General features: G+C 59.7%; 56 protein-coding genes, 1 tRNA gene and 2 pseudogenes (2 of these 59 running past the window's edge). 25 read left to right on the top strand and 34 right to left on the bottom strand.

Translation table 11 applies throughout. The features are described 5' to 3' along the window. Window positions 1–562 carry the 3' portion of a transporter substrate-binding domain-containing protein gene (locus tag U5A08_RS07670; RefSeq protein ID WP_253394080.1) on the top strand. 212 nt of this gene lie to the left of the window's left edge, so only the last 562 of its 774 coding nucleotides appear in the window; its start codon lies beyond the left edge, outside the window; its stop codon occupies window positions 560–562. Between the two features lie 51 nt (window positions 563–613). After that, the gene (locus U5A08_RS07665; protein WP_321851066.1) at window positions 614–1,453 is read left to right on the top strand and encodes a cache domain-containing protein; all 840 of its coding nucleotides are present in this window, start codon (window positions 614–616) and stop codon (window positions 1,451–1,453) included. Window positions 1,454–1,462: 9 nt separating this feature from the next. On the opposite strand, the gene U5A08_RS07660 is transcribed toward U5A08_RS07665, so the two are convergent. Next, a complete protein-coding gene (locus U5A08_RS07660; protein WP_253394076.1) occupies window positions 1,463–2,980 on the bottom strand; it encodes an MDR family MFS transporter in 1,518 nt (505 codons plus the stop codon). Window positions 2,981–3,045: 65 nt separating this feature from the next. Then, entirely contained in the window at window positions 3,046–4,230 is a 1,185-nt protein-coding gene (gene pobA, locus U5A08_RS07655; RefSeq protein ID WP_321852188.1) for a 4-hydroxybenzoate 3-monooxygenase, read from the bottom strand. 189 nt (window positions 4,231–4,419) lie between these two features. Here pobA and U5A08_RS07650 point away from each other — a divergent pair, with 189 nt between their 5' ends. Further along, on the top strand, window positions 4,420–5,307 hold the full coding sequence (locus U5A08_RS07650; protein ID WP_253394074.1) for a helix-turn-helix domain-containing protein: 888 nt from the start codon (window positions 4,420–4,422) through the stop codon (window positions 5,305–5,307). A 25-nt stretch (window positions 5,308–5,332) separates the two neighbouring features. On the opposite strand, the gene U5A08_RS07645 is transcribed toward U5A08_RS07650, so the two are convergent. Both U5A08_RS07645 and U5A08_RS07640 read right to left on the bottom strand, forming a co-directional pair. Continuing rightward, the gene (locus tag U5A08_RS07645) at window positions 5,333–5,515 is read right to left on the bottom strand and encodes a hypothetical protein (protein ID WP_253394072.1); all 183 of its coding nucleotides are present in this window, start codon (window positions 5,513–5,515) and stop codon (window positions 5,333–5,335) included. Between the two features lie 99 nt (window positions 5,516–5,614). Beyond that, window positions 5,615–6,520, bottom strand: a complete 906-nt coding sequence (locus U5A08_RS07640) for a LysR family transcriptional regulator (protein ID WP_253394070.1) — start codon at window positions 6,518–6,520, stop codon at window positions 5,615–5,617. Window positions 6,521–6,625: 105 nt separating this feature from the next. On the opposite strand from U5A08_RS07640, the gene U5A08_RS07635 reads away from it, so the two are divergent. Continuing rightward, complete coding sequence (locus U5A08_RS07635) at window positions 6,626–7,492, top strand: MBL fold metallo-hydrolase (RefSeq protein WP_321851064.1); 867 nt, start codon at window positions 6,626–6,628, stop codon at window positions 7,490–7,492. Between the two features lie 34 nt (window positions 7,493–7,526). Then, entirely contained in the window at window positions 7,527–8,141 is a 615-nt protein-coding gene (locus tag U5A08_RS07630; RefSeq protein ID WP_321851062.1) for an NAD(P)-dependent oxidoreductase, read from the top strand. Window positions 8,142–8,202: 61 nt separating this feature from the next. Here U5A08_RS07630 and U5A08_RS07625 read toward each other — a convergent pair whose 3' ends face one another. Next, complete coding sequence (locus U5A08_RS07625; protein ID WP_253394064.1) at window positions 8,203–9,075, bottom strand: LysR substrate-binding domain-containing protein; 873 nt, start codon at window positions 9,073–9,075, stop codon at window positions 8,203–8,205. A gap of 112 nt (window positions 9,076–9,187) precedes the next feature. Between U5A08_RS07625 and U5A08_RS07620 the strand changes: the two genes are divergently transcribed. The 4 genes from U5A08_RS07620 to U5A08_RS07605 all read left to right on the top strand — a co-directional run bounded on the left by U5A08_RS07620 (window position 9,188) and on the right by U5A08_RS07605 (window position 14,749). Further along, window positions 9,188–10,813, top strand: a complete 1,626-nt coding sequence (locus tag U5A08_RS07620; RefSeq protein ID WP_321851060.1) for a 5-guanidino-2-oxopentanoate decarboxylase — start codon at window positions 9,188–9,190, stop codon at window positions 10,811–10,813. Then, entirely contained in the window at window positions 10,810–12,252 is a 1,443-nt protein-coding gene (locus U5A08_RS07615; RefSeq protein ID WP_321851058.1) for an aldehyde dehydrogenase family protein, read from the top strand. The genes U5A08_RS07620 and U5A08_RS07615 overlap by 4 nt, the downstream gene beginning before the upstream one ends. Before the next feature lie 236 nt (window positions 12,253–12,488). Beyond that, the gene (locus U5A08_RS07610; RefSeq protein WP_321851056.1) at window positions 12,489–13,676 is read left to right on the top strand and encodes a cyanate transporter; all 1,188 of its coding nucleotides are present in this window, start codon (window positions 12,489–12,491) and stop codon (window positions 13,674–13,676) included. A 137-nt stretch (window positions 13,677–13,813) separates the two neighbouring features. After that, window positions 13,814–14,749, top strand: coding sequence for a LysR family transcriptional regulator (locus U5A08_RS07605; RefSeq protein ID WP_321851055.1), 936 nt, complete (start codon window positions 13,814–13,816; stop codon window positions 14,747–14,749). Window positions 14,750–14,796: 47 nt separating this feature from the next. Here the strand turns inward: U5A08_RS07605 and U5A08_RS07600 are convergent, their stop codons facing one another. Together U5A08_RS07600 and U5A08_RS07595 are read right to left on the bottom strand one after the other, a co-directional pair. After that, window positions 14,797–15,159: a 5-carboxymethyl-2-hydroxymuconate Delta-isomerase gene (locus U5A08_RS07600; RefSeq protein WP_253394054.1), complete on the bottom strand. Its 363-nt coding sequence runs from the start codon at window positions 15,157–15,159 to the stop codon at window positions 14,797–14,799. A 55-nt stretch (window positions 15,160–15,214) separates the two neighbouring features. After that, window positions 15,215–16,138, bottom strand: coding sequence for a LysR substrate-binding domain-containing protein (locus U5A08_RS07595; RefSeq protein WP_247402885.1), 924 nt, complete (start codon window positions 16,136–16,138; stop codon window positions 15,215–15,217). A 128-nt stretch (window positions 16,139–16,266) separates the two neighbouring features. On the opposite strand from U5A08_RS07595, the gene U5A08_RS07590 reads away from it, so the two are divergent. Next, complete coding sequence (locus U5A08_RS07590; protein ID WP_253394052.1) at window positions 16,267–16,446, top strand: hypothetical protein; 180 nt, start codon at window positions 16,267–16,269, stop codon at window positions 16,444–16,446. A gap of 127 nt (window positions 16,447–16,573) precedes the next feature. Here the strand turns inward: U5A08_RS07590 and U5A08_RS07585 are convergent, their stop codons facing one another. Further along, the gene (locus tag U5A08_RS07585) at window positions 16,574–16,720 is read right to left on the bottom strand and encodes a hypothetical protein (RefSeq protein ID WP_253394050.1); all 147 of its coding nucleotides are present in this window, start codon (window positions 16,718–16,720) and stop codon (window positions 16,574–16,576) included. A gap of 197 nt (window positions 16,721–16,917) precedes the next feature. Between U5A08_RS07585 and tcuC the strand changes: the two genes are divergently transcribed. Together tcuC and U5A08_RS07575 are read left to right on the top strand one after the other, a co-directional pair. Next, the gene (tcuC, locus tag U5A08_RS07580) at window positions 16,918–18,225 is read left to right on the top strand and encodes an MFS transporter (RefSeq protein ID WP_321851052.1); all 1,308 of its coding nucleotides are present in this window, start codon (window positions 16,918–16,920) and stop codon (window positions 18,223–18,225) included. Beyond that, complete coding sequence (locus tag U5A08_RS07575; RefSeq protein ID WP_321851050.1) at window positions 18,222–18,980, top strand: substrate-binding domain-containing protein; 759 nt, start codon at window positions 18,222–18,224, stop codon at window positions 18,978–18,980. The genes tcuC and U5A08_RS07575 overlap by 4 nt, the downstream gene beginning before the upstream one ends. On the opposite strand, the gene U5A08_RS07570 is transcribed toward U5A08_RS07575, so the two are convergent. Then, entirely contained in the window at window positions 18,972–19,874 is a 903-nt protein-coding gene (locus U5A08_RS07570) for a LysR family transcriptional regulator (RefSeq protein WP_253394044.1), read from the bottom strand. The two genes, U5A08_RS07575 and U5A08_RS07570, sit on opposite strands and share 9 nt — an antisense overlap. Before the next feature lie 268 nt (window positions 19,875–20,142). Between U5A08_RS07570 and U5A08_RS07565 the strand changes: the two genes are divergently transcribed. After that, window positions 20,143–20,355 (top strand): cold-shock protein, encoded by a 213-nt coding sequence (locus U5A08_RS07565; protein WP_017848713.1) that lies wholly within the window; start codon window positions 20,143–20,145, stop codon window positions 20,353–20,355. 69 nt (window positions 20,356–20,424) lie between these two features. Further along, on the top strand, window positions 20,425–20,634 hold the full coding sequence (locus U5A08_RS07560; protein ID WP_253394042.1) for a cold-shock protein: 210 nt from the start codon (window positions 20,425–20,427) through the stop codon (window positions 20,632–20,634). A gap of 36 nt (window positions 20,635–20,670) precedes the next feature. On the opposite strand, the gene U5A08_RS29830 is transcribed toward U5A08_RS07560, so the two are convergent. From U5A08_RS29830 to U5A08_RS07540, 5 genes and pseudogenes are all read right to left on the bottom strand, one after another. Further along, a complete protein-coding gene (locus tag U5A08_RS29830; RefSeq protein ID WP_373423734.1) occupies window positions 20,671–21,534 on the bottom strand; it encodes a methyl-accepting chemotaxis protein in 864 nt (287 codons plus the stop codon). After that, a pseudogene (locus U5A08_RS29825) lies at window positions 21,529–22,296 on the bottom strand (MCP four helix bundle domain-containing protein); the annotation flags it as partial. The pseudogene U5A08_RS29825 and the gene U5A08_RS29830, both read right to left, overlap by 6 nt. Before the next feature lie 512 nt (window positions 22,297–22,808). Beyond that, complete coding sequence (locus U5A08_RS07550; protein WP_321851046.1) at window positions 22,809–23,834, bottom strand: histone deacetylase family protein; 1,026 nt, start codon at window positions 23,832–23,834, stop codon at window positions 22,809–22,811. Between the two features lie 88 nt (window positions 23,835–23,922). Beyond that, on the bottom strand, window positions 23,923–25,152 hold the full coding sequence (locus U5A08_RS07545; protein WP_321851044.1) for a Zn-dependent hydrolase: 1,230 nt from the start codon (window positions 25,150–25,152) through the stop codon (window positions 23,923–23,925). Between the two features lie 13 nt (window positions 25,153–25,165). After that, window positions 25,166–26,485 carry an MFS transporter gene (locus U5A08_RS07540; protein ID WP_321851043.1) on the bottom strand — a complete coding sequence of 440 codons (1,320 nt, stop codon included), beginning with the start codon at window positions 26,483–26,485 and terminating at the stop codon, window positions 25,166–25,168. Window positions 26,486–26,643: 158 nt separating this feature from the next. Between U5A08_RS07540 and U5A08_RS07535 the strand changes: the two genes are divergently transcribed. Continuing rightward, window positions 26,644–27,582: a LysR family transcriptional regulator gene (locus U5A08_RS07535; protein WP_321851041.1), complete on the top strand. Its 939-nt coding sequence runs from the start codon at window positions 26,644–26,646 to the stop codon at window positions 27,580–27,582. Window positions 27,583–27,825: 243 nt separating this feature from the next. Here the strand turns inward: U5A08_RS07535 and U5A08_RS07530 are convergent, their stop codons facing one another. Next, window positions 27,826–28,167, bottom strand: coding sequence for a helix-turn-helix domain-containing protein (locus U5A08_RS07530; protein ID WP_321851039.1), 342 nt, complete (start codon window positions 28,165–28,167; stop codon window positions 27,826–27,828). 303 nt (window positions 28,168–28,470) lie between these two features. On the opposite strand from U5A08_RS07530, the gene U5A08_RS07525 reads away from it, so the two are divergent. The 3 genes and pseudogenes from U5A08_RS07525 (at window position 28,471) to U5A08_RS29815 (ending at window position 31,099) form a co-directional block, all read left to right on the top strand. After that, window positions 28,471–29,259, top strand: a complete 789-nt coding sequence (locus U5A08_RS07525; protein WP_425262819.1) for an EAL domain-containing protein — start codon at window positions 28,471–28,473, stop codon at window positions 29,257–29,259. A gap of 187 nt (window positions 29,260–29,446) precedes the next feature. Beyond that, window positions 29,447–29,974 (top strand): annotated as a pseudogene (locus tag U5A08_RS29820) (MCP four helix bundle domain-containing protein); the annotation flags it as partial. A gap of 261 nt (window positions 29,975–30,235) precedes the next feature. Then, window positions 30,236–31,099, top strand: coding sequence for a methyl-accepting chemotaxis protein (locus tag U5A08_RS29815; protein ID WP_425262843.1), 864 nt, complete (start codon window positions 30,236–30,238; stop codon window positions 31,097–31,099). A gap of 92 nt (window positions 31,100–31,191) precedes the next feature. Here the strand turns inward: U5A08_RS29815 and U5A08_RS07515 are convergent, their stop codons facing one another. From U5A08_RS07515 to U5A08_RS07485, 7 genes are all read right to left on the bottom strand, one after another. After that, entirely contained in the window at window positions 31,192–31,977 is a 786-nt protein-coding gene (locus tag U5A08_RS07515) for an amino acid ABC transporter ATP-binding protein (protein WP_301294908.1), read from the bottom strand. After that, window positions 31,974–32,639: an amino acid ABC transporter permease gene (locus U5A08_RS07510; RefSeq protein ID WP_253394032.1), complete on the bottom strand. Its 666-nt coding sequence runs from the start codon at window positions 32,637–32,639 to the stop codon at window positions 31,974–31,976. The genes U5A08_RS07515 and U5A08_RS07510 overlap by 4 nt, the downstream gene beginning before the upstream one ends. Continuing rightward, on the bottom strand, window positions 32,636–33,310 hold the full coding sequence (locus U5A08_RS07505) for an amino acid ABC transporter permease (RefSeq protein WP_253394031.1): 675 nt from the start codon (window positions 33,308–33,310) through the stop codon (window positions 32,636–32,638). Before U5A08_RS07505 ends, U5A08_RS07510 begins: the two co-directional genes overlap by 4 nt. Window positions 33,311–33,340: 30 nt before the next feature. Continuing rightward, window positions 33,341–34,198: a transporter substrate-binding domain-containing protein gene (locus tag U5A08_RS07500; protein WP_253394030.1), complete on the bottom strand. Its 858-nt coding sequence runs from the start codon at window positions 34,196–34,198 to the stop codon at window positions 33,341–33,343. Between the two features lie 67 nt (window positions 34,199–34,265). After that, entirely contained in the window at window positions 34,266–35,240 is a 975-nt protein-coding gene (gene speB / locus U5A08_RS07495; protein ID WP_321851035.1) for an agmatinase, read from the bottom strand. A 515-nt stretch (window positions 35,241–35,755) separates the two neighbouring features. Next, window positions 35,756–36,529, bottom strand: coding sequence for an SDR family oxidoreductase (locus tag U5A08_RS07490; protein ID WP_321851033.1), 774 nt, complete (start codon window positions 36,527–36,529; stop codon window positions 35,756–35,758). A gap of 16 nt (window positions 36,530–36,545) precedes the next feature. Beyond that, window positions 36,546–37,283 (bottom strand): TSUP family transporter, encoded by a 738-nt coding sequence (locus U5A08_RS07485; RefSeq protein ID WP_321851031.1) that lies wholly within the window; start codon window positions 37,281–37,283, stop codon window positions 36,546–36,548. A gap of 219 nt (window positions 37,284–37,502) precedes the next feature. Between U5A08_RS07485 and aptA the strand changes: the two genes are divergently transcribed. Beyond that, on the top strand, window positions 37,503–38,813 hold the full coding sequence (aptA, locus tag U5A08_RS07480; protein WP_253394024.1) for an omega-aminotransferase AptA: 1,311 nt from the start codon (window positions 37,503–37,505) through the stop codon (window positions 38,811–38,813). 81 nt (window positions 38,814–38,894) lie between these two features. Here aptA and pdxR read toward each other — a convergent pair whose 3' ends face one another. Further along, a complete protein-coding gene (gene pdxR, locus U5A08_RS07475; RefSeq protein WP_321851029.1) occupies window positions 38,895–40,406 on the bottom strand; it encodes a MocR-like pyridoxine biosynthesis transcription factor PdxR in 1,512 nt (503 codons plus the stop codon). 181 nt (window positions 40,407–40,587) lie between these two features. Here pdxR and tauA point away from each other — a divergent pair, with 181 nt between their 5' ends. The 3 genes from tauA (at window position 40,588) to U5A08_RS07460 (ending at window position 43,373) form a co-directional block, all read left to right on the top strand. After that, window positions 40,588–41,595: a taurine ABC transporter substrate-binding protein gene (gene tauA / locus U5A08_RS07470; protein WP_253394020.1), complete on the top strand. Its 1,008-nt coding sequence runs from the start codon at window positions 40,588–40,590 to the stop codon at window positions 41,593–41,595. Window positions 41,596–41,667: 72 nt separating this feature from the next. Further along, complete coding sequence (locus tag U5A08_RS07465) at window positions 41,668–42,507, top strand: taurine ABC transporter ATP-binding protein (protein WP_253394019.1); 840 nt, start codon at window positions 41,668–41,670, stop codon at window positions 42,505–42,507. Then, entirely contained in the window at window positions 42,504–43,373 is an 870-nt protein-coding gene (locus U5A08_RS07460) for an ABC transporter permease subunit (protein WP_253394018.1), read from the top strand. The genes U5A08_RS07465 and U5A08_RS07460 overlap by 4 nt, the downstream gene beginning before the upstream one ends. 228 nt (window positions 43,374–43,601) lie before the next feature. On the opposite strand, the gene U5A08_RS07455 is transcribed toward U5A08_RS07460, so the two are convergent. From U5A08_RS07455 to dapA, 5 genes are all read right to left on the bottom strand, one after another. Further along, window positions 43,602–43,691, bottom strand: a tRNA-Ser gene (locus tag U5A08_RS07455). A gap of 83 nt (window positions 43,692–43,774) precedes the next feature. Then, window positions 43,775–44,488, bottom strand: a complete 714-nt coding sequence (purC, locus tag U5A08_RS07450; RefSeq protein WP_253394017.1) for a phosphoribosylaminoimidazolesuccinocarboxamide synthase — start codon at window positions 44,486–44,488, stop codon at window positions 43,775–43,777. A 27-nt stretch (window positions 44,489–44,515) separates the two neighbouring features. Further along, window positions 44,516–45,274: an MBL fold metallo-hydrolase gene (locus tag U5A08_RS07445; RefSeq protein ID WP_253394016.1), complete on the bottom strand. Its 759-nt coding sequence runs from the start codon at window positions 45,272–45,274 to the stop codon at window positions 44,516–44,518. Window positions 45,275–45,278: 4 nt separating this feature from the next. Continuing rightward, window positions 45,279–46,394, bottom strand: a complete 1,116-nt coding sequence (bamC, locus tag U5A08_RS07440) for an NlpB/DapX family lipoprotein (RefSeq protein WP_253394015.1) — start codon at window positions 46,392–46,394, stop codon at window positions 45,279–45,281. A gap of 17 nt (window positions 46,395–46,411) precedes the next feature. Next, window positions 46,412–47,290 (bottom strand): 4-hydroxy-tetrahydrodipicolinate synthase, encoded by an 879-nt coding sequence (dapA, locus tag U5A08_RS07435; RefSeq protein WP_247400446.1) that lies wholly within the window; start codon window positions 47,288–47,290, stop codon window positions 46,412–46,414. A 273-nt stretch (window positions 47,291–47,563) separates the two neighbouring features. Here dapA and U5A08_RS07430 point away from each other — a divergent pair, with 273 nt between their 5' ends. Then, window positions 47,564–48,124, top strand: a complete 561-nt coding sequence (locus U5A08_RS07430; protein WP_247400444.1) for a glycine cleavage system transcriptional repressor — start codon at window positions 47,564–47,566, stop codon at window positions 48,122–48,124. A 10-nt stretch (window positions 48,125–48,134) separates the two neighbouring features. Beyond that, window positions 48,135–48,608, top strand: coding sequence for a peroxiredoxin (locus tag U5A08_RS07425; protein WP_253394013.1), 474 nt, complete (start codon window positions 48,135–48,137; stop codon window positions 48,606–48,608). 38 nt (window positions 48,609–48,646) lie between these two features. On the opposite strand, the gene U5A08_RS07420 is transcribed toward U5A08_RS07425, so the two are convergent. Beyond that, entirely contained in the window at window positions 48,647–49,717 is a 1,071-nt protein-coding gene (locus U5A08_RS07420; RefSeq protein WP_253394011.1) for an AI-2E family transporter, read from the bottom strand. A 31-nt stretch (window positions 49,718–49,748) separates the two neighbouring features. Next, the gene (locus U5A08_RS07415) at window positions 49,749–49,988 is read right to left on the bottom strand and encodes a sulfurtransferase TusA family protein (RefSeq protein WP_253394009.1); all 240 of its coding nucleotides are present in this window, start codon (window positions 49,986–49,988) and stop codon (window positions 49,749–49,751) included. Between the two features lie 95 nt (window positions 49,989–50,083). Here U5A08_RS07415 and U5A08_RS07410 point away from each other — a divergent pair, with 95 nt between their 5' ends. Continuing rightward, complete coding sequence (locus U5A08_RS07410) at window positions 50,084–51,517, top strand: M48 family metalloprotease (protein WP_253394007.1); 1,434 nt, start codon at window positions 50,084–50,086, stop codon at window positions 51,515–51,517. A gap of 62 nt (window positions 51,518–51,579) precedes the next feature. Here U5A08_RS07410 and U5A08_RS07405 read toward each other — a convergent pair whose 3' ends face one another. The 4 genes from U5A08_RS07405 to rpoE form a co-directional block, all read right to left on the bottom strand. Beyond that, window positions 51,580–53,019: a DegQ family serine endoprotease gene (locus tag U5A08_RS07405; RefSeq protein ID WP_321851017.1), complete on the bottom strand. Its 1,440-nt coding sequence runs from the start codon at window positions 53,017–53,019 to the stop codon at window positions 51,580–51,582. Between the two features lie 235 nt (window positions 53,020–53,254). Continuing rightward, window positions 53,255–54,217, bottom strand: a complete 963-nt coding sequence (locus U5A08_RS07400) for a MucB/RseB C-terminal domain-containing protein (protein WP_321851016.1) — start codon at window positions 54,215–54,217, stop codon at window positions 53,255–53,257. Between the two features lie 16 nt (window positions 54,218–54,233). Continuing rightward, window positions 54,234–54,821: a sigma-E factor negative regulatory protein gene (locus tag U5A08_RS07395; RefSeq protein WP_046384370.1), complete on the bottom strand. Its 588-nt coding sequence runs from the start codon at window positions 54,819–54,821 to the stop codon at window positions 54,234–54,236. A gap of 32 nt (window positions 54,822–54,853) precedes the next feature. After that, window positions 54,854–55,146, bottom strand: partial view of an RNA polymerase sigma factor RpoE/AlgU gene (gene rpoE / locus U5A08_RS07390; protein WP_003172477.1) — the 3' portion only. Its footprint extends 289 nt past the window's final position; the window shows 293 of its 582 coding nt (coding positions 290–582); its start codon lies off the right edge, out of view; its stop codon occupies window positions 54,854–54,856.

Here is a 55,146-nt window from a genome sequence, read left to right as displayed (position 1 = left end):
TGCAACGATCACCTGGGTGCCGACCACCTGGAAAACCCTGATGCCGGACTTCCTCGCGCAACGCTGCGACATCGCCGTGGGCGGTATTTCGGTGTCGTTGGAACGCCAGAAAAAAGCCTTCTTCAGCCAGTCCCTCGGGGTCGACGGCAAGATCCCGCTGGTGCGCTGCGCCGATGTGCAACGCTACCAGACCGTCGAGCAGATCAACCAGCCGCAGGTGCGGGTGATCGAGCCGGCGGGCGGCACCAATGAAGTGTTCGCCCGGGCGCACCTGGGCCAGGCGCAGATACGCCTGCACGACAACGTGAGCATCTTCGACGAACTGCTGGCGGGCAAGGCCGATGTAATGATCACCGACGCCAGCGAGGCGCGCTTCCAGCAGAAACTCAAGCCGGGGCTGTGCGCGGTCAACCCGCAGCGGCAGATGCAGTACAGCGAAAAAGCCTTCCTGCTGCCCCGCGACGATGTGGCCTGGAAAAGTTACGTCGACCAGTGGTTGCACCTGAACGTGGCCACCGGGGTGTACGACGGCATCGTCAATCAATGGCTGGCAGCGCCCTGAGCCGTAGCCGTCTACGCTGTGCTCACACCTAATAAGAACGAGGCACGGATAATGAAGGGACTGCTCCGATTCACCTGGCTGCTGCTGTTGGGTTTCAGCCAGGTACACGCCGCCACCTTGCCGGAGGAGGACGCCCAGGCGGCCAAGGCCCTGCTGGAGAAAGCCTTGGCCTACTACCAGAGCAATGGCGACAAGGCCTTCGCCGCCTTCAGCCGCCAGGGCGAGTTTGTCGACCATGACCGCTATGTGTTCGTGGTCGACACCCAGGGCGTGTTGCTGGCCAGCGGCGGGCCCTCCTCCGCGTTGATCGGCCGCGATGTATCCGAAGTGCTGGGGCCGGATTTGCGCCAGTCGTTCAAGGACGCGCTCAAGGTGCCGGAAAGCCAGGGCATCCAGCAGGCCGACTACCGCTGGCAGAACTGGAACGACGGCAAGATCGAGCACAAGCATGTGTTTTATCAGCGCGTGGGCGAGCGCATCCTGGCGGTGGGCTATTACCTGCCACGGGCTACGCCGGAACAGGCGCGGGCGCTGCGGAACCAGGCCGTCAAGGCGCTGGTCAAGGATGAAGCGGGCACGCTGAAGGCGATCAACTCATTACAGGGCGGTTTCCTGCAGGACGATCTCTACGTGTTTGTGGTGGACCTCGATACCCAGCGCTATGTCGCCCATGGCACCAACCTGCGGCTGATCAACACTGACTTCAGCAAGGTCAAGGACCCGGACGGCAAGCCGGTGGGCGAACCGATCCTCAAGCTGATGGCGGAGCAAGACCAGGGTGAGTACAAGTACCGCTGGAAAAACCCGGTGACCGGCAAGGTCGAGCGCAAGCATGCATATGTGCGTAAAACCGGGCATTTCATGGTCGCGGTCGGGTACTACAGCCCCTGATCATGCCAGCTACTTGGCGTTGTCTTCCCGACCGCGCAGCACGCGATTAGGCATCGCAATCGCCGCCGCCAGCCCCAGCAATGACACCGCCGCACTCACCATCAGCAAATGCCGGAACGTCACCGCCAGTTCCCCGCGCAGGGCGTCCTGCGCCGGGCCTGGGGCCGCGTTCAGGCCGTCGAGCAGGACGTTGCCGGAGCCGCCCTCAGCCACCAGCGCACCGTTGGCCAAGTGGGCAAAGCTGGAGTCCTGCAACAGCGCCAACAACAACGCCGACATGCACGCCACCCCGACCGCCCCGCCCAGAGAGCGGAACAGGTTGGTGGTGCTGGTAGCGACGCCGATATCGTGCTGGTCCACCGAATTCTGTGTGCCCACCAGCGAGGTCGGGAACTGCATGCCAGCAGCGATGCCGCACAGCAACATGAACATTGCCGTCAGCCCCAACGCCTGCGGCGCACTGTAGGCCATGCCGAGAATCGCCAAGGGGCTCAACACGGCGCCGCTGAGGATCAGCGGTTTATAGCGCCCGGTCACCGAGGTCATGCGCCCGGCAAAGTAGGCGCCCATCGGCAAGCCCATCGCCAGCGGCAACAGATGCAGCGCGGCGCTGTCGGCGCCGGAACCGGTTACCGTCTGAAAGCGCAGGGGCATCAGCACCGTCAGGGAAATCGCCTGGAAACTGGTGAAAAACATCGTACACCAGCACAGCACCGCGCTGCGGTTGGCGAACAGGTGCATCGGCAGCAACGGTTCCCGCGCACGCCGCTCATGCCAGACAAATATGCTCAGCGCCACCAGCGCGCAGGCCAGCAGCCCGAGCACCGAATCATCGCGCCAATAATGGCCCTGGCCGATCTCGGTGATGCCCAACAACAAGGCGCTCAAGCCGATGATCATCAGCACAGTACCGAGGTAATCGATGATCGGCTTGCGTTGTGGCAACGGCAGCCCGACCAGGGTGCGATGGGCCACGTACCAGGCACCGGCGCCCAAGGGCAGGTTGATCAAAAACACCCAGCGCCAGGACAGGTACTCGGTCATATAACCGCCCAGCACCGGCCCGGCCACGCTGGCCACCGCGTACATGCTGCTGAAATAGCCCTGGTAGCGGCCGCGCTCGCGGGGCGGGATGATGTCGCCGATGATCGCCTGGCTCACCGAAATCATCCCGCCGGCGCCGATGCCCTGGAGCACCCGCGCCAGCACCAGTTGCTCCATGCTTTGCGCCATGCCACAGAACAGCGACGCCAGGGTGAACAGGCCCATGCCGATCAGCATCATCGGCCGCCGCCCGTACAGGTCGCCGAGCTTGCCGTAGATCGGCACCGCCACCGTCATCGCCACCATGTAGCCGGAGATCACCCAGGCCAGCAGGTTGACGTCGTGGAACTGCGCGGAAATGGCCGGCATGGACACCGCGACAATGGTCTGGTCCAAGGCACCGAGGAAGATCGCCATCATCAACGAGACGAGGATGCTGCGCACGGCGGGCACGGCTGGGGTGGGTTGATTGAGTTGAGTCACGGTAAACCTTCGAGCAAGGCCCGCAGGAAAAGACGACCTGCGGGAATGCTCGATACGATAGCAGGCTATTCGATAGCTTCGTAAGGAAGCCCGACGTAATTTTCCGCGATGGTGGTGCGCCCGGCGTGGGAGTTGATGAAGTACGCCAGTTCGCTCTCGGCAATGCGCTGGCTGAACCCGTCCGCCTCGGGAAACTGATGCAGCATCGACGTCATCCACCAGGAAAACCGCTCAGCCTTCCACACCCGCCGCAGGCAGATTTCCGAATACTTCTCCAGCAACTCCACGCGCCCCTCGCGGTAGACCTTGAGCAAGATCCGAAACAGCGTGCTCACGTCACTCGCCGCCAGGTTCAAGCCCTTGGCCCCGGTGGGTGGCACGATGTGCGCCGCATCCCCCAGCAGGAACAAACGCCCGTACTGCATCGGCTCGACCACGAAGCTGCGCAGCGGCGCGATGCTTTTTTCGATCGACGGCCCGGTCACCAACTGTTCGGCCAGGTGGCTCGGCAGGCGCACTTTCAGTTCATCCCAGAAACGCTGGTCCGACCACGCGTCGACCGACTCCTCAACGGGTACTTGCAGGTAGTAACGGCTGCGTGTCGGCGAACGCATGCTGCACAAGGCAAACCCACGCGCATGCTTGGCGTACACCAGTTCATCATGGACCGGCGGCGTGTCGGCCAGGATACCCAGCCAGCCGAAGGGGTACACCCGTTCGAAGACCTTCAGCGATTCGGCCGGGATCGATTGACGGGCGACACCGTGAAAACCATCGCAACCGGCCACGTAGTCACACTCCAGGCGAAAGGTTTCGCCTTCATGTTCGAACGTCAACCAGGGTTGATCAGTTTTGAGCCCATGGGGTTGCACCTCACGGGCGTTATACAAGGTGACGGCACCTGCGGCGGCGCGTGCGGCCATCAGGTCGCGGGTCACTTCGGTCTGGCCGTAGACCATCACCGATTGACCGCCAGTGAGCGCCTTGAGGTCGATGTGGGTCAATTGGCCATTGAGCGCCAGTTCGAAGCCATCGTGGACCAGGCCTTCCGCGTCCATACGCTGGCTGACGCCGGCCTCGCGCAGCAGGTCGACCATGCCTTGCTCCAACACGCCGGCACGGATGCGGCCCAGCACGTAATTGGCGCTTTGGCGCTCTAGAATCAGGGTTTGGATACCGGCCTGATGCAGCAGTTGGCCGAGCAGAAGTCCCGAGGGACCGGCGCCGATGATGGCGACTTGAGTTTTCAGCGTTTTCATTATTTTTATGGCCCGAAAAATTCACCCGAACGGATAAGGTGAAAGAGTTGTCATTGATCTTGTTGCTGACATTTTTCACTTGAGTGGCCGCTATAAGAAGGTGAAAACTGCGCCAAAGCCTGCGCTTTTTGCCAATCGGGGCGATTACCGAACCACTTGCCTGAGTATCGGATTGAAACTATGACTAAAACTGCCAGTTCCGCGATTCCGGTGTTCAAGCTGTATGGGGAAAACCAGCAATGGCCGACGCCGGATTTGTTGCACTGCGAAACGATTTCCCGACGCAGCCGGGACTACCAGTGGGAAATCCAGCCCCACCGGCACGCGGATCTGTGCCAGTTGCTGTACGTCCACACAGGCCAGGCGCAACTGGAAATCGAAGGCCAGCGCACCACCCTCAACGAAGCGACCTTGCAGGTGCTGCCGCCGCTGTGTGTGCATGGGTTTCGGTTTGCTGAAGAGGTCGAAGGCTACGTGCTGACCCTGGCGGCACCGCTGGTCAGCCATCTGCAAGCGCAACTGGGCGCGACGGTAGACGGCCTGCAGGCGCTCGGCACTTACCCGGCAGGCAAGGACCGTGACTACCTGCACAGCCTGTTCTCCCGCCTGCAGGACGAATACGCCGATGAACAGCCTGCCCGGGACATGATGATGCACGCCCTGGTCAGCGTACTGCTGGTATGGATCAGCCGCCAGGCGATCCAGCGCCGTCACCCACGTGCACCGCGCGGGCAAGAATATTTCCGGCGCTTTACCCAATTGGTCGAGCAGCAATATCGCGAACACCCGAAGATTGAAGACCTGGCCCACAAGCTGGGCATCTCGGTCTCACACCTGAACGGCACGTGTCGGGAATTGGGCGGGCAACCTGCGCTACAGATCATGCATGACCGCCAATTGCTGGAAGCCAAGCGCCTGCTGACCTACACCAGCATGACCATCAATGAAATGTCCGAGGTACTGGGCTTTTCCGACCCGACCAACTTCTCGCGGCTGTTCCGCCGACGGGTCGGGTTTTCGCCCAAGGCGTTTCGCGAGCACCTCAAGGCCGACACACCCCAGGGTTAAAGTGGGATCGTCCTCTGTAGGCCATTTAGCGCAACGCGCTGAAACTGCCGGTGTGCGGAATGCATTGGTTCTGGTCCTGATTGCAACTGATCGCAAAGCTCGGCTGCATCCGGGTCTGCTCCACGCGATAGGCGGCAGTGCCGTACAGCGCGCTGGCTAAGGCGCAGAGGGTGAAGATCATCAGGTACTTTCTGGTTTTGACGGTCATGGCACAGACCTCTGAAGGATCTACGTGACGCTGTTTAAAGCATAGGTCAGTCAGGGCGAGTTGCCATTATTGGACGCCATTCAACATCTGTATGTCGGGTCACAGGCCCCTATCCCACTCCGGCGTTTCCGGAAACCTCTGCACCAGGAAATCCAGCAGACTGCGCAGCGCCGACGGCATGTGTTTGCGCGACGCGTACACCGCGTAGATGTTCATCTGCCGTGGCTCGGCCGCGGGCAGCAGGCGCACCAGTTCGCCACGACGGATGTGCTCCCCGGCCTGATAACTGGGCAACATCGCCACCCCGGCCCCGGCCAGCGTCAGGCGTAACAGCGTGCTGGCTTCGTTGGCGGTGATATTGCCGTGGATCGGCACCGAAACGTGCTCGCCGCCTTCCTCGAAATGCCACAGGCTTTTGCCGAAGTACGAGTGGGTCAGACAGTTGTGCCGCGCCAGGTCTTCGACCTTGTGCGGCGCCGGATGCTCAAGCAGGTAGGCCGGGGTCGCGCACACCACCGAGCGACAGACGGTCAGGCGTCGTGCGATCAGGTTGGGGTCCAGGTCATTGCTGGTGCGGATCGCCAGATCGATGCGCTCATCCACCAGGTTGACCGTGCGATCGAGCATCTGCAGGTCGACCGTCACCAAGGGGTAGCGCTTGACGTACTCCGCGATGGCCTCGGCCAACTGCGCCAGGCCGAACGAGGTGCTGACACTCAGGCGCAACAGGCCACGGGGTGCGTCATCCGGCTCGCGGACGGCGGCCTGCATGTCACCGCACAATTCCAGCAATTGCCGGCAACGCGGCAGGGTTTCCCCGCCGGCGGCCGTGAGGCTGAGTTTGCGCGTGGTGCGATGCAGCAAGCGCGCACCGACCCAGTCTTCCAGCTCGGCCAGGTAGCGCGAGACCACCGGGCGCGACAGGTCCAGATGGTCGGCGGCGGCGGACTGGCTGCCCAAATCCACCACCGTCACAAACACGCGCATTGCTTGAAGACGATCCATGATCTGCCCGATTTTAGAAACAAACTATGTCCCAGCATCGCATTTCTTGTTGTGTTTGGTGCAACTAAGCTCTGTGCATCCCTTACCGATTGCCGGAGCTGCCCGATGTTTTCCACTCTCAAGCGCCTGACCCTGGCGACCGCCGCCCTGGCCTTCGCCGCCCAGGCCGCCGCCACCGAGCTGACCCTCGACGTGTACAACCCCGGCGAGGCCGCGATCTTTCCGGTCAGTTCGGTGCTGGTCAGCGGCGCGAAAGACGCGATCCTGGTCGACGCGCAGTTCGGTAAAAGCCAGGCCGAACAACTGGTGCAGAAGATCCGCGCCAGCGGCAAACACCTGACCACCATCTACATCAGCCACGGCGACCCGGACTACTACTTCGGCCTCGACACCCTGACCGCCGCATTCCCCGACGCCAAGGTGCTGGCCCCGCAAGCGGTAGTCGACCATATCAACGCGACCGTCGTCGGCAAACTGGCGTTCTGGGGCCCGAAAATGGGCGCCGACAAGCCAGGTAAAACCATCGTGCCGCAGGTGCTCGACGGCCACCGCCTGACGCTCGAAGGCCAACACCTGGAAGTGATCGGCCTGGACGGCCCGCAGCCGGATCGCAGCTTTGTGTGGGTTCCATCGATCAAGGCCGTCGTCGGCGGTGTGGTCGTCGCCGACAACATCCACCTGTGGATGGCCGATACTCAGAGCGCGCAGTCGCATAAAGACTGGCTGGCCAGCCTGCAACGCATCGCCGAGCTGAAGCCGCGCACGGTGGTTCCGGGGCATTTCCTCGGCAGCCCGTCGCTGCAATCCGTGGCCTTTACCGCCGACTACATCAAGGCCTTTGCCGAAGAAACCGCCAAGGCCAAGGATTCCGCCGCCCTGATCGCGGCAATGAAAAAGCGTTACCCGACCCTCGCCGACGAAAGCTCGCTGGAACTGAGCGCCAAAGTCGCCAAGGGCGAAATGAAGTGGTGAAGCGTTTCAAACCTTAACCGTACTGGAGAACGTCATGAGCAAGATCGCAATCATTGGGGCCACTGGCCGTGCCGGTAGTCAACTGCTGGAAGAGGCGCTGCGGCGTGGGCATAGCGTGATCGCCATCGCGCGTAACACCGACAAACTTGCCGTGCGCCCTGGCGTCAGCGTCAAACAGGTCGATGCACTAGATGCCGAGGCCTTGCAACAGGCCATCAGCGGCAGCGATGTGGTGATCAGCGCGGCGCACTTCGCCACCCTGCCCGCCAGTGCGGTGATCGGCCCGGTGAAAAAAGCCGCAGTGAAACGCCTGCTGGTGGTGGGCGGCGCGGGCTCGCTGCTGCTGCCGGGCGGCACTCGGGTGATCGACAGCGAGGGTTTCCCTGAAGCGTACAAGGCAGAAGCCAGTGCCGGCGCGACGTTCCTCGAGGCGTTGCGTCAGGAGCAGGAACTGGATTGGACCTTCCTGTCGCCGTCGGCCGAATTCGTTGAAACCGAGCGCACCGGCACGTTCCGCCTGGGTCAGGATGATTTGCTGGTGAGCCGCGAAGGCCGCAGCTGGATCAGCTTCGCCGACTTCGCCATCGCGATGCTCGATGAAGTGGAAACACCGAAGCACTCGCGCCAGCGTTTCACCGTCGGTTACTGAGCCAACGCGATCAAAACATGGGGGCGCTGGCTTGCCGGCGCCCACATTTAGATCTTCAGCGCTACGCCTGTTGCGCCTGGTTGACCAACCAATCCATCAGCGCTTCAAGCCCGGCCGAAGGGGCTGTCCCCGGCGGATACACCAGGTAATAGCCCATCCCCGTCGGCACCCGCAATTCAAACGGCGCCACCAACCGCCCCGCCTTCACGTCTTCGCCAATCAACGCACTGTCGCCAATCGCCACGCCTGAGCCCTGGGACGCCACCGTCATGGCCAGATCCAGCGTCTCGAAATGGTGGCCCTGGCTCACATTGCTCAAGCGCGTCTTCGCCGCCTCCAGCCACAACGCCCAGTCCCGCTCGTCCCGGGTGGGGTGCAGCAGCACCTGTTGCTGCAGGTCCGCAGGCGTACTCAGACGGTCGCGTAAAGCCGGCGCGCAGACCGGTGTGAGTTGTTCATCGAACAGATGCCGAGCCTCGGCCGATTGTTCCGCGCTGGGCGCATAGATCACCGCTGCATCGAACTGCTCGCGACGAAAGTCCACGCTGTAGGCCACGGTCGTGGTCAGCTCCACCGGCACATCCGGGCGTTCCCGTTGCCATTGCATCAAGCGCGGCAGCAGCCAGCGCATCACGCAGGTGGAGGCCTTGAGCTGCAGGGTGTCGCGGCGGCTGCCGATCTGCTCCAGCGCGTCACCGAGCAGGCCGAACACCTGCTGCACCCGCAGCGACCACTCGCGGCCTTCTTCGGTCAGGCTCAGGCCCCGCGCCTGACGCAGGAACAGCGCGTAGCCCAAATGGCTTTCCAGCCCGGCGATCTGCCGGCTTACCGCACCCTGGGTGATGTGCAACTGCTCGGCGGCGCGGGTGAAGTTACAACACTGGGCGGTGACCCAGAACGTGTGCAGTGCGGGCAGCGGCGGGAGGCGTTTCATCGGGCAAGCAGCCATGACGTGAGGACATGGCTAGTATGACTTTTTATCGATTGTTGCCGCTACCGGCCAGCCGGTCCAATACCGCCCAACCTCAACAATAAGAGCGACATGTATGGCGACCTGCGGCGAAGTACTGGTCAACCTTCTGGAAAGCTACGGCGTGGACCAGGTGTTTGGTATCCCTGGAGTACACACCGTGGAGTTGTATCGCGGCCTGGCGCGCTCGAACATCCGCCACGTCACCCCGCGCCACGAACAGGGCGCGGGTTTTATGGCCGATGGCTATGCACGCACCAGTGGCAAGCCCGGCGTGTGTTTCATCATCACCGGCCCCGGCATGACCAACATCACCACGGCCATGGGCCAGGCCTATGCCGACTCGATCCCGATGCTGGTGATCTCCAGCGTGCAGTCGCGCAGCCAGTTGGGCGGCGGGCGCGGCAAGTTGCATGAGCTGCCGAACCAGAGCGCGCTGATCGCCGGCGTGGCGGCGTTCTCCCACACCTTGATGTCGGCAGCGCAATTGCCCGGCGTACTGGCGCGGGCGTTCGCGCTGTTCCAGGCGGGGCGGCCGCGCCCGGTACACATCGAAATCCCGCTGGATGTACTGGTGGAAAACGCCGATGCGTTGCTCGGCACTTCACCCGTCAGCGTGGCGCGTGCCGGTGCGGCACCGTCGGCGGTCAAGCAGATGAGCCAACGGCTCGCCGCCGCCAAACGCCCATTGATCCTGGCCGGCGGCGGCGCCATCGCGGCAGCCGCGGCGTTGACCCGCCTGGCAGAAACCCTCGGCACCCCCGTGGCGCTGACCATCAACGCCAAAGGTATGCTGCCCGCAGCCCACCCGTTGCTGATCGGCTCGACCCAGACCCTGCTCGCCACCCGCGCCCTGGTCGCTGAGGCCGATGTGGTGCTGGCCATCGGCACGGAGCTGGCAGAGACCGACTACGACGTGACCTTCGCCGGCGGCTTCGAGATTCCCGGAGCGCTGCTGCGCATCGATATCGACCCGGACCAAACCGTGCGCAATTACCCGCCCGAACTGGCGTTGGTGGCCGACGCACAGATCGCCGCCGAGGCCTTGCTCGCCGAGCTCCAGCGCCTGCCGCTGGCGCCTCGCCACAGCGCCTGGGGCGCTCAACGCGTCGCCCGCCTGTGGGCCGAATTAACGCCGACCTGGGACGCCGCCACCCGTGCGCAAACCCGCTTCCTCCACACCGTGCTGGAGGAACTGCCCAATGCGGTGCTGGTGGGCGACTCCACGCAGCCGGTGTACAGCGGCAACCTGACCCTGAACCTCGACCACCCGCGCCGCTGGTTCAACGCCTCCACCGGCTACGGCACCTTGGGCTACGCCCTGCCTGCGGCCATCGGCGCCTGGTTGGGGCGTGGCGATGGCCAGCCGGTGGTGTGCCTGATCGGTGACGGCGGGCTGCAATTCACCCTGCCGGAACTGGCCAGCGCCGTGGAAGCACGCACGCCGATCATCGTGCTGCTGTGGAATAACCAGGGCTACGAGGAGATCAAGAAGTACATGCTCAACCGGGCCATCGAACCGGTCGGCGTCGACATCTACACGCCGGACTTTATCGGCGTGGCCACGGCCCTCGGTTGCGCCGCCGAGCGCATCCAGGGCGTGGACTCGCTGCGCGTTGCCTTGCGGGCTGCCGCTGATCGCCAAGGGCCGACGCTGATTGAAATCGACCAGCAACGTTGGATGCAGGAGGTGGCGGTATGAGCGCAGTCATGAACGGTGTGTATATCAATGGTGCGTGGCGTGCCGGCCATGACGTGCTGGAGGTGATCAACCCGGCCACCGAGGAGACGTTGGCCCAGGTCAGCGTCGGCGATGCGAGCGCCGTGGCCGAGGCAGTCGACGCCGCCAGCGCGGCGTTTATCGGCTGGTCGCAAAGCACCGGGCGTGAGCGCGGCGCCCTGCTGCGCAAAGTGGCTCAAGGTGTGAGCGAACAGCGTGAGCCGTTGATGCGCGTGCAGGCGCGCAACAGCGGCAAACCGTTGTTCGAAGCGGGTATCGATGTCGACGACGTGATCGCCACCTTCGAGTACTACGCCGGTCTCGCCGAGGCGCTGGACGCCGAGCAAGACCGTGCGGTGGCGCTGCCCAGTGACGCCTTCAGCGCCCGCCTGCGCCGCGAACCCTGCGGCGTGGTCGGCCTGATCGTGCCGTGGAATTTCCCCATGGTCACCACCGCCTGGAAACTCGCCCCGGCGCTGGCCGCCGGCTGTTGCGTGGTGCTCAAACCGTCGGAAGTGACACCGCTGGCGGAATTGCAACTGGCGCGGATCATCGCCGAGGCCGGCTTCCCGGCGGGGGTGTTCAACCTCGTCTGCGGCACCGGCCTGGCCGTGGGCGTCCCATTGGCAGCGGCGCCTCGCGTGGCGAAGATTTCCTTCACCGGCAGCAATGCGGTGGGCGTGCAGGTGATGCAACGCGCCGCCGAAACCGTCAAGGGCGTGAGCCTGGAGCTGGGGGGCAAATCCTCGCTGCTGGTGTTGGAAGATGCCGACCTCGACCTGGCGCTTGAGCTGGCCTGTGGTGGCGGCTTTTTCAACGCCGGGCAGATGTGTTCCGCCACCAGCCGCGTGCTGGTGGCGGACAGTCTCGCGGATGAATTCCTGCAGCGTTTGACCGTGCGGGTTGAAGGGATTCGCGTCGCTGACCCGTTTGCCGAAGACGTGGAAATGGGCGCGCTGATCAACCACGCCCAGTACCAACGGGTGTTGGCGCATATCCAGCGCGGCGTGCAGGACGGCGCCCGCTTGCTGTGCGGCGGTGAGCGCCCGGCGCACTTGGCGAAAGGCTATTTCATTCGTCCCACGCTGTTCACCGACGTGCCGCTGGACAGCGCATTGTGGCAGCAAGAAATCTTCGGCCCGGTGCTGTGTGTACGACGCTTTACCACGGAAGACGAGGCCATCGCCCTGGCCAACGACAGCGATTTCGGCCTGGTAGCCAGTGTGGTCAGCCGCAACGGCGAAGCCGCCGAACGCGTGGCCAATGCCTTGCAGGCCGGCATGGTGTGGATCAACGCGCCACAGGTGATCTTCGCGCAAACGGCGTGGGGCGGTTACAAGCAGAGCAGCATCGGCCGCGAGCTGGGCCCGTGGGGGTTGGCGGCGTTTCAGGAGATCAAGCACGTGATCCGGTCTAACTGACGACGCAGCCTCCCTATGGAATGCGGACCAATGTGGGAGGGGGCTTGCCCCCGATAGCACTCATTCAGTTGGAGCATCTTTGACTGAACCACCGCTATCGGGAGCAAGCCCCCTCCCACATTTTGATGTGCGGTATTTCAGTTAACTGCGTTTTTTAGATAGCCCCTGCAACTTTCTCATTTGCCCCCGCTCCCCGTGCGTGGCCTGATTCGCCCTTGTTCACTCAAGGCTGGCCCATGGAAAACGTTCACGCAAAATCCACCACCGCCGTCTGGCTGATGATCAGCGTCGTGCTGGTCGCGCTTAACCTGCGCCCGTCGATGGCGGCCGTAGGGCCGTTGTTAGCCTCGATTCGCGGCGAGGTGCCGTTGAGTTTCAGCAGCGCCGCGTTGCTGACCATGTTGCCGGTCATGGCCATGGGCCTGGCGATGTTTTTCGGCATGGGCCTGGCCAAGCGCTTCGGCGAACATCGCAGCATCGCGGTGTCGCTGCTGGTGATCGGCGTGGCGACGCTGTCGCGGTTGTTCCTCGATTCGGCGCTGGAATTGATCGTCAGCGCGATCGCTGCGGGGGTCGGCATCGCGATGATCCAGGCGGTGATGCCGGCGCTGATCAAGTCACGCTTCAGCGCCAACGTTTCATTGTTCATGGGTTTGTACGTCACGGCGATCATGGGCGGCGCGGCGCTGGCGGCGTCGTTCTCGCCGTTCGTGCAGGTGCAGACCGGCAGTTGGCGCATCGGCCTGGCGATCTGGGCAGGGCTGGCCTTGCTCGCCCTGCTCTTCTGGTCCGCCCAGCGTGCGGCGCTGCCCGCCTTGCCCCAGGTCGGTTCTGACAAGCAGGAGGGATTTTTCGGCAATGGCCGCGCCTGGTTGCTGGCGATCTTTTTTGGCCTCGGTACAGCCTCCTACACCTGTGTCCTGGCGTGGCTGGCGCCGTACTACGTCGAACAAGGCTGGAGCGAACAGCATGCCGGTTTGCTCCTGGGTTTCCTCACCGCGATGGAAGTCATCTCGGGCCTGGTGACCCCGGCCATCGCTAACCGTCGCCAGGATAAACGCGCAGTGGTGGCGGTGTTGCTGGTGCTGATCATCCTCGGTTTCTGCGGGCTGATCCTGGCGCCCCAATACCTGAGTTTGCTGTGGCCCTGCCTGCTCGGCCTGGGCATCGGCGGGCTGTTCCCGATGAGTTTGATCCTGTCCCTCGACCACCTCGACCACCCGCGCCGCGCCGGTGGCCTGACGGCGTTTGTGCAAGGCATCGGCTACCTGATTGCCGGCCTGTCGCCGTTGATCGCCGGGATGATCCGCGATCAGTTGGGCAGTTTCGAATGGGCATGGTGGTCGCTGACGGCGGTGATCGGGGTGATGCTGCTGATCGTCACGCGCTTCGATCCGAAGCATTACGCGGAGCACATTCGCTGACGTCGTGTTGCAAACACTTTTTGTCCCACGCAAAACATAGAAACACCCTACAGAGCTTTCTATTGGCACGCCCGTTCCGTTAATCTTCTACCCTTGTCGCGCGCTGTCACAGTGCCAAGGCTTACCGGATGGAATGGATGCTAAACAGTAACTTGCTCAGAAAGCTCGATATGCAGGATTTGATGGTGTTTATCGCCGTCTACGACCAGAGCAGCGTTACCGAGGTGTCAGAAACGCTGTTCGTCAGCCAGTCAACCGTGAGCTACAGCTTGAAGAAGCTGCGCACCAGCTTCGAGGATGAGCTGTTTATCAACACGCGGGCGGGTATGCGTCCGACGTACAAGGCCAGCACCATGTACGGCCATGTGCAGAAAATCCTCGAAAGCATCAACCTGTGCCACGCCGGTGGCCAGGCCTTTGACCCCACCCAGAAAGCCGTGAGCTTCAACGTGTGCGCCCCGGAGTATTTCGAGCAGTTGATCCTGCCGCGCCTGTTGAAAAACTTCGACCGCGCCGACCTGCCGGTGATCGTCAATGTGCGCAAGCTGGAAACCGAGATCCCCGCCGACGACCTGCGCGAAGGCCGCCTCGACCTGGTGATTTGCTTTGGCCCGCACTTTCACCGCGCCCATAAAGACTTCAAGACCCAGATGCTGCTCGAAGACGACCTGGTGTGTGTCTTCGACAAACGTGCAGCGCCCCGTGAGGCGGCGTTCAGCCTGCAGTCTTTCGTCGAGCGACGCCACGTATTCCCCACGCCGTGGACCTCCGACACCAACATGATCGACGGCTGGCTGGCGCGCCAGGCCCACAAGCGCCAAGTGGTCGCCCGGGCCAACAGCTACAGCGCCGCGTTGAAGATGATCGCCGGCACCGACTTCATCGTCACCCTGCCCCGCCGTGTGCAAAGACTGCTGGCACCCGCCGCAGTGTTCGGCTATTGCGAGGCGCCCAACGGATTGCCGGGGTTCACCCTGGACATGCAGTGGAACGCAACCAGTGAACAGGACAGCGCCAATACCTGGTTCAGGGAGCAGGTGGTAAAAGTCTGCGCTGAACAGGGATTACTCTGACCTCACGCATCGACATAGAGCGGCAGGGTTGTGAAGGATGGAAGCGCTCAACCAATCGCGACCTTACTGTAGGAATCGCGATCGATATCCAGCAACTCGACACTCAGTTGCACCTGCACCCCCTCCGGCCACGGCCCAAGCTCTTGCACCACGGCCAGCAGGCTTTCCGATAACTGCTTCTTGACCTGCGCCGAGCGCCCGCTGAGCAATGCCAGGCGCACGGCGACAAAACCCCGGGCGGTCATGGCGGTGCCCACGCGAAAACTGTCGACCTTGAGCGAACGGCTCTTGATATCGAATTCGGCGCCAAACTGACCGGAGGCCACCAACGCATGGTTCAGACGCAACAGGGCCTTATCGGCGTCCAGTTGCGTCAGGTTGGCGGTGTATTCCAAGTGCAGGTGTGGCATGGGAGTCTCCGAAGTAACCGTAGGAAGATTCCCAGATATACCACGGATAAAAGCATCAGACCTTTTTCACCAGGTCGCGGTCGCTCATAAACGCCTCCAGCCGCGAACGCATCCAGCGCTCGGCAGGGTCGGTGTCCACATGGCTGAGCCAGACCATGGACAAATCCAGGGTCGGTGTCTCGAACGGATATGGCTCACAAAACAGGTTGCCCGACAGCGTCATGGCTTCGGCGGTGTAGTCCGGCAGGCTGGCGATCAGGTCGGTGCCGGCCAGCAGTGCCGGCAGCGCGCTGTATTGCGGCACCGACAACACCACATGGCGCTTGCGCCCGATTTCCGCCAGCCACTCATCGGCAAACCCGGACACGTTGGCGGTGTGGGACACCAGCACATGGGGCCGCGCGCAATATTCATCGAGGGTCAGCGGCCGGTCGGACGCGTCGGCGCGCAACAAGCGCGGGCGGATATGGCGCAGCAACTTGCGCTTGGCATTCGCCGGCAGGCCACGGGTCTGGGTGATGCCGACGGTGATATCACCGGACCCCAGCAGATCGGGAATCCGCCAGTAGTCGACGTGCTGCACCACAAACACCACCATCGGCGCTTCCTGGCGCAAGGCGCGCAGCAACGGCGGCAACAGGCCGAACTCGACATCATCGGACAGGCCGATACGGAAGGTCATGGTGCTGACGGACGGGTCGAAATCGTGGGTCAGGCTCAGGGCCGATGACAGCGAGTCCAGGGCCGGCGACAGATGCAGGATGATTTCCTCGGCCCGCGCGGTAGGTTCCATGCGGTGGCCGACGCGAATAAACAGCGGATCGTTGAACAAGGTGCGTAACCGGTTGAGCGCCGAACTGATGGTCGGTTGGCCGAGAAACAACTTCTCCGCCACCCGCGTCACATTGCGCTCGAGCATCAGTGCTTCGAAGACCACCATCAAGTTGATGTCGGCCTTGCGTAATTCATTGCGATTCATCGATGCCCGCCCTTTCCCCACGACAAGCCGCAGTTTAGAAAGCCCGAGGAGCTGCGTCTATGCGCACTCTGTTCAATAGACGGCTTTGCGACTATAAATCAGCTCTTCAAGCTCGCAGGAACACTCTCGTGCTGGTCACTCTCGCCGCGGCCACCCTCTTGGCCGGGTTCTGTATCTGGGTCATCCAGTTTATCGCGCACCCCACCGCCCGCACTTTGTTGCGGGTATTCGTCGGCTTGTGCCTGGCGGCGGTGGTGGCGTATCTGGTGTTGGCGTCGGGTTATCCTATTTCGTTGCTGGTCTCATAACCCCCCGAGGGGCCGGCGGCTGTTCCGGGCGCAAACGCAGCGCCAGGGTCAGCAACCCCACACAGGGTGCTCGATTGGCTGACGGATACAGCGCAATCGCGAGCAAGCCCGCTCCGCACTTGGGGCATCAGGGTTTCAGCGGAATTTCCTGATCCCGCTCCGAAAGCTCCGTGCCGTCCTCGGGATGCTTCCAGGTCTGCGGCTTTTCTTCCTCCAATCGCCGCCGACGTTGCTCCCGCTCCCGCTCGTCCCGCTGTTTCTGTTCGTCAGTCATAGGCACCCCCGGCCGTAAAAGTTAGTTACGCCTGCAAGCATAGAACAAGGAACGCACAATGTGCCTGCGCCGAAATTGATAACCAAAACGCATCAATGCATCCAAATTACTCACTTTTCATTTCTAAATGTGTCAGCCACTATCCTCAGTCCTAAGCGAAACAAGCACTTTAAAAAGAACGCTGGAGACACAAAACCATGACAAGCCCTACCCGACCCGACTCTGCCCGTTCGAAAGTGGGTGCAGTATTCCGCGTTACTTCGGGCAACTTCCTCGAACAGTTCGACTTCTTCCTGTTCGGCTTTTATGCCACCTACATCGCTGCCGCGTTCTTCCCCGCCGCTAATGAGTTTGCGTCATTAATGATGACCTTCGCCGTATTCGGCGCGGGCTTCCTGATGCGTCCGTTGGGTGCGGTAATCCTGGGCGCCTACATTGACGATGTCGGTCGTCGCAAAGGGTTGATCGTGACCCTGTCGATCATGGCCAGCGGCACGCTGCTGATCGTGCTGGTGCCGGGTTATCACACCATTGGCCTGTGGGCACCGGCGCTGGTGCTGCTCGGCCGTCTGCTGCAAGGCTTCTCGGCCGGTGCGGAACTGGGCGGGGTGTCGGTATACCTGGCAGAAATGGCCACCCCCGGCCGCAAGGGTTTCTACACCAGTTGGCAATCGGGCAGCCAACAGATCTCCATCGTGGTCGCCGCCGCGCTGGGTTATGGCCTGAACGTGTGGATGGAACCGGCGATTGTGGCCGACTGGGGCTGGCGTATTCCGTTCGCCGTCGGTTGCGTGATCATTCCGTTCATCTTTGTGCTGCGGCGCAACCTTGAGGAAACCGAAGAGTTCGCCAACCGCAAGCATCGCCCGAGCATGCGCGAAGTGCTGGCGACCCTGGCGAAAAACTGGTCCGTGGTCATCGGCGGCATGTTGATGGTGGCCATGACCACCACTGCGTTCTACCTGATCACCGTGTACGCGCCGACCTTCGGCAAGACCGTGCTGCAACTGAGCACGTCCGATGCGTTGCTGGTGACCTTGCTGGTGGCCGTATCGAACTTTGTCTGGCTGCCCATCGGCGGTAGCCTGAGTGACAGCTTCGGGCGCAAACCGGTGTTGGTCGCGATGACCGCGCTGACGGTGCTTACGGCTTATCCGGCGCTGTCCTACGTGGTAAACGCACCGAGCTTTGCGCATATGCTCGAAACCCTGCTGTGGTTCTCCTTCCTGTACGGCATGTACAACGGCGCGATGATCCCGGCGCTGACCGAAATCATGCCGGTGGAAGTGCGCGTGGCGGGCTTCTCCCTGGCCTATAGCCTGGCGACCGCGATCTTTGGCGGTTTCACCCCGGCGATCTCGACTTGGTTCATTCACATCACCGACGACAAGGCCTCGCCGGCCTACTGGTTGATGTTCGCCGCCCTGTGTGCCCTGTGCTCGACCCTCGCGTTGTATTACCGGGCCAACACCCGTGGGCAGGTAATGCCGGAAGCGGCGCAATGAAAGCGCTGTTGAACACCCTGGCGGCCCTCGCCCTCGGCGCCCTGGCGCTGACGGCCCAGGCCGAACAGCTCAAGGTGATGACCTCCGGTGGCTTCACCGCTGCCTACAAACTGCTGGGCCAGCAATACGCCCAGCGCAGCGGCGACACCCTCGACACCGTCCTCGGCCCGTCGATGGGCAAGGCGCCCGAAGCGATTCCCAACCGCCTGGCCCGTGGCGAACACGCCGATGTGGTGATCATGGTCGGCTACGCCCTGGATGACTTGATCAAACAAGGCAAAGTCGACAAAGCGTCCCGCGTGGAACTGGCGGATTCGCGGATCGGCCTGGTGGTGAAAGCAGGCGCGGCCAAACCGGCCATCGACACCGATGCCGAACTCAAAGCGGTGTTGCTCAAGGCCAAGTCCGTGGCGTATTCGGACAGTGCCAGCGGCGTGTATGTCGAGAAGGAACTGTTCAAAAAACTCGGCATGCCGGCCAAGGGCAGCATGATCGAACGCCTCCCCGTGGCCGAACAGGTCGCCAAGGGTGACTACGAGGTGGGCTTGCAGCAGGTCGCGGAACTGTTGCCGGTACCGGGGGTGACTTACGTCGGCAAGCTCCCCGAAGACGTGCAATCGGTGACGCGCTTTGCGGCGGGCATTCCGGTCAACGCCGAACACCCGGCGCAGGCCAAGGCGCTGCTGCAGTACCTCGCCTCGCCCGAGGCGCAACCGGTGGTGCAATCCACCGGCCTGGACTCGGTATCACGCTGACCGATACGGCAGCTCCCGCACCAACCGCTCCAACTCCAGCGCCGCCGGCGGCAACGTGCGCCCGCGGCGCTTGATCAAACCCACATTGCGCATCACCTGCGGCTCCTCCAGCGGCACACTCAACAGAGTCGAGTGTTCAGAGCCCGGCATGGCAATCGACGGCACCATCGCCACGCCCAGCCCCGCCTCCACCAAACCGAGCATCGTGGTCACGTGGTGCGTCTCGCAGATGCTCGGTTTTTTCACCCGCACCCCGCGCAGGGCCTGGTCCAGCAGGAAACGGTTGCCCGAGGTTTTGTCCACCGTGATGTAGTCATGCTCGTAGGCCTCGGCCCAGCTTACGCTGGCGCGCTCGGCAAGCGGATGATCGCGGCGGCAGGCCAGCACATAACGCTCCTGAAACAGCAATTCGAACTCCACCTCATCGGCCAGGCTGCCGCTGAAACTCACGCCGAAATCTGCCTCGCCGCTTTCCACCGCGTTGCACACCTCGCCGGCACTGGCATCCAGCACCCGCAGGCGAATCTTGGGGTACAGCTTGTGGAATGCCGAGATCACATGAGGCATGAAGTAATACGCGGTGGACGGCACACACGCGATGGTCACGTCGCCCATACGCGTCGAGGCGACGTTGCTGATGCCCATCAGGGCGATGTCGAGGTCGTCGAGGATGCGCTCGACCTGCGGCAGGAAGGCGCGCCCGACCATGGTCAGGCTGACTCGGCGCGTGGTGCGTTCGAACAACTTCACATCGAGGGCGGTTTCGAGCTTTTCGATGCGACGGCTGAGCGCCGGCTGCGAGATCCGGATGGCATCGGCGGCGGCGCGAAAACTACCCTTGTCTACTACGGCGCGGAAGGCTTGGAGGTCGTTGAGGTCGAAGTTGATGATCACGGAGGATGGCCAATGGGGATCGGGATGCCGGCATTATCGTATGGGCGATGACAGGGCGCCATGCGCGCAGGGACAGCCGCCCGAACACTCCGGGTTTTCCGCATGAAACTGCGCAGCATGGCGCGTTTCGACGGCCTGCGAACCTGTCAAGAATGACAGTACCGCTGGTCTAACGCCGTGTTGACGACGGGCTGGCGCGGGGCTTTTATTAAGCATGTCGCACTGCGTCGGTGCGCAGTAGGACATCAGGGTTTAGAGGATACGAACAATGAGCGACAGACAGAACGGCACGGTGAAGTGGTTCAACGATGAAAAAGGCTATGGGTTCATCACTCCGGATAGCGGAGCTGACCTGTTCGTACACTTCAGGGCGATTGAGGGCACTGGATTCAAATCATTGAAAGAAGGGCAGAAAGTCAGCTTCGAAACGGTAAAAGGGGAAAAAGGCATGCAGGCGGACAAAGTCCAATTGATCAGCTGATAAGCCTGCGACTCACCGCGCCCCCCGCCCACCCTGGGCCATGTATTGCACTGAAAATGGAGAACGGCCATGTCCAGAAAGACTCCACAGACTGCAATCTTCATCAGCAGCGAAACTGCCGTCCACGATACGCAAGACGTGTTCTTTCGCAGCAGCACCGCCCGGGGCGGTCGGGTGCTGCGCGAGGGGCAAACCGTCACTTACGAAGTGGAACGGGGGCCGGGGGGCGAGTGGCAAGCGGTCAATATTGAGATTGTGGAAGAACCGACGCTGAATTAGCGCCATCCTGCGCGCCGCCACTCTCGACGCACTTCACTACAGTTGAAAGCGTGCCACCGCCTCGTTCAGCGCGACCGCCAGTTGCGCCAGTTCCCGACTCGCGCCATTGATCTGCCCGGCGCCGGAAGACGATTGCGCCGACAAGTCGCGAATGTTGACGATGTTGCGATCCACTTCCTTGGCGACCTGGGCCTGCTCCTCGGCGGCACTGGCGATGACCAGATTGCGCTGGTGAATCTGATCGATGGAATCGGTGATCTGGCTCAAGGCACCGCCGGCCCCTTCCGCCAACGCCAAGGTGTCGGTGGCGCGTGCCGTGCTCGACTGCATCGAGGTCAGTGCGTGGTCGGAACCCGCGCGCATGGCGCTGACCATCTGGTCGATTTCCAGGGTCGATTGCTGGGTGCGGTGTGCCAGGGCACGCACTTCGTCGGCCACGACCGCAAAACCGCGTCCGGATTCCCCGGCCCGTGCCGCTTCGATGGCAGCGTTGAGGGCCAGCAGGTTGGTCTGCTCGGCGATGGAGCGAATCACGTCGAGTACCTTGCCGATATCCCGCGACTGCTCGGCGAGGTGTTGCACCAGGGTCGAGGTTTCGCCGATGTTGCTGCTCAAGGCTTGAATGGCGCTGACCGTTTCGCCCACGCGATGTTGGCCTTCGCGCGCCGTTTCATTGGACACCCGCGTGGACTCGGAGGTAGACACCGCATTGCGCGCCACCTCGTCAGCCGCCGAGGTCATCTCGTTGACGGCGGTGGCGGCCTGCTCGATTTCCGCGGTCTGCTTTTGCAGGCTGCGGCTGCTTTGATCGGTGATGCCATTCAGGTCAGTCGCGGACGACGCCAACTGCCCGGCCGACTGGCGAATCAGTTGCAAGGTGCCGCGCAGGCTGGCTTGCATACTTTGGAGAGCCACGAGTAGGCGGGTCACTTCGTCGTCGCCGGTCACCGCCACCGTTTCGGTCAGATCGCCACGGGCGACGTTTTCCGCCGCCCGCACCGCATGACTCAGCGGGCCGACAATGCTGCGCGTCAGCAGCCACGCCAACGCCACGGTACTCAAAGCGGCCAGGAGCACAAAGCCGAAGACCATCGTGCGCGAACGGCCATACTGCGCCTCGGCCGCCTGCCCTTGTTGGTTGATCTGCGCGTTGTAATAGTCGGCCAATGCGTTGAGCTGGGCGCCGGAGCCATCGACCACGGTTTTCATATCCACCAACAGCAACTTATTGAGCTCAGCCCCCTGTTGCTGGTCGGCCAGCGCAAACGACCGGGCCAGGCCCTGCTGGTATTGGCGCAGCGAGACCTGGAACTGCTCATACAACGCGCGGACTTCGGGGCTGTCGATCACAGCATCGAGGTCGGCCAGCCTTTTGCTCAGGTCCTGGCTGCGCGTGTCCATCTGGCTGCGGTATTGCGGGATGCTTGCCGGGTTCGGGTCCAGCGCCATACGCAAAGAGATGGTCCGAATGCGCAACATGATCTCGCGGATATCCGAGACCAGACGCATTTTAGGCACCAGCCCGCGCTCAACCTGGACCGCACTTTCACGAATGCTGGCCATGTTCGAGAGCGCAAAAAACCCGAGTATGGCCACAAGCAAAGCAATCAAAGCAAAACCCAGGCCCGCGCGGCGGGCGATGGACAGGCGACGTAAGGACATTTTTCGAGGCTCTTATTAGTGATCAGATGTCATACAAGAGCATTTCGGCCGCAAGGATCAGGACTTTAGAGACGTCATCCATTTCCCCGCGTGCGCCTGCGATCAGTCATGCAGGGTTACAGGGAGATTTGCGTATGCGGAAAAATCCCTGCACGGGAAAGAACCTGATCTCTCCATCCGAAACGAAAAAGCCTGCAGAACGCTCGGTTCAGCAGGCTTTTCGCTGCGGGCATCGGTCAACCGCCCTCAAGCGCACCCGCACGGGGTTGACGCTCGAACCGCGACTTCACACGCCTTGTCGAGCCATCAACTACTGACAAGTCCCACCTTTGTGATGCGACCCCGTGCCCCCAACCGGATGCGTCCCCTTCGGGCACGCCGCCGCAATAAACGGGCTAAACGCCAACACCACCAATACCCCGACCAATAACAGCTTCTTCATACCATCCTCCGTGATCGTCACGACACATGATGGCATAAAGATATCACACCTCCGCAAGGCTCATATCCGGTTACTTCGCCCAAGCCTGCGGGCCGCCGAAGAAAGCCTGCGCATTGCTGTCCAACGTCTCCAGGTGATACCCGCCCTCCTGCACGATCACACAGGGCAACCCCAGGCCGCGGATGCGCTCACCCAAACGCGCAACCCCGTCCCGCGTCACCGCGACTTTGCTTTGCGGGTCCAGTTCGTAGATGTCGAAGCCCAGGGAGAGCACCAGCACATCCGCAGAAAAGTCCTTCAGCGCTTTGAGGGCACGTTCGAGTTGTTCAAAGAACACCGCCTCGCTGGCGCCGTGGGGCATCGGCAGGTTCAGGTTGAAGCCTTCGCCGGCCGCGTTGCCGCGCTCGTCGGCGAAACCGGCGACAGCGGGATAGAAGTTGGTGGGGTCGCCGTGGATCGACACGTAGAGCACGTCGTTGCGATCATAGAAAATCTCCTGAATGCCCTGGCCGTGGTGCATGTCGGTATCCAGGATCGCGACGCGCTGGAAGCCTTTGCGCAACGCCTGCGCCGCCACTGCCGCGTTGTTGATGTAGCAGAAGCCACCCGCCGCATCGAAGCGCGCGTGATGACCGGGCGGGCGGCACAACGCGTAGGCGGCGGGCGCGCCATCGAGGACGGCCTTGGCGGCGGCGGCGGCGCTTTGGGCCGACCAATAGGCCGAGCGCCAGGTCAGTTCGCCGACCGGGCAACTGCCATCCGCCAGGTAGCGTGCGGCTTGGGCGAGGATGCCGCGCAGGGCGTTGGGCTCACGCACGAAGATGTTGGACATGACTTCGTCGCCCCAGTCTTCAGGGATTTCCTTCCAGCGCAGGTGAGCCTCCTGTAGGAAGGCCAGGTAGGACGCGCCGTGTACGGCCAGCAGTGGCTCAAGACCTTGGTCCTCGGGTGACACGATCTCAAAGCCCAGGGTTTGCGCGGCCAGCAGCAGGTTGCGGGCGCGCTCGGGGACTTCCTGCGGCGTGCGCATCTGACCACGGGAGTAGTAGCTGCGCGGATGATGCAGGAGTTGTTCGGGGTGGAAAAACGTTTGCATGGGAATCTCCTGAGTGAGCACGGTGCCTGTGGGTGCTGACTTGCCTGCGCCCATAGCGGATCGTCTTCAGTCTTCCAGAATGAGGTGGTCAGTTAGCGTGGCCGGCACGTTTCAACACGGCGTTGAGTAAGACATCGGCGCCCTGGCGCACGTCCTCGGGCAGTACATCTTCGGCTTCGTTGTGACTGAGGCCGCCGACGCAGGGAATGAAGATCATCGCCGTCGGGCAATAACGCGCAAGGTGGATCGCATCATGGCCGGCGCCACTGACAATGGGCTGCTGGCTGTAACCCAAGGCGTCCACCGCCGCTTGCACGCAAGCCACGCATTCGGCATCGAATGGCGTGGCCGGGCTGATCCAGTGAGGGCTGATGGTGACGCTCAGGCCACGCTTGCGCGCGATAGCCTGCAAGCGCGCCCTGACCTGCTGCTCCATCGCCTCAATGTCGGCGTCGCGGTGATGGCGCAGGTCGACGGTGAAGGTCAGCAAACCGGGAATGGTGTTGCGCGAAGACTTGGCAATGCTCAACTCGCCGACAGTGGTGAGGCCCTGGGGAGCGAAATCCGTGGCGAGGCATTCCAGGGCCTGGACCATTTTCGCGGCGCCATACAGTGCGTCCTTGCGCAGCGGCATCGGTGTGGTGCCGGCATGCGCGGCCATCCCTTCGACCCGCACGTCGAGCCAGCGAATCGCCTGGCCGCCGCTGACCACGCCGATGCTCTTGGCGTTGTCCTCGAGGATCGGGCCTTGCTCGATGTGGGCTTCGAAATACGCATCCACCGCCCCGCCCAAAACACGCTCGCCGTGGTAGCCGATCATGCGCAAGGCGTCGGCCACGCTGACGCCGTCGGCATCGGTGGTGGCCAGGGCTTGGTCCAGCGCCAACGTACCGGTGAACACGGCGGAGCCGAGCATGGCGGGGGTAAAACGGGCGCCCTCCTCGTTCGTCCATACCGCGATTTCCAGCGGCTTGCGGGTTTGGATGCCGTGGTCGTCGAGGCTGCGCATCACCTCCAGGCCGGCCAGTACGCCGTAGACGCCGTCGAAGCGCCCGCCTTCGGGCTGGGTGTCGAGGTGACTGCCGATCATCACCGGCGCGGCGTCCTTATCCGTACCGGCACGCCGGGCGAACAGGTTGCCGATGGCGTCCACGCTCAGGGTCAGCCCGGCGGCCTTGCACCAGTGGCTGAACAGCTCGCGACCGGCGTGGTCTTCGGCGCTCAACGCCAGGCGGCAGCTACCACCGCGCGCGGTCGCGCCGACTTCGGCCATGGCCATCAGGCTGGCCCATAGACGCTCTCCCTTAATCTTCAACATTGCACCCGCTCCATTAAACGCCAGGGGCCATTTCCAGGCGGTGGGCGGTGGCGTGGCGGCGCGACAAGGCCAATACGCACACCAGCGAGACCGCCGCGATCAGGCTGTAAAACACTGCCATCGGCCACCACTGGCCTTGGTATTCGTGGGCCAGCCAGGTGCCGATCAACGGCGTCAGGCCACCGGCCAGCGCACCGCACACCTGATAGGCCAGGGAAATCGCGGTGTAGCGCACGCGGGTTTCAAACAGGCCGCTGACAAAGCCTGCGATCACCGCATAAAACGAGGCCATGCACACCACCGCCAGGGCGATGCCGAGGATGATCAACGGCGCCTGGCCGCTGCTGACCAACGCGAACATTGGGTAAGGTGACGCCATCGCCAACACTGTCATCGCGCAGAGAAAACGCGTGGCGCCGACCTTCTCCGCGACCCAGGCCGCCAGGGGCTGCACGCAGAACTGGATGATGGCGACGACGAACAGACATTCCAAAATCAACGAACGCGGTAGGTCCAATTGCTGAGTGCTGTAGGCAATCATGAAGGTGTTGGTGAAATACACGCCGGCGATGCCCAGGGTATTGGCACCGATACACAGCAGCAGCGGGCGCCAGGCGGTTTTCAGTACTTCGATCACCGGGGCCTGGTCCGGCTTGAGCACCCGCGCCTTTTCGGCCAAGGCTTTGTCTTCGAGGAACTCAGGCGACTCGTTCACCCCCAGGCGAATCGCCAGGCCAACGATCAACAGCAAGGCACTGGCCAGGAACGGCAGGCGCCAGCCCCAACTGAGCAGGTCTTCTTCGGGCAAACGGGTCACCGCGCTGAACGCCAGCAGCGATAGGATCAACCCCGCCGGGCTACCCAACTGGGCAAAGGAGGCAAAGAAGTTACGCCGCCCCTTTGGCGCATGCTCGCCGGCCATCAACACCGCCCCACCCCACTCGCCACCGACAGCAATGCCCTGCACGATGCGCAACAAGACCAGCAGGACCGGCGCCGCGACGCCGATCTGCGCGTAGGTCGGCAACAGCCCGATGCACACGGTGACCACGCCCATCATGACCAGCGTGATCACCAGCGACTTCTTGCGCCCGATCCGATCGCCGATATGCCCGAACACTATGCCGCCCAACGGTCGCGCGAAAAAACCCACGGCAAAGGTGCCGAACGCAGCCATGGTGCTGAACAATTTATCTTCGGAAGGGAAAAACAGCTGACCGAACACCAGCGCGGCGGCGGTGGCGTAGATGTAAAAGTCGTACCACTCGATCATCGTGCCGATGAACGCGGCGGCCGCAGCGCGGCGAGGCTGGGGCGAAGCGGAAGGCTTCATGGGGCTGGCTCCTTTGGTTATTTTTTTGGCAGGAGAAAGGTCGAACGCATGCGCTCTGATGGCGCTTGTTGAGGGTGATTTATCGTCGCGGCTCTATAATTAGTCAATTTTCTATTTATTATTCCAATTATAAATCCTGCTTATTATTGAGCCGCACCATGCCCGAAACCCGCCGCAATATTCATCCGTTGCTCAACGACCGCCTGGACTGGAACCTGCTGCGCACCTTCCGCGTCATTGGCCAGGAACTGAGCATCAGCCGCGCTGCCGCGCGCCTGCACTTGACCCAGCCAGCCATCAGCCAGGCCCTCAAACGCCTGGAAGAGCAACTCGACTGCCAACTCATCGCGCGCCGTGGCCCGCGCTTCGTACTGACCGAGGCCGGCGAACAGATCTTCGCCATCGCCGGCGAGATGTATGGCCAGGTCTCGCAGATGAGCAACGCCCTGCAAAAACCCGGTGATGAAGTGATTGGCAAGGTGCGCCTACTGATGATCAGCCGCATCAACTCCGACACTTTCGATGACTTTCTGGCCGACTTTCACCGCGAACATCCGCGGGTCGAGCTAGACGTTGAGGTGATGCGCAGCTCCGACATCGTCGCTGCCCTGCTGGAAAAAACCGCCACCCTGGGCCTGAGCCTCAACCGCCGACCACAGCCGCGCCTGGAACAGCATCTGTTCCTGCACCAACGCTATGGTTTTTTCTGCGGAAAACACCACCCACTGTTCGGGCGTCGCGGTTTGGCCGAAGGGGATTTGCAGTCGGAGAACTTCGTCAGTTTTACCAGTGACCAGATCGGCGGAATGCTCTCGCCATTGACGATATTCCGTGACCAACAGGGCTTCAGCGGGCGGATCGTGGCGTCGTCATCCAGCCTCGAAGAAGTGCGCCGCCTGGTGATTGCCGGGTTTGGCCTGGGTTGCCTGCCGATTCATGTGGTGGCGGAGGATGTGCAGAACGGACTGCTCTGGCGCTTGCCGCCGGATGAGGGGATCGCGGATGTGGATATCCATGTGCTGTGGCACCGGGAGCAGAAGATGAGTCGGGCGGAAACGGTATTTATCGACAGTCTTTTGGCTCGTCTGGCGCGGTAGTCGGATGTATTTAGCGATTTACCTGACGGAGAGACCAGACGACTCTCGCAGGGGAGCCCAATAAAGCCTTGGCTTGCTTATGCTGGGCTTCGGTGGATTTTGTAAGTTCCTTCCTCGTCAATGCAAATTCTGTTCGTTGAAACAATTGCTCTTTGCTTTGCAAATTAATGACATCTATCACACCTGCCAAGATCAAACTTGAAAAGAGCGTATTCGCTATTAGGTGAATTGAACCGAGTACGTCTATTGCATTCGATTTTTCAGGATCCTTTTTGCGGCGCCAAGAATTTCCTTCAGCGACGTTTCATCAGCCTGATAGGCAATGTCGCATAGGCAGTGGCGAAGGTTCGCTGTGGTTGGTTCAGCGTGATCCCGGTTCGTGAAAAAAGCATCCAGTCCCACGCCCAGGACGTTAGCGATTCGCTCCAACATCTCAATGCTTGGGGCGTATTCGCCCCTCTCGTAACGACTCACTGTCATCGACTCGCACCCCAATGCTTCAGCAAGCGCGGCCTGTGTACATTTATTGTCTAGTCGTAAGTGCTTGATTCGCTTGCCTATACTGATAGTGGCATTTTGCTTCATGGGAAATATCACTTAAAATCAAATGCTTACACCTAATCACCTCCCCAGGAAGATCATAAAAAGGCTAGATTGCTATTATTTTCTAGCCAATTTCAGTATAGTCATTTTTTGACTATCTGAACGATGTTGAATTGCTAAGGAATTTTCCCATGGACGCCGAAAATTATGCCTGCAGGAAAATGCGATTGATTTTTGGTCCCGGCAGCCGTCAGCGCTTGGGAAGCACCAAGCGTGTATTTGTCATTACAGGTCGAAAAAAACGGCTCCTATTGCCTATGGTTGGGTAACCGGGGAGTCACGTTTATGCTCACACCTTCCCATAATCAACAACTGATACGACAAGGCATGATCGAACAGGCGTTGCGCCAGGTCGATATTGAGCACGAATTCAGCCTGGTTTTTCAGCCAGTGATTGATTTGCGTAGCCGGCGGACTGTAGCGTTCGAGGCATTGGCACGTTGGAGCAGCCCAGAGCTAGGTGACGTCCCTCCCGGCCAATTCATTCCGATTGCCGAGCGGATCGGCCTAATAAATCGCTTGACCGCTCATCTGCTTGGCAAGGCCTTGATGATTGCCTCTCATTGGCCCGCCCATATTTGCCTTTCTTTTAACTTGTCCACACACGACTGTGCTTCAGAAAAAGTCGCCAGACAAATAGTCGACATTATTGAGGTCAGCAATTTTGACGCCCGGCGCCTGGACCTGGAAATAACCGAAACAGCTATCATGCAGGATGTTGTTCAAGTGCAACATACTATTGATAGGTTCTGTCAGTTGGGTTGCGGTGTTGCTCTTGACGATTTCGGCACTGGGTACTCCAGTCTCAGCCAATTACTTTCGTTAGCGTTCACTAAAATAAAAATAGATCGAACCTTTGTCACTGGCATTAATAAAAACCCGACCAGCTACAAAATCGTAAAATCTCTAGTTGCCTTGAGTAGCGACATGCAACTTGAATGCATAATCGAGGGAGTGGAAACTCGCGAGGAGTTGGAAACCTTGATTAATTTAGGTTGTTTTTTTGTCCAAGGGTATTACTTTTCGCGCCCCATACATCATTCACACATAAATAACTGGCTTAAAGAAAACTAAATTACTCGCGACACGTCAATAAATATTATCGAGGACTGATCAAAATTCAGACTTCGCAAGGTCTTTTTAATGTCTAAACTCAGTAATATCGTCGAAACTGATCATACTGAAAGTAACGACCCTCCCTGATCACACAGGCACAATTTTCGAAAAAATACACCACTAAAACCAATGCAGATTTTAGACAATGAAAGATATCTTTTCCGTAAAAGCCAAACTGGGCCTCAGCTTTGGCTTATTGCTTTTACTTGTTCTGATGACTTCAGCAATTTCCATTCTTTCACTTGGCAACTCCAACAGTCGATTTTCCAGTTACATTAATGGTATCGGCAAGCGAAAAGAGCTTTCTTCAGAATTATTACTGGCGGCTCAACAACGAGCTATTTCGGCAAGAAACCTGGTTATAACAAACTCCCCTACCGTTCGAGCCGATGAAAAAAACACTGTACACAATGCGCACCAACGAGTGGGTGCATTATTACGCGAGCTGACCACATCGGTAGATGGCATGTCGCCTAATGAAGAAAAAGTCGATGCTCAACGTTTAATTTCCAACATTCAACAGATAGAGGCTTTATACGGGCCTGTCGCTTTAAATATTGTCGAGCTAGCACTGAAGGGGGACAACGAATCGGCAATTGTAAAAATCAACAACGATTGCGAACCACTCCTCAAGAAACTGATTGTGATTGTCACTCAATTTATTGAGCTTGAGGAAAAGACCAGCCTAGCCAATATAATACATTCGCAGGAAGAGTATGAACTGCAACGCAATCAATTGATTATTTTTAGTCTCATTGCTGCAACAATCGCATTAACCCTTACACTTGTAATCACTCGCGGACTGGACCGAGCATTAGGAACGGAGCCATCAATCCTTTCCGGTATCGCCCAGCGAATCGCCTCCGGCGATATTCGAGCCATTGCTGAAACTAAAGCAGCTAAACCTGGAAGCGTGCTTGCATCGTTTGGCCAAATGCAATCCAACCTCAGCAGGCTAATTAGTGAGGTTCATAGCTCATCCAACGTGATATCAGGTTCTGCGGAGGAACTATCAGCGGCAACGGAGCAAACCCGTGTAGGGGTTAGTCAACAACGCTTGGAAATTGATCAGGTTGCTACGGCAATTCATGAAATGGCAGCCACTGTAATGGAAGTTGCGCATAATTCCGAGAGTGCGGCCAATGCAGCAGCGACAGCCGATCAACAGGCGCAGACAGGCGGAATAATGGCCAAGCAAGCGGTAGTTCAGATTGAGCATCTGGCCACAGAGGTCTCGAACACGGCTACTGCTATGCTTCGACTTAAGCAGGAGAGTGAGCATATTGGCGGCGTGCTTAATGTAATCAAGTCTGTAGCTGATCAAACCAACCTTCTTGCTCTAAATGCTGCAATTGAAGCGGCCAGGGCTGGCGAAGCGGGTCGTGGTTTCGCAGTGGTAGCTGATGAAGTGCGCAACCTGGCCAAGCATACACAAGGCGCCACCCAAGAGATTGAAACGCTCATTGCCAGCTTACAAGTCATTTCAGGGGAAGCCGTTGAACGGATGGAAGCATGTCGAGGCCTTACTGATAAAGCGGTGATTCAGATATCCGACACAGACGCTACTGTAACGGTCATCACCACAATGATTAGCAATATTCAGGAAATGGTGAGACAGATTGCGACGGCGGGAGAAGAACAAAGCGCAGTGGCTGAAGAGATCAGTCGCAGTGTAACCCGTGTTCGTGATATTTCAGACCAGTCTGCCGCCTCGAGCGAGCAGACGGCCGCATCTAGCACTAATCTGGCAAAGCTTGGTGGCACGTTGAGACAACAACTAGAAAGATTTCAAATCTGATGACCTAGGACCGGTTTAAGGGCAAGACAGCTATAGTCCGTTTTGTAGGCGATCCAATATCTCGGATCGCCTTTTTATTGTAGTGCGATATGTTAGATAGAGAGGCTGCGGTCAAGCCAGGGCTTTAAAAATTGTTGAATGCGTGGAGTGGCCGACTTCCCAAACAACTGCGCGGGTGGCCCGGCTTCGACGATTCGTCCGGATTCCATAAACACCACATGGTCTGAGATTTTCGCGGCAAAGCTCATTTCATGGGTGACCATGACCATGGTCATGCCATCGTGTGCAAGTCCACGAATCACGCTGAGTACTTCTTCGACCAACTCTGGGTCCAACGCTGAAGTGGGCTCGTCGAGGAGCATAACTTCCGGTTCGATGGCCAGTGCTCTGGCAATGCCGACTCGTTGCTGCTGACCTCCACTCAATTGCGCAGGATAGGCATCAGCCTTGGCCGCCAAGCCAACGCGCTCCAAGGCAAGACCTGCCAGACGGTGTGCCTCGGTCTTTTTGATTTTCTTGGCCAACACCAGAGGGGCGGCAACATTTCCCAGCACGGTCATGTGGGGCCATAGGTTGAACTGTTGGAAGACCATAGAGACCGGACGACGCACTTCGGCAATCGCGCCTTCACTGTCGCGGTCCCGCGGCGTGCGGCCCTTGGAGTGGTAACCGAGTAACTGCCCCTTGATCCAGACTTCACCTTCATCATAAGCCTCCAGGAAGTTGATGCAGCGCAGCAAGGTGGTTTTTCCGGAGCCGGAGGGACCTATGAGTGAAACGATTTCGCCGCGCTTGACGTCCAGGTCAACACCTTTGAGAACGCGGGCTGCGCCATAAGACTTGCCAACAGTACGCAGTTGCAAGATGGGTAGGGTCATAGGGTTCTCTGCGGTGAGGTCACGAAGGTTGCGCAGCCGCGCACTGCCAACGCAATGGTTTGGGCAAGTAGCCAATAGCCAAGGATCAGCAGTGCGTAGGGGCCGACGTAGTTGTAGGTGGAGGACACGATTTCTCCGGTAGTCATGGTCAGTTCGGGCAGCGTGATGACAGACGCCACGGCGCTTTCCTTGATGACAAGGACCGTCTGATTGCCCAACAGCGGCAGCGCGAAAATCAGCGCCTGGGGCATTTCGATATGACGCAGGGACTGCCAGCGGTTAATACCGAAGGCTTGAGCGGCTTCCAGATGACCCGGCGCGATGCTGTTCCAACCAGAACGGAAGATTTCCGCGAAGTAGACCGCCGAGTAAAGTGCTAGGGAGGCTACCGTTGCTTGCGCGGCGCTCAGGGTGAGGCCAATCACAGGCAAGCCGAAATAGACAATCATCAGCTGTGAAAAGTAGGGTGTTCCACGTATGAGCCACACCAGCAATCGGTAAGGAATGCTCAACTGACGTGCATAGCAAATGCGCAAGGCGTTGAGGGTGAATCCAATGACCATGCCAATGAATGCGGCAAGCAAGCTGACCCCAAGGGTCACAAGCATAGCGTTGACATACCGCCACAGCAGTTCCATGGTTTCGGGGCTGATGACATTCATCCTTGAGCTCCATTACGACGCATCATTCGTTGTTCGAAGCAGTACCCGGCCAGCGATAGCAACGAGGTAATGACCAGGTAGAAGACGGCCGTCAGGGTATAAACCTCCAGTGGTCGGTAGCTAGACGAGGACAGTTGCTGGCCGACCCTCATCAGGTCGGTCACGGCGATTACCGAGACCACGGCAGAGGCCTTTACGATGTCGATCATTTCGCTGATGAGCGCCGGAAGCGTCGAAGCGACGACCTGCGGGATTTCAATGTGCCAAAGTCGCTGGCGGCGCGTCAGGTTGAAGGTCAGTGCCGCTTCGATTTGCCCTTGCGGGATTGATCGGAAGCCGGCGCGTAATATTTGCGACTGATAAGCCGCTGTGTTCAGTGTCAACCCGATGACCGCGACGACGATGCCGGGAAAACTCAAACCCAGCGCCGACGGCACGTAGTAGAGCACCAACAGTTGCGCGAGCACCGGTGTGCCACGAAACACACTGATATAAGCCTTTGTCGCCCAAACGATCGGGCGACAACCGTGGGTGGACAGGGTATGAATCAGGATGCTGGCAAAGAACCCGCAGACAACGGCCACCCCCGATAACATCAGCGTGGTGAACGCACCCTCTAACAGTTGCGGTGCATAGGCTACGCATCGGGCGATAAGATCAGTCAGATTCATGTCGGCTACCTGATGATATGGGCTATGGACTCAGGGCGTCACGCTGGACGGAATGTCCATGGTGCTACCGAACCACTTCGTTTGCAGTTGCTTGAGGGTGCCATCTGCCGATGCGCGAGCAATGCCGTCGTTGAACAACTTGACCAGGGTTTCACTGTCGGCATCCTTTCGGGCCGCCCAGGCGAAGTAGCTTTGTTCACCTATTGAACCCGGGAGCACCTTGAATAGGCCTGGGCGCGATTTGAGCAGTGGGCCGAGGTTGGCCACCGATTGCGCCACTGCGTCGAGTCGCCCTGAGCCAAGGTCGGCATAAGCCTCGTCGAAGCTGACGTATTGTTTGATGGCTTTAAAGCCAGGCTTGCCGCTGTCCTTCAGTTGCTTGTCGAGTGCGACCAAGGCTTGCAGCTGTACCGAGCCGGTTTGCGAACCAACGGTTTTGTTGTCAAGGTCGACGGCAGCATTAAGCGTGCTGTCTCGTTCTTTGACTAGTAACCCGGTCATGGAAATGGCCACTGGCGAGGTAAACGAAAAGTGGCTGGCGCGTTCTTTATTGATGGTGATGGCGGTCACCACGATATCGAACGCCTTGGTGTCCAGGCCGGGCAGCAAGCCCTGAAATGGTAGGTCCAATTGCTTAACTTTGACATCCGGGATCTGTGCCATGACGGCGCGCATCAAGTCGGCGTCGTAGCCGACGATTTTACCGTTTTCGATATATTCGAACGGGGCGTAACGAGCTTCGGTGGCGATCACTATTTCTTTCTTGGCCTTGATGCGCTCAAGCAGATCGGGCGTTTGTGCATAGCTTTGGGTGCAGAGGCCAAGGCCAATGGCGCCCATCAAGGAAAGTGCCGTGAAGCGTAGGAAAGTTTTCATAAAAAGCTCCATGGGTGATGTAAAACGCTCATTGATAACGTCATCGAACTCAATGCCTCAGGCTGTGCCTGAGCTCCGTTTAGCGCGCATTCCGAGTGGCAAGACTGTCAGCCAGTACGCACAAAATTTCGAATAGCAACGTGGATGCGACCAGGGCGGTATTGCCGCTGGCGTCGAACGGTGGGGAGACCTCGACAACGTCGCCTCCGATCAGGTTCAAGCCCCTGAGCCCGCGAATAAGGTGTTGTGCTTCCAGAGTTGTAAGCCCTCCAATTTCGGGGGTACCTGTACCTGGGGCGTACACTGGGTCCAAGGCGTCGACATCGAATGACACATAGGTCTGACCGTCGCCGACGACTCTTCGGGCCTCTTTGATAACGTTCTCGACGCCCATGGTCTGGAACTCGTCGATGTCGATGATCCGGATACCTTGCCGGGCGCCCCAGTCGTTATCGGCGTCGCTGTACAGGGCCCCGCGAATACCGATTTGCACCGTTCGCTTAGGGTCCAGCAGGCCTTCTTCGATTGCTCTTCTGAACGGCGTTCCATGGGTGTATTTGCAGTCGCCGAAATAGCGATCCCAGGTATCGGTGTGGGCATCGAAATGCACCATGCCAATGGGTCCGTCCTTGGCTAGGGCCCGCATGATTGGCAAGGTGACAAGGTGGTCGCCACCTACGGACAGCGGCGCAATGCCGGCTTGCACGACATGGTCGTAGAAACCGGCAATGCGATTAAGTGAGTCCACCAGGTCAATCGGGTTGACCGGCGTGTCACCCAAGTCAGCACAGGCACACAGCGAGAACGGGTTGATGCCGCTGGCCCGGTTGATATTGCGCACCATGGTAGAAATGTCCCGGACTTGCCTTGGGCCATGTCGAGCACCGGGCCGGTTGGTGGTTCCGCCATCCCACGGCACGCCGATTAAACCGATGTCGACTTCATGGATACGAGGGTCTGTCAGCTCGGTATAGGGTAAGCGCATCAATGTGGCGATGCCGGCATAGCGGGGGATCACAGTCCCGGTTGCAGGTGCAAATGGCTTTTCTTGCATGGAAATTCCTAGGCGATGTGTTCAAGTGCAGAGGGAGCCGGTGCCTCGCTCCTGGTGAGCAACAATGCAAGTTGTCGACCAATGCGTGGTGCCAGATTAGAGTTTCGATAGAGCCAGTGTGTGGGCCTGCGGTACCGTGGGTTTGGCGTAGATGAGTTAATGACTCCCGATGTGTAGGCCCGTGGAGCTCATGTTTACGCGCCCGTTCAAGGGTGGTGCTAGAGGGCCGACGCACCGATACGGTGCATAAACGAGTGCATCAGGCGGCGTGCCCCGAAAGGGCGGATTCGTCATGACCCTGCCCGCCCCTTCAGGCCCATGCCTGCCAGGTATTTGTAGCCGGGTGAGACGGACCGCGCGATCCGGTGACAGGCTCAGGAATAGCCGTTGCACACGCTAGCGATCAGTGCTTGGAGTGTCTAAAGCGCACGTACTCTAGAGTCGCTGAAGGGGATCTGAAATTTCCCGGAATGCTTCATTGACATCCCTAAACCCTTAGCTTCGTTGATCCACACTTACGCGCCATTTGACGAGCCCCGCGTGATCGCAAAATTGTTCCAGGATTGGGTGATAGGCATCAATTCCAGGCTATTAATGTTGATGTGGGCAGGCTGGCTGAGGACCCAGAAGATAGTTTCGGCGATGTCCTTTGGCTGGATCGGATTGGCGCCTGCATACACCGCATCGCATTTCGACTGATCGCCCGAGAAGCGCACCAGGGAGAATTCGCTCTCGCACAGGCCCGGCTCGAGGTTGGTCACCCGGACGCCTGTGCCTTGCAGGTCGCAGCGCAAGTTAAGCGAGAACTGACGGACAAATGCCTTACTGGCGCCATATACATGGCTGCCAGGGTACGGCCAGTTGCCGGCTATTGAACCTAGATTGACGATGCTGGCGCCCGCGCCATGGGCGATCAATCGCGGTAGCAGCAGACGTGTCGAATACAGCAGGCCTTTGATGTTGGTGTCGACCATGATGTCCCAGTCATCCAGATCGCAGTCCTGCGTCGGCGAGGTGCCGAGCGCCAGTCCAGCGTTGTTGATCAATCCGCGAAGCTTACTGAACCTCGGTGGCAAACTGAGGATGGCCTCTTGCATGGCCTGTCGGTCACGCACATCCACCACCAGTGGCAGCACGTCAATCTGTGCCGAGAGTTCATCCGCTAACGCCGTCAGACGATCTTCGCGGCGACCGGTCAGGATCAGCGACCAGCCTGCTGCGGCAAAACGTCGTGCACAAGCTTCGCCAAAACCGGATGTGGCGCCAGTGATAAAAAGTGTCGGGGTCATTGGGACTTCCTTTGATTCAGGACCATACATGACCGAGCAAACCGAAGCCTGCCAGCGCCAGCAACAGCCATTGAGTAAAACGTGCCGCCGCTTCGGCACGTATGCGGATGAACAACTGTTGGCCGATCCACAGGCCAACCAGCAAGGCAGGCATCAGGTACAAAACGTGAGTTTGTGTCTGGTTAGGGATCGCCCCGGCCAGTCCCAGCCCCAAAATCGCTGCCAGGTCCACGACGAAAAAAAACAGGATAAGGGTGGCGCGCAAGGCCACAGCGCTCAGCCCGATATGACTGAGCCAAGCCACAACCAGCGGACCGCCGATGGAAAACGCCGCGATCAACGCGCCACTACTGGCACCGACCATCCAGCCGCCTACTTGTCCTTTGCCCATTGGCAGCGTGACCCGGACCAGTCCGAGTAACGCCAGCAGCCCGACGAGTAAATAGACGCCAATGCTCAACCAGTCGCTGTTCATTCCGGTCAGCAACCAGATGCCGCAGGGCACACCGCAAGCGGCGGCAATCAGCAAGCGCTTGAGTTGCGGGTAGTCGGCTTGTGGCACGGCACCGCGCAAGAGCATCAGACTCGACAAGACTTCCAGACACAGCACCAGCGGTACGGCCTGATTCAGAGGGCCGAGCATTGCCAGACCGACAACGGCGATGGCGGCAAAGCCGAATCCGGTGAGGCCGCGAATGACTGCCGCGACCAGTACACACAGCACGTTAAGGACAAAGCTCAGTTCAGGATTCAAGGCCGGCTTCCCCAGTAGAATGACGCCACTCTATTCAAGCGCCAGGTCTCACTTTAGATCCAGACAGGCATTTCGATGGAGCCAGAGTGGCGTATAGACCTAGCACTGCGCCCCATCCTGGCTCCATAAAATCCCCCATCTGGATCTAAGGCCTGAAGACGTGCATGGCTAGGCTGATGACCATCGGCCTTTACCGTGTCCACCTTCAGGAGTGAACCCATGACAACGAATCTTGATCATCAATGGATGCCTTTCACTGACAACCGTGAGTTTCAGCGTGCGCCGCAGCTGTTTGTTCGGGCCGAGGGACTGAGCTACTGGACCGCCGATGGTCGCGAACTACTGGATGGCAGTTCAGGTCTTTTTTGCAGCGCAGCGGGGCATGGTCGTTCGGAAATCGCCGAGGCCGTGTCGAAACAATTGATGACCCTAGACTTCACCCCTCATTTTCAGCGCGGTTCGCCGCTTTCGTTCGAACTGGCCGAACGACTGAGCGAATTGCTGCCTGAAGGCCTGAACAAGCTGTTCTTCACCAACTCAGGTTCCGAATCAGTGGACAGCGCGATGAAGATTGCCCTGGCCTATCATCGCGCTCGCGGCGAGGGGCAGCGCACACGATTTGTGTCTCGTGAGTGGGCGTATCACGGTGTCAACTTTGGCGGCGTGGCCTTGTCCGGAATGATGCGCAACCGTCAGGCCTTCGCGGCGGGCGGACTGCCTCATGTTAGCCACATGCGGCACACTTGGCAGGAAGAGCAGCGCTTTCAACTGGGCGAGCCAAACAGCGACATTGATCTGGCCAGCGATCTGGAGCGCATCATCGCCACCCACGGTGCCGACAGTATCGCGGCTTGTTTCGTCGAACCGATTGCCGGCTCCATTGGCGTTTACGTGCCGCCAGCCGGTTACCTGAAGCGTCTGCGGGACATCTGCGACAAGCACGGTATTCTGCTGGTGTTCGACGAGGTCATCACTGGGATCGGTCGAACGGGTAAGGCGTTCGCCGCGCAGAGCTTCAACGTGAAGCCAGACATCATCACCATGGCCAAGGCTCTCACCAACGGTGCGATTCCGATGGGAGCGGTGGCAGTGGATCAGGCAATTTTTGACACCGTCGTCGGCGCCAGCAAAGGCTCTGGACCAGAGTTCTTCCATGGCTACACTTACTCGGGGCATCCCGTGGCGTGTGCGGCAGCGCTGGCTTCGCTGGACATCTACCGCAATGAAGGCCTGTTCGCCAAAGGCGAGAAACTGTCGCCATACTTCCTTGAATGCGTGAGTGGTTTGCGCGGTCTGCCGCAGGTCAGCGACCTGCGTGGTTACGGCATGCTCAGCGGTATTCAGCTGACCCCGGGAGAAGCACCAGGAGCGAAAGGAAACCGCGTGCAACGAGCCTTATATGAAGCAGGCCTACACGTAAAAACCACTGGGGACGCGATCATCTTCGCCCCAGCATTGGTGGCTGAGCGGCAGCATGTGGATGCGATGATTGAGATCCTCAAGAGCACGTTGGGTCAGGAGAATCTGTAACGTCTGATCGGGTCCCAAAGCGGTGTAACTGCCGAAGGCTGCAATCTGCTCTGATGGACAGTCTCAGCCTTTTGGCAGTGTTTACAGGCTCGCGGTGGACTCAACCTGCAAGCTGCATTTCATCTCTCGCCAAGCATCTCCCAGCGCGGTAATCCCCGGCTCGATCAACTCCTCTGCAATCGCCCCAAACCCCAGCCTGAAATGGTATTGCGGGCGTTCACTTCCCAAAAAATGGATATCCCCCGGCTCGATCAAAACGCCGCGCTTGGCCACCAAACGCTGTAATACCCACGCATCCAGTTCCGCTGGGCAGGTCACCCACATAGACGAACCGCCGGCCATGCCGCTTGCGTGACAATCGGGCAAATGCTCGGCCAATGCACGGCTGATCAATAGCCACTTGCGAGCCAAACGATCCCGCTGGCGGCGGGCATGGGCGTCGTAGTGTCCCATCGACAGAAACAGCGCCAGCGTGCGCTGATTGTTGGAGGGGGGATGACGGTAGATGTAACGCCGTAACGCCCGCAGTTCGTGAATCAACTCCGGATCTGCGGCAATAAATCCCAGGCGCAGCCCAGGCAGCAAGTTTTTGGTCAGACTGCCTAGATAGATCACTCGACCGCTGTCATCGAAACTTTTTAACGAGGGATGGTTGCTTCCCAGATAGTTTTGCTCGCTTTCGTAATCGTCCTCGATCACCAGGAAATCACGCTCTCGGGCGCTGGCCAGCAATTCCAAACGACGATACACCGGCATCGTCACGCCCGTGGGCGATTGGTGGCTGGGCGTGCAAAACAACATTTCACAGCCATCAAGTTGCTCGTCCACTACGAGACCTTGGCCGTCGATGCGCAAGGGTCTTAACTCACAACCAATCAAGCCGAAAATATTGCGAGCGTCTACGTAGCCTGGATCTTCCAGGCCCATGATCAGCCCCGGTCGTCCCAGCAGTTGTGCAAGCATGTACAGCGAGTTTTGTGTTCCGATGGTCACCAGAATCTCTTCCGGCCTGGCCTTTATTCCGCGCTTGGGCAGCACACGTTGAATGATCTGTTCCACCAACAACGGATCATCCAGCGTCACCTGATCGTCGACCCAAGAACGCATGTGCGCGCCCATGGCCGCGATGCGCGCACAGTCACGCCAGCGCGCTACAGTTTGCTCGTCTGCTTCAATCTGCCCATATATAAATGGGTAACGGTACTCACGCCAATTGCGCGGTTTGACGATCGCACGCATCTGCGCCGATTCGGTTTGCATGCGACTTCCCCAGTCCGGCGCGTGGTCCGGCCGGTCGAACAGTTTCTGACTGGAAGGACGCAGACTGATGTTCAGTTGCTGGCGCAGGAATTTCTCGTTGATGAAGTAACCCCGTCGGTCGGATGGAGTCAGATAACCGTCCTGCGCCAGTTGCTCGTAAACGAGAACCACGGTGTTGCGCGAGACCTTCAGCAGTTGGCTGAGCTTGCGCGATGACGGCATCGCCTCGCTGGGCGGCATCGCGCCATCAAGGATCGCGTTGAGCAGCCGCTCGCGCAATTGTTCCTGCAAGCCCCTACCTGCTTCGAACGGATGAAAATAGCGCTCCAACATAGCCCAAACTCCCGCTTTGGCGCCCCCTAATGACGCACCAAAAACGCTACAGGCCTTATTGTACAAGGGGTGTGAAACCCGCTGGCACTAAAGGCCGTAGCAACTGGATCTAAAGCAAGCTTCGAGCCGGCACTAAGATCGCATGAACTTTAAACATGTCATCCCACCCTGGAGTTCCACCATGCTCAAGCCCCTGCATAAATGGATTCGCCGATCACTCCTGTTGCCGCTGACTATTGGCTTCGCCGCCACCGTTAATGCCCAAACCGTTACCATCGGCGTGCAGAGCATGTTTGCGCCGTGGAAGAACGCTATAGCCGAGAAGGAATTCGAGAAAGCTACCGGCTGGGATATCCAGTGGCGCAACTTCGACAGCGGCGGCGATGTGATGCTGGCGATGGCCTCCGGTGACGTGCAGATCGGGGTGGCGGGCAGTAGCCCGATCGCCGCAGCGGTCAGCCGTGGCGTCGACGCGCAGTTGTTCTGGATTCTCGACAACATTGCCAGCGCTGAAGCATTGGTAGTACGCAATGGCAGCGGCATCGTCGCACCGCAGGACTTGGTAGGTAAAACCCTCGCGGTGCCGTTCGTGTCCACGACGCATTTTCATGCCTTGTTTGCCCTCGAGCAGTTTGGCCTGACCGGTAAGGTCAAGGTTATCAATCTGCAACCCTCGGACATTCCGGCGGCGTGGGAGCGTGGCGACATTGACGCTGCCTTTATCTGGGACCCGGCGCTGGGTCGACTGAAACAGAGCGGTCACGTGTTACTAACCTCGGGCGAACTGACCAACTGGGGCAAAGCCACCTTCGACGGCATTGTCGTCGACAAGAAATTTGCGGCCGAAAACAAGGATGGCATGACCTCGTTCACCAAAGTTTTGCAGGCCAGCACGGGCGATTACGTCAAGGCTCCGGCCACCTGGACGGCCAGCTCGCCGCAAGTGATCAATATCGCCAAACAGTCTGGCGCCAAGCCTGATGAAGTTCCGCTGGTGCTGGCGCTGTATCAGTTCCCGCTTGCGTCCGAACAGGCCAGCAACAAGTGGCTGGGCAACGGTAAAGACAGCGGCGCAGCCAAGGCGCTGGCAGCAACGGCGGAGTTCCTCAAAACGCAGAAAAAAATCTCGGCTGTGCTGCCGGACTACAGCGTCGCCATCATCCCCGACTTTGTTCAAGCCGCCGAGTAGTCCGACGCAACCCCTGCATCGTCCGACCCGCCAATGATCGGACGATGCCGACCCCAGCATGAGGAAACTGCCATGACCCTGAGCCTCAAAATCCACGATGTCTCGGTGCTCTATCCGGGGCAACAGAAAGGCCAACAGGTCAGCGCCCTGGCCGGAGTTAACCTGAACATTGCCGCCGGTGATTTTGTCGTTGCGCTGGGCGCATCAGGGTGTGGAAAAACCACGCTGCTAAATTTGATGGCGGGGTTCATCCAGCCCAGTAGCGGCCTTATCACCTTGGGCGACTATCAAGGACAGGTGCCAGAAAAGTACGGCGCAGGCGCAGAGTTGCGCGATCAAGTCTCCGGCCCCGGTGCCGAGCGTGGGGTGGTGTTCCAGAAGCATGCGCTGTTGCCGTGGCTAAATGTGCTCGACAACGTCGCTTTTGGCCTGAAGCTGCGCGGCGTGTCAAAGATCGAGCGTGAAGAGCGGGCCATGTATTTTCTTGAGCTGACCGGGCTGGCGGATTTTAGCGGGCATGCGATCTATCAGTTGTCCGGTGGCATGCAACAACGGGTTGGCATCGCTCGCGCGCTGACCAACGATCCACAAATGCTGCTGCTTGACGAACCGCTAGGCGCGCTCGACGCACTGACTCGCGAGCGCTTACAGGAGCTGATTCTCGACATCTGGCACAGCACGCAAAAAATGATGTTTTTCATCACCCACGATGTCGAGGAAGCGCTGTTCATGGCTACCCGACTGATCATTATGTCGCCGCGTCCCGGCCGTATCACCCACGAATTCCCGGTGGACTTCGGTAAGCAGTTCCTCGCATGTCGCAACGCTCGATCAGTAAAGTCCAGCCCGGACTTCATCGCGCTGCGCGAGCAAATTCTGAGCATCATTCATGGTGACGAGGTGGCCGCATGAGCCTGCTCGATGAAAAACAACGCCGCGCGGTAATACGCACCTGGAACGAGCTGCGTCGCGCAGCTCCTGCCAAGCCCGGCGAGCAATATGGCGCGCCAGGTAACGGCTCGAGTCTGACATTGAGCCTGGCAACCATCTGCGTAGTGTTTTGCACATGGTACATCGCCACCAACGGCGGCTGGGTTAAACCGCTGTTCCTACCATCGCCACAGGCTGTGTGGGCGCAATTGATAGATGTGTTTCAGGAAGGCTTTGCCGACGCCACCTTGCTCAAGCACATTGGCTGGAGCGCCTTGCGGGTGTTTGGTGCGTTTGTGCTGGCTGTGCTAACCGCTATTCCAGTCGGCATCCTGATGGGAGTCAATCGTGTGGCTCGCGGGATCTTCGATCCGCTGGTTGAGTTCTATCGTCCACTGCCACCGCTGGCTTATTTGCCATTGGTGGTCATCTGGATGGGCATCGGCGAGGGCTCAAAAATTCTGCTGATCTATCTCGCCATGTTCGCTCCGCTAGCCCTGAGTGCGCGGGCTGGTGTGAAGTCTGTGGCCATCGAACAGATTCACGCAGCGTACTCCATGGGTGCCAGTCGCGCCCAGGTACTCAAGCACGTGATCATGCCAGCGGCGTTGCCTGAAGTGCTAACGGGGATGCGCATCGCCATCGGCTTTGGATGGACTACTCTGGTTGCCGCTGAAATGGTTGCCGCCACCGCCGGCTTGGGTTTTATGGTGCTGACCGCTTCCAAGTTCATGGCCACCGACGTGGTAATCATGGGCATTCTGGTAATTGGCGCCATGGCACTGCTGTTCGACCTAGGTATGCGCTGGCTCGAACGCAAGCTGGTACCCTGGAAAGGCAAGGTTTAGTCGTTGGTGGTTGGCGGTAGGCCAACGAACGAGCAGCTTCGGGATTTATGGCAAATCAGATCGTGCCCGGTCTCTGTCCCTAAAGCGTTTGCTGCGAACGCCTGCTATTGGCTGACTCTCTTGAAAAGATCAGAGAGGGTAGGTAAGCATGGAAAGCTCGCACTCTGCTCGACAGTCACCACAAAAAAGCCCCGTAGCTTGTTCAGCTACGGGGCTTTTTCTATGTAATGGCGGAGAGATAGGGATTCGAACCCTAGGTACCGGTGAAGGTACAACGGATTTCGAATCCGTCCCATTCGGCCACTCTGGCATCTCTCCAACGGCGCGCATCATAACAGCCCATCTCAGGAAAGCAAAGCGCAGAAGCGATTTTTTTCCGTGCTATCAGATGCTTGCGTCGATTACAGCGGTACGCCGAGGCGCTTGGCGACTTCTTCGTAGGCTTCGATCACATCACCGAGGCCTTGGCGGAAGCGGTCTTTGTCCATCTTCTTCTTGGTGTCCTTGTCCCACAGGCGGCAGCCGTCCGGGCTGAATTCGTCGCCCAGGACGATGGAGCCATCGTGGAACACGCCGAATTCAAGCTTGAAGTCGACCAGCAAGAGGCCGGCGTCGTCGAACAGTTTGCTCAGGACGTCGTTGACCTTGAGGGACAATTCCTTCATGCGCGCCAGTTGCTCGGCGGTGCCCCAGCCGAACGCCACGACGTGGGATTCGTTGATGAACGGGTCGCCCTTGGCGTCGTCCTTGAGGAACAATTCGAAGGTGTAAGGGTTGAGCTTGATGCCCTCTTCCACGCCCAGGCGCTTGACCAGGCTGCCGGCGGCGTAGTTACGCACGACGCATTCAACCGGGATCATGTCCAGCTTCTTGACCAGGCACTCGTTGTCGCTCAGCAGTTTGTCGAATTGGGTCGGAATGCCGGCCGCTTCGAGTTTCTGCATGATGAACGCGTTGAACTTGTTGTTCACCATGCCCTTGCGATCAAGTTGTTCGATGCGCTTGCCGTCGAACGCCGAAGTGTCGTTGCGAAACAGCAGGATCAGGCGGTTGGCGTCGTCGGTTTTGTATACCGACTTGGCTTTGCCGCGGTAGAGTTCTTCACGTTTTTCCATGATGGGCTCCGCTTTGAGTGAGGTGGGCTAGGCGATGTGTCGCCAGTCGAGCCCTGAATCTTGATCGGCCAGTTGCAGCCAGTCCGGGTCGCACCCAAGGGTATCGACAAAACATTGCCGGGCCAGCTGCGGCAGGTTGTTCTTGCTGCTCAGATGGGCCAGGACCAGGTGTTGCAGGTCTTGCCAGCCCAACTCATACACCAGGTACGCCGCCTGGTGGTTGTTCAAATGCCCGAGTTCGCCGCCCACCCGTTGCTTGAGAAAGTACGGGTAATGACCGCGAGCCAACAGGTCTCGGCAGTGGTTGGACTCGATCATCAATGCATCGAGATCCCGGTAACCGTCCAGCACCTTGGCGCAGTAGGAACCCAGGTCGGTGAGTACGCCGAAACGTCGCTCACCGCCACTGAATACATACTGCGTCGGCTCCTGGGCGTCATGCGCCACGGCAATCACATCGATGCTCAAGGCACCGATCTGCAGTTGCTCGCCACCGGCCAGGAAGCCTGCGGGTTCAATGGGTTTGCGCATCCCGCGCAAGGTGCCGCGACTCAGGTACACCGGAAGATTGTAGCGCCGAGACAGCAAACCCACGCCATGCACATGGTCTGCATGTTCGTGGGTCACCAGAATCGCGCTCAGCTGCGAGGGGTGAACCCCCAAGCGCAACAGGCGCCGCTCGGTTTCTCTTAACGAGAAACCACAATCCACCAGCACATACGTGTCGTCATGAGCGACCAGCGTGCCGTTCCCTTGGCTACCGCTGCCGAGAACGGCAAAACGCATCGGATCAGCCCAGGTTGTCCTGAATCACGCCCAACACTTTGCGCGCTGTTTCAGCCGGCGCAACGGTGTTGATGTTCTTCTCGACGGTGACTTGCACGCTGTCGCCAACCTTGCTCAAACGAATCTGATAACGCTCGGCGCGGGTTTCGATCTCTTCCTTGGTCGGGGCGCTGCCGAACAACTTGCTGAAGAAACCTGGCTCGTCGTCTTTCTTCTCGGCTTTTTCCGCCACGTTGATGTAGTACAGGCCCAGGCTGCGGTTGATGTCTTCAACACGCCAAGGGCCTTGTTCCAACGCGCGACCAACACTGGCCCAGGCACGGTCCAGGTCTTCACCCAGGTTCAGCACCACGTTGCCGCTGCCGTCTTCGGTGAGGCTGACGCGGCTCGGGGTGTCGTAATCACGCGCGGCGAGCAGGGAGATGGAACCGCCCTTCTCGGAGATACGGCTCATGCTGGCCAGCATCTCGTCGACCAGTGCGGCATCGACGCCGGTGTTGACCGAGCGATTGGTGAACTCGACGTTGGAGGTGCTGCCGGCAGGACGCTCGGCACTGACCACATAGACTTCACTGGTATTGCGCTGCACACCAGGCTCGATGCGTACACGCACGCGGGCTTCGGCGTCAGCGGCGACACCACCGGACTGCAGGCGCTTGGCCATGCTGGCCGACAGCTCGCTGCCTTGCTGCCACGCTGTAGTGAACTCACCCGTCTGCGGGCGCTGCTCGTCGATACGGAAGCCGTTGTCCTGGAAGAACTGCACCGCCACCGGCCAGACTTCGGCAGGTGGGCGCTGCGCCACGATCCAGCGCGAGTCGCCGCTCTTCTGCAGGCTGTAGTCGCTGGCATCCGCCACGGCCGAGATCGGCTGTGGACGCGGCACCACGTACTCACCTTTGGTGGTGTCGTCGGCGACGTTGCGCGGGATCGGCAGCAACGGATCAAGGCGCTTGGCGACGCTGACGTCCGGCGGCAGTTGCATCGGTTTGGTTGCTTGTGCTTCCAGGTAATCGCTGCCGCGGTCACGGAAGTAGCCTTCCGGGCCCCAGATCCAACCGCAGCCACTGGTGCTGGAGATAATCAAGGCAAGTGCGGAAAGTCCGGCCAATCGCTTCATGCGTAGTGCTTCCTCAATTAAACCAGGACGCCGGACTGGCGCAGGGCCTGTCGCAGCGGTTCGTGACAGGCTTCGCTGAGACGGGTGAGCGGCAGACGGATACCGTCCGGCATCATGCCCATTTCAAACAGCGCCCATTTCACGGGGATAGGGTTGGATTCGATAAACAGTGTCTTGTTGAGCGGCATCAACTTCTCGTGGATCGCACGCGCAGTCACGGCATCGCCGGCGAGGGCGGCGGCGCACATGTCACTCATGGCGCGCGGGGCCACGTTGGCGGTCACCGAGATGTTGCCCTTGCCACCCAGCAGGATCAGCTCGACCGCAGTGGCATCGTCACCGGAATACACCAGGAAGTCGCTGCTCACGCCGGCCAGGATGTCCTTGGCGCGTTGCAGGTCGCCGGTGGCTTCCTTGATACCGATGATGTTTGGCACGGTGGACAGGCGGATCACCGTCTCGGCCTTCATGTCGCACGCAGTGCGACCCGGCACGTTGTAGAGGATCTGCGGGATATCGACCGCTTCGGCAATGGTGCGGAAGTGCTGGTACAGGCCTTCCTGGGTCGGTTTGTTGTAGTACGGGGTCACCAGCAGGCAGGCGTCGGCGCCGGCCTTCTTGGCGTTTTTGGTCAGCTCGATCGCTTCGCGCGTCGAGTTGGCGCCCGTACCGGCGATCACGGCGATACGGCCCGCGACACGCTTGACCACGAACTCGATGACCTGGATGTGTTCTTCCACGTCGAGGGTGGCCGATTCACCTGTGGTGCCGACCGCCACAATGGCGTTGGTGCCCTCTTGCAGGTGGAAGTCCACCAGTTTGCCCAGGCTATCCCAGTCGAGACGACCTTGTGCATCCATGGGTGTGACCAGTGCCACCATACTGCCCGCAATCATGCAACCGCTCCTGCCGGAAAAAGAGAGCCGTAATGGTACTGGCGCCAAGATGCTTGTACAAGCGAAGTACCGCCTGAGGACGCGTTCTGGATCAACTAAACGACGGGCAATGCCATCATTGCGTGAAAGTACCGGTCGAGGCGGGGTAAAAACCCGCTGATTACGCAATGAAAACGCCACCTCCTATCCCTTGGCGACGCTTTTCGCTACCCTTCATGCTTTGATCGATACAGCCCTCACCGTATCGACCGCTCATCGTTTTAGGAAGGCTGCATGTCCACCCCCACAGTTCGCGAACAATTCCTTGTTATCAGTGCCCTCGGCGCCAACCCCATGGAGCTGACCAACGTCCTGTGCCGCGCCAGCCATGAAAACCGCTGCGCCGTCGTAACCTCCCGCCTCACGCGCCATGGCGAGTGCAGCGCGCTGGTGCTGCAGATTTCCGGCACCTGGGATGCCTTGGCGCGCCTGGAGACCGGCTTGCCGGGCCTGGCCAAGAAGCACAACTTCACCGTCAATGTGGTACGCAGTGCCGCGCTGGAAAATCGCCCACAGGCCCTGCCTTATGTGGCGTATGTCAGTTCTGCCTACCGCTCGGACATCGTCAACGAGTTGTGCCAGTTCTTTATCGACCAAAACGTCGAACTGGAAAACCTCACCTGCGACACCTACCAGGCCCCGCAAACCGGCGGCACCATGCTCAACGCCACGTTCACCGTGACCTTGCCGGCCGGCGTGCAGATCAGTTGGCTGCGCGACCAGTTCCTGGACTTCGCCGATGCGCTGAACCTCGACGCCCTGATCGAGCCGTGGCGCCCACAGAACCCAATGTAAGGAAGCCCCCATGGCGGTAGTCATCGACAAACCCGTAGCCGATTTCGAAGCCCAGGCCACCAGCGGCCAAACCTTCAGCATCAAAGCCCTCAAGGGCAAGCAAGTGGTGATTTACTTCTACCCGAAGGACAGCACCCCGGGGTGCACCACCGAGGGCCAGGGTTTCCGTGACCAGTACGCGGCGTTCAAGGCCGCCAATACCGAAGTGTTTGGCGTGTCGCGCGACAGCGTGAAGTCCCACGAGAACTTCAAGGCCAAGCAGGCGTTTCCTTTCGAGCTGATCAGCGACAAGGACGAAGCGGTTTGCCAGCTGTTTGACGTGATCAAGCTGAAGAAGCTGTACGGCAAGGAATACCTGGGCGTGGATCGCAGCACCTTCCTGATCGACAAGGATGGCGTGCTGCGCCAGGAATGGCGTGGCGTGAAAGTGCCGGGGCATGTGGACGCGGTGCTGGCGGCAGCCCAAGCGTTGCACAGCGCCTGAGCATTATAGGGAGAGGGCGCACGCGCCCTCTCCTCTCATCAGAGTAAGGGCGCCACCACCGGCTCCTGCCGCGGCCACGCATCCAGCACCGCCTTGAACAGCGTCGCCAGGGGGATCGCAAAGAACACTCCCCAGAACCCCCACAACCCGCCAAACAACAATACCGCGCAGATAATCGCTACCGGATGCAGGTTGACTGCTTCCGAGAACAGCAGCGGCACCAGCACATTGCCGTCCAGGGTCTGGATGATGCCGTACACCGCCATCAGGTAGATGAACTGATCGCTCCAGCCCCACTGGAACAAGGCGATCAATGTGACCGGCACCGTCACCACCACGGCGCCGACATACGGCACCACCACTGAAATACCTACCAACAACGCCAGCAGGGCCGCGTAGTTCAGGTCCAGGGCAATAAAGGCGACGTAGGTAACCCCGCCACAGATGATGATCTCGATGACCTTGCCACGGATGTAGTTGGCGATCTGCCGGTTCATCTCCTCGGCTACCCGGGTGATCAACGCCCGCTCACGCGGCAGATAGCCACTGACCCAGCGGCCGATCATCGCGCGGTCCTTGAGGAAGAAAAACACCAGGATCGGCACCAGCACCAGATAAATCATGATGTTGACCAGCAACGGCAGGCTGGACAGGGAAAAGGTCAGCGCCCATTGCCCGAACTTTCCGATCTCGCCGCGCGCCACTTCGATGGCTTGCAGTACCTGCTCATCCGACACCAAGTGCGGGTAGCGCTCCGGCAACAGCAGCAACAGCGACTGCCATTTGGCGAGCATGCCGGGCAACTCGTTGAACAAGGTGATCAACTGATGCCATAGCAGCGGCACGACCACCACGATAAACACCAGCAACAGCCCCATGAACAAGGCGAATACCAGCCCCACTGCCGCCGCACCCGGTAAACGCAGACGCTCCAGGGTGGTGACCAGCCCCTGCATCAGGTAGGCCAGCACCATCCCTGCCAGCACCGGGGCAAGCATGCCACCCAGGGTGAGGACGGCGGTAAAGGCCAGGAACAGCAGGACCGCCAGCACCACGGCCTCCTCGTCGGAGAAGTAGCGCTGAATCCAGTCTCGTAACACTTTGAACATCAATCAACCTCAGGTGGTGGGGGCGGACGCTTCAGGCCTTGCGCAACCAATAACAATAGACACCTGCGGCGTCTTCTTCATGCACCAGGGTGTGACCGGCCAACCTGGCAAAGGTGCGGAAATCACGCTGGGAACCGGCATCCGTGGCGATGACCTTGAGCACTGCGCCGCTGGCCAATCGATTGAGTTCCAGCTTGGCCTTGAGCAAGGGCAACGGGCAATTGAGGCCGCTGGCATCGAGTTCGGCATCAAAGGCTACAGCGTCGGTCATGGTTTTACTCCGGGCAAGCGTTCAGGCTGCTTAGAATATCTGGTCCGAAGCTCAGTGTCCGGCTACAGTAAGCTCTTTGTCGAAAGGCTCTGTGCATGACTTTTTTGCGCCCCACCCTGCTGACGCTGGCCTGCCTGCTGGCCTCCCCAGGCTTTGCCGACGACCTGCCGTCTCTTGGCGACGCCAGTTCTGCCATTGTCTCGCCACAACAGGAATACCAACTGGGTCGCGCCTGGCTTGCCTACTTGCGCGGCCAGGTCTCGCAGCTCAACGATCCGCAGCTCAAGGATTACGTCGAAACCAGCGTGTACAAGCTGGTGGAGACCAGCCAGGTCAATGACCGCCGCCTGGAATTCATCCTGATCGATAGCCCGCAGCTCAACGCCTTTGCCGCGCCTGGCGGTATCGTCGGGGTCAATGGCGGGCTGTTCCTCAACGCCCAGACCGAAGGTGAATACGCCTCGGTGCTGGCCCACGAATTGGCTCACTTGTCTCAGCGTCACTTCGCCCGGGGCGTCGAAGCGCAGCAGCGCATGCAGCTCCCGATGATGGCCGCGATGCTCGGCGGCATCATTGCCGCCGCAGCCGGTGCGGGCGACGCCGGCATTGCCGCGATTGCCGGCACCCAGGCCGCGGCGATCCAGGAACAACGACGGTTCTCACGCCAGAACGAACAAGAGGCGGACCGCATCGGCATCCTCAACCTGGAGAAAGCCGGTTACGACCCACGTTCCATGCCGACCATGTTCGAACGCCTGATGCGTCAATACCGCTTCGATGCCAAACCGCCGGAATTCCTGCTGACTCACCCGGTGACCGAATCGCGCATCGCCGACACCCGCAACCGCGCCGAACAGGCCAAGCTCGGCGGCACGGAAGACAGCTTGCGCTATCAATTGATTCGCGCACGGGTGCAGTTGAAATACGAAGACACGCCAGGCCTCGCCGCCAAGCGCTTCCAGGCCCAACTGGACGAAAATCCGAAAAACGACGTGGCGCGCTATGGTCTGGCCATCGCCCAAATCAAGGGCACCAAACTCAAGGACGCCCGGGAAAACCTGGCCCCATTGTTGGCCAAGTCGCCCAACGACATTACCTACAACCTGGCGCAGATCGAGCTGGACATCACTAACAACCGCTTGCCGGAAGCCCAGCAGCGCACTGACCGGATGCTCACCCAGTACCCCGGCAACTATCCGCTGAACCAGGTGCGAGTAGACCTTTTGCTTAAACAGAACCGTACCGCCGATGCGGAAAAGGCCCTGGACGGCTTGCTCAAGTCGCGCCCGGACGATCCGGACGTGTGGTACCAAGTCGCCGAGACGCGCGGCTTGTCCGGCAACATCATCGGCCTGCATCAGGCACGCGCCGAGTACTTCGCCCTGGTCGGCGATTTCCAGCAAGCCATTCAACAACTGGACTTCGCTAAGCGCCGTGCCGGCAGCAACTTCCCACTGTCGTCGCGTATCGACGCACGCCAGCGTGAGTTGATCGAACAGGAACGCCTGGTGAAAGGGATGATGAGCTAAACCCATCGCCCACGAAAAAGCCCCGCCCTCGTTAAACGAAGGCGGGGCTTTTTATTGGCCAGTTACTCGGCCAGCTTGAAGGTAATGAAGCTGGCACGGCCCTGACGCAGGACACGCATCGATACCGAACGGTTCTTCGGCAGCGCCTTGGCGATGTCGGTGAACTGCTTGGTGGTGTCGATGGCCTGATTGTTCAGGTGAGTAATCACATCACCTGGCTGCAGGCCAATCAAGGCAGCAGGACCGTCCTGCACTTCCTTGATCACCACGCCGTTTTTCAGGTCGAAGGTTTTCTTCTGCTCATCCGTCAGCTCGGCCACGGCAATGCCCAGGCGGTTGCTGCTGCGCTCGGCGCTCGGCTTGGTATTGCCCAGGGCATCCAGGGTCGCGCCTTCTTCAGGGATGGCACCAACGGTCAGCTCAACGTTCTGGCGCTTGCCTTCGCGGATCACTTCCAGCTTGGCCTTGCTGCCCGCCTTGAGCGCGCCCACCAGGTGCGGCAGGTCTGCCGACATGACGATCGGCTGGCCGTTCATGCTCAGAATCACGTCGCCGACTTGCAGACCACCCTTGGCCGCCGGGCCGCCGTCCTGGATCTGTGCAACCAGCGCACCGGCCGGCTTGTCGAGACCGAAGGATTCAGCCAGGTCTTTGTTCACTTCCTGGATCACCACGCCCAACCAGCCACGGCTGACCTTGCCGCCGCTTTTCAGTTGGTTGGAAACGTCCATGGCCACGTCGATCGGGATGGCGAACGACACGCCCATGAAGCCACCGGAGCGCGTGTAGATCTGGGAGTTGATGCCGACCACCTCGCCGTTCAGGTTGAACAACGGACCACCGGAGTTACCCGGGTTGATCGGCACGTCGGTCTGGATGAACGGCACGTAGTTTTCGTTGGGCAGGCTGCGGCCGATGGCGCTGACGATGCCTTGGGTCACAGTGTGGTCAAAGCCAAACGGCGAACCGATCGCCACGACCCATTGCCCGGCCTTCAGGTCCTGGGACTTGCCCAGCTTGAGTACAGGCAGGTCTTTGCCGTCGATTTTCAGCAACGCCACGTCGGAACGTGGGTCGGTGCCAACCAGCTTGGCTTTCAATTCACTACGGTCAGCCAGGCGGACGAGGATCTCGTCAGCGTCGGCAATCACGTGGTTGTTGGTCAGGATGTAGCCATCGGGCGAGATGATGAAGCCTGAGCCCAGGGACTGCGCTTCACGCTGGCCACCGCCACCACCACGGGGGGCGCGTTGTTGCGGCATGCCACGTTCGAAGAACTCGCGCAGCATCGGCGGCAGGCCTTCCAGGTCCGGCATCTGCTGGTTGGAGACTTTGCGCTCGGGCAGTTTTTGCGTGGTACTGATGTTCACCACGGCAGGCGAGGCCTGCTCGACCAATTGGGTGAAATCAGGCAGTTCGGCCGCTAGCGCGGGCACGGCCTGCCCCAGCACCAGCACCGTAGCGACTATGGATAAGTAAGACTTCAAGCGTGGTATCGACATACAGCTCCCGTTACGACGTGCAGGGTTGAGCGACAGGGTTCAAGAAACGCCGGAAACTGCGACCGACTTCTCTGTTCCGCGAACAAAACAAGGCCAGCGCCGACAAGCCCTGACCTATAAAAAACATGAGAGATTTTTGCAAGTGAAAATGCTGGTCCAGACATTTCATGTCTATCGTCAACCAACCTCGCATGGAATTAGAGTGAAAGGCCAGGATGAACATAAGATTAACAATTCACGGCTTGGCGGCAGGCATTTTTTCAACGCGCACCGACAGCGCGATGCGCTCAGCGGTGCCGATGGGAATTTCGCCAACCACAGTGACCATCATTTCGCCATCCACCGTATTCAGCCGACGCGACACCGCCACCGTCGGGCCCAACTGGGTACGGGTCTCCGTAACGCTTGCCCCGCTGATCGGCTCAAGGAACACCGAAAACCGTGCCAACCCATCTTCATACATCCGACTGTCGACCGTCGCTTTGGTCTGGGTGTCTTTGCGCGCACTGCTGCTGGTTAGCTGAAAACCCGGCGGCAGCCATTCCAGGTGCCATTCTTCGGTAGGTTGCACCTCTGGCGTTTTAGCCGTAGCAACTGCAATCGGCGTGCAATCGCCAGTAGGTTGCAAGTCGCGATCATCCGGCGTGACCGAGGTGTTCAATCGGGTGAACTGGAAACGCTCCAGCAACTGCCCCTGATCGTTCAACAGCAGGGACTTAAGGGGCAACGCGGTATCCCGGTCCAGGTGCAACTCAAAGCCATAGCGGTATTGGTCACGTGGAGTGATCGATACAATCACCGCATTTCGACCGGCCACGCGAGATTTGCCGATGACGGCCAGTTCGTAGAATTGCGTGAGTTTTTGCGGATCAAGCGCACGTGACGGAGCATCACGCGAATTGCCGAGGCCGGCGACAAGGGTACCGCTGACGCATTGCGTCCGACCGTCTACCCGCACGACTTCCTGAGCCGAACCATCGAGCTGCAAAAGCCGCTCGCGGACCTGACCGTCCTGGACATGATGCCAGATGTCATGGGTAGAGAAATTGCCGTTACGCTCGTAGACGAACGTACCTTGAAAACTTTGCTGTTGCTCTGCACGCCCAAGTCGAGTCAGCCAGTCTTGGGCTTCATCAGCATGGGCGGGGAGTGCAAACCAACCACTGAGCAAAAGCGTAAGGAGCGGTATGGCGCGCATAGGGCTCCTCAACGGTTTAGCGGTTTTCCAGGCTTGCCGCGCGAGCATATGGCAGAGCGCTTTCAGTGCCTTTCAAGGCCGATTCCTGTGCGTGTTGACGCAGGTAGCCTGGAAGACGCTGATCCTGCCAGCCGGATTGCCCTTGAAGCACACCGTTCGCCATCGGGCCGGTAGTGTCGGAGCTTTCCTTGTAGCCTGCCAGTACGGCGGGGCCTTTGACTTGCGGGCCAGCCATGATCGGTTGCTGAGTCTGCTGGGCCAGTTCGGCACCGGCGATTTCGTCCTGGTTGTACAGGCGAACACCGGCCAGAACGGCAACAGTCACCGAGGCGGCCACTGCCAGGCGACCCAGGCTACGCCATGGACCCCGTGCAGCTTTTGCCGGAACGGCTTCATCAGCCAGTGCAGCAGAAACGGCCGCAGCAATATCCAGACGAGGGATTAGAAGATCCTTGTGCATCACCGCCCGAGCGACTTGGTAACGAGACCAGGTATCACGGGTTTCGGCATCACCGAATGCATTGAGCACCCGACGAAGTTCCAGTTCATCCGCTTCGTTATCCATCACTGCGGACAGCGATTCCTGCAGGGCATCACGACTCATGGCGGTTCCTCTCTTGGCTGTCGCCGCTGTCTTTAGTTTTCCTGCAACAACGGTTGCAAGGCTTTATCGATGGCTTCCCGGGCCCGGAAAATCCGTGACCTTACAGTCCCCACCGGACACTGCATGACGCTCGCAATGTCTTCATAACTCAGACCATCGAATTCACGTAAAGTTAACGCAGTACGCAAATCTTCTGGCAGTTGCTGAATAGTGCGATGAACGGTGCCTTCGATCTCGTCGCGCAGCAATGCACGCTCCGGCGACTCGAGATCTTTGAGGCCGTGATCACCATCGTAAAATTCTGCATCTTCCGAACTGACATCAC

It is taken from the genome of Pseudomonas paraveronii, assembly GCF_963681955.1.
In the GTDB taxonomy this organism is placed as follows: domain Bacteria; phylum Pseudomonadota; class Gammaproteobacteria; order Pseudomonadales; family Pseudomonadaceae; genus Aquipseudomonas; species Aquipseudomonas paraveronii.
The sequence above is the reverse complement of the archived record's forward strand: the minus strand, read 5'-3'. Positions and strand labels throughout refer to the sequence as shown.

Excerpts from the sequence above, each read along its gene's own strand:
- U5A08_RS07445 (WP_253394016.1), bottom strand. The coding sequence starts at position 45,274 with ATGCGTTTTGCCGTTCTCGGCAGCGGTAGCCAAGGGAACGGCACGCTG.
- U5A08_RS07600 (WP_253394054.1), bottom strand. The coding sequence starts at position 15,159 with ATGCCACACCTGCACTTGGAATACACCGCCAACCTGACGCAACTGGAC.
- U5A08_RS07625 (WP_253394064.1), bottom strand. The coding sequence starts at position 9,075 with ATGAAACGCCTCCCGCCGCTGCCCGCACTGCACACGTTCTGGGTCACC.
- U5A08_RS07635 (WP_321851064.1), top strand. The coding sequence starts at position 6,626 with ATGTTTTCCACTCTCAAGCGCCTGACCCTGGCGACCGCCGCCCTGGCC.
- U5A08_RS07505 (WP_253394031.1), bottom strand. The coding sequence starts at position 33,310 with ATGAATCTGACTGATCTTATCGCCCGATGCGTAGCCTATGCACCGCAA.
- U5A08_RS07395 (WP_046384370.1), bottom strand. The coding sequence starts at position 54,821 with ATGAGTCGTGATGCCCTGCAGGAATCGCTGTCCGCAGTGATGGATAAC.
- U5A08_RS07405 (WP_321851017.1), bottom strand. The coding sequence starts at position 53,019 with ATGTCGATACCACGCTTGAAGTCTTACTTATCCATAGTCGCTACGGTG.
- aptA (WP_253394024.1), top strand. The coding sequence starts at position 37,503 with ATGACAACGAATCTTGATCATCAATGGATGCCTTTCACTGACAACCGT.
- U5A08_RS07530 (WP_321851039.1), bottom strand. The coding sequence starts at position 28,167 with ATGAAGCAAAATGCCACTATCAGTATAGGCAAGCGAATCAAGCACTTA.
- U5A08_RS07640 (WP_253394070.1), bottom strand. The coding sequence starts at position 6,520 with ATGGATCGTCTTCAAGCAATGCGCGTGTTTGTGACGGTGGTGGATTTG.
- U5A08_RS07400 (WP_321851016.1), bottom strand. The coding sequence starts at position 54,217 with ATGCGCGCCATACCGCTCCTTACGCTTTTGCTCAGTGGTTGGTTTGCA.
- U5A08_RS07560 (WP_253394042.1), top strand. The coding sequence starts at position 20,425 with ATGTCCAGAAAGACTCCACAGACTGCAATCTTCATCAGCAGCGAAACT.
- U5A08_RS07535 (WP_321851041.1), top strand. The coding sequence starts at position 26,644 with ATGCCCGAAACCCGCCGCAATATTCATCCGTTGCTCAACGACCGCCTG.
- U5A08_RS07510 (WP_253394032.1), bottom strand. The coding sequence starts at position 32,639 with ATGAATGTCATCAGCCCCGAAACCATGGAACTGCTGTGGCGGTATGTC.
- tauA (WP_253394020.1), top strand. The coding sequence starts at position 40,588 with ATGCTCAAGCCCCTGCATAAATGGATTCGCCGATCACTCCTGTTGCCG.
- U5A08_RS07620 (WP_321851060.1), top strand. The coding sequence starts at position 9,188 with ATGGCGACCTGCGGCGAAGTACTGGTCAACCTTCTGGAAAGCTACGGC.
- bamC (WP_253394015.1), bottom strand. The coding sequence starts at position 46,394 with ATGAAGCGATTGGCCGGACTTTCCGCACTTGCCTTGATTATCTCCAGC.
- U5A08_RS07645 (WP_253394072.1), bottom strand. The coding sequence starts at position 5,515 with ATGACCGTCAAAACCAGAAAGTACCTGATGATCTTCACCCTCTGCGCC.
- U5A08_RS07515 (WP_301294908.1), bottom strand. The coding sequence starts at position 31,977 with ATGACCCTACCCATCTTGCAACTGCGTACTGTTGGCAAGTCTTATGGC.
- U5A08_RS07460 (WP_253394018.1), top strand. The coding sequence starts at position 42,504 with ATGAGCCTGCTCGATGAAAAACAACGCCGCGCGGTAATACGCACCTGG.
- U5A08_RS07610 (WP_321851056.1), top strand. The coding sequence starts at position 12,489 with ATGGAAAACGTTCACGCAAAATCCACCACCGCCGTCTGGCTGATGATC.
- U5A08_RS07565 (WP_017848713.1), top strand. The coding sequence starts at position 20,143 with ATGAGCGACAGACAGAACGGCACGGTGAAGTGGTTCAACGATGAAAAA.
- U5A08_RS29830 (WP_373423734.1), bottom strand. The coding sequence starts at position 21,534 with ATGCAAGCCAGCCTGCGCGGCACCTTGCAACTGATTCGCCAGTCGGCC.
- U5A08_RS07540 (WP_321851043.1), bottom strand. The coding sequence starts at position 26,485 with ATGAAGCCTTCCGCTTCGCCCCAGCCTCGCCGCGCTGCGGCCGCCGCG.
- U5A08_RS07465 (WP_253394019.1), top strand. The coding sequence starts at position 41,668 with ATGACCCTGAGCCTCAAAATCCACGATGTCTCGGTGCTCTATCCGGGG.
- U5A08_RS07615 (WP_321851058.1), top strand. The coding sequence starts at position 10,810 with ATGAGCGCAGTCATGAACGGTGTGTATATCAATGGTGCGTGGCGTGCC.
- U5A08_RS07415 (WP_253394009.1), bottom strand. The coding sequence starts at position 49,988 with ATGACCGACGCTGTAGCCTTTGATGCCGAACTCGATGCCAGCGGCCTC.
- U5A08_RS07525 (WP_425262819.1), top strand. The coding sequence starts at position 28,471 with ATGCTCACACCTTCCCATAATCAACAACTGATACGACAAGGCATGATC.
- U5A08_RS07410 (WP_253394007.1), top strand. The coding sequence starts at position 50,084 with ATGACTTTTTTGCGCCCCACCCTGCTGACGCTGGCCTGCCTGCTGGCC.
- U5A08_RS07575 (WP_321851050.1), top strand. The coding sequence starts at position 18,222 with ATGAAAGCGCTGTTGAACACCCTGGCGGCCCTCGCCCTCGGCGCCCTG.
- U5A08_RS07595 (WP_247402885.1), bottom strand. The coding sequence starts at position 16,138 with ATGAATCGCAATGAATTACGCAAGGCCGACATCAACTTGATGGTGGTC.
- U5A08_RS07550 (WP_321851046.1), bottom strand. The coding sequence starts at position 23,834 with ATGCAAACGTTTTTCCACCCCGAACAACTCCTGCATCATCCGCGCAGC.
- U5A08_RS07500 (WP_253394030.1), bottom strand. The coding sequence starts at position 34,198 with ATGGAGCTTTTTATGAAAACTTTCCTACGCTTCACGGCACTTTCCTTG.
- U5A08_RS07650 (WP_253394074.1), top strand. The coding sequence starts at position 4,420 with ATGACTAAAACTGCCAGTTCCGCGATTCCGGTGTTCAAGCTGTATGGG.
- U5A08_RS29815 (WP_425262843.1), top strand. The coding sequence starts at position 30,236 with ATGCAATCCAACCTCAGCAGGCTAATTAGTGAGGTTCATAGCTCATCC.
- U5A08_RS07425 (WP_253394013.1), top strand. The coding sequence starts at position 48,135 with ATGGCGGTAGTCATCGACAAACCCGTAGCCGATTTCGAAGCCCAGGCC.
- speB (WP_321851035.1), bottom strand. The coding sequence starts at position 35,240 with ATGCAAGAAAAGCCATTTGCACCTGCAACCGGGACTGTGATCCCCCGC.
- U5A08_RS07585 (WP_253394050.1), bottom strand. The coding sequence starts at position 16,720 with ATGACTGACGAACAGAAACAGCGGGACGAGCGGGAGCGGGAGCAACGT.
- U5A08_RS07490 (WP_321851033.1), bottom strand. The coding sequence starts at position 36,529 with ATGACCCCGACACTTTTTATCACTGGCGCCACATCCGGTTTTGGCGAA.
- U5A08_RS07665 (WP_321851066.1), top strand. The coding sequence starts at position 614 with ATGAAGGGACTGCTCCGATTCACCTGGCTGCTGCTGTTGGGTTTCAGC.
- tcuC (WP_321851052.1), top strand. The coding sequence starts at position 16,918 with ATGACAAGCCCTACCCGACCCGACTCTGCCCGTTCGAAAGTGGGTGCA.
- U5A08_RS07605 (WP_321851055.1), top strand. The coding sequence starts at position 13,814 with ATGCTAAACAGTAACTTGCTCAGAAAGCTCGATATGCAGGATTTGATG.
- purC (WP_253394017.1), bottom strand. The coding sequence starts at position 44,488 with ATGGAAAAACGTGAAGAACTCTACCGCGGCAAAGCCAAGTCGGTATAC.
- pdxR (WP_321851029.1), bottom strand. The coding sequence starts at position 40,406 with ATGTTGGAGCGCTATTTTCATCCGTTCGAAGCAGGTAGGGGCTTGCAG.
- U5A08_RS07420 (WP_253394011.1), bottom strand. The coding sequence starts at position 49,717 with ATGTTCAAAGTGTTACGAGACTGGATTCAGCGCTACTTCTCCGACGAG.
- dapA (WP_247400446.1), bottom strand. The coding sequence starts at position 47,290 with ATGATTGCGGGCAGTATGGTGGCACTGGTCACACCCATGGATGCACAA.
- U5A08_RS07630 (WP_321851062.1), top strand. The coding sequence starts at position 7,527 with ATGAGCAAGATCGCAATCATTGGGGCCACTGGCCGTGCCGGTAGTCAA.
- U5A08_RS07430 (WP_247400444.1), top strand. The coding sequence starts at position 47,564 with ATGTCCACCCCCACAGTTCGCGAACAATTCCTTGTTATCAGTGCCCTC.
- U5A08_RS07545 (WP_321851044.1), bottom strand. The coding sequence starts at position 25,152 with ATGTTGAAGATTAAGGGAGAGCGTCTATGGGCCAGCCTGATGGCCATG.